General features: G+C 64.2%; 53 protein-coding genes and 1 riboswitch (1 of these 54 cut by a window edge). Of the genes, 24 read left to right on the top strand and 29 right to left on the bottom strand.

Going from position 1 to position 56305, the window contains the following annotated elements:
* From LCM4577_RS10855 to LCM4577_RS10835, 5 genes are all read right to left on the bottom strand, one after another.
* Positions 1-570, bottom strand: the 5' portion of a protein-coding gene (locus LCM4577_RS10855; RefSeq protein ID WP_071071118.1) for an ATP-binding cassette domain-containing protein. 180 nt of this gene lie to the left of the window's left edge; only the first 570 of its 750 coding nucleotides appear in the window; it begins with the start codon at positions 568-570; the stop codon falls past the left edge of the window.
* The gene (locus tag LCM4577_RS10850; protein ID WP_244508289.1) at positions 560-1321 is read right to left on the bottom strand and encodes an ATP-binding cassette domain-containing protein; all 762 of its coding nucleotides are present in this window, start codon (positions 1319-1321) and stop codon (positions 560-562) included. The genes LCM4577_RS10855 and LCM4577_RS10850 overlap by 11 nt, the downstream gene beginning before the upstream one ends.
* A gap of 1 nt (position 1322) precedes the next feature.
* Complete coding sequence (locus LCM4577_RS10845; protein ID WP_071071117.1) at positions 1323-2273, bottom strand: threonine/serine dehydratase; 951 nt, start codon at positions 2271-2273, stop codon at positions 1323-1325.
* The gene (locus LCM4577_RS10840) at positions 2270-3286 is read right to left on the bottom strand and encodes a succinylglutamate desuccinylase/aspartoacylase family protein (RefSeq protein ID WP_071032026.1); all 1017 of its coding nucleotides are present in this window, start codon (positions 3284-3286) and stop codon (positions 2270-2272) included. The genes LCM4577_RS10845 and LCM4577_RS10840 overlap by 4 nt, the downstream gene beginning before the upstream one ends.
* Positions 3287-3360: 74 nt before the next feature.
* The gene (locus LCM4577_RS10835) at positions 3361-4548 is read right to left on the bottom strand and encodes a substrate-binding domain-containing protein (RefSeq protein ID WP_071071115.1); all 1188 of its coding nucleotides are present in this window, start codon (positions 4546-4548) and stop codon (positions 3361-3363) included.
* A 130-nt stretch (positions 4549-4678) separates the two neighbouring features.
* On the opposite strand from LCM4577_RS10835, the gene LCM4577_RS10830 reads away from it, so the two are divergent.
* From LCM4577_RS10830 to LCM4577_RS10820, 3 genes are all read left to right on the top strand, one after another.
* Positions 4679-5548 carry an IclR family transcriptional regulator gene (locus tag LCM4577_RS10830; RefSeq protein WP_071071114.1) on the top strand — a complete coding sequence of 290 codons (870 nt, stop codon included), beginning with the start codon at positions 4679-4681 and terminating at the stop codon, positions 5546-5548.
* Between the two features lie 257 nt (positions 5549-5805).
* Positions 5806-7782 (top strand): threonine--tRNA ligase, encoded by a 1977-nt coding sequence (gene thrS, locus LCM4577_RS10825; RefSeq protein WP_071071112.1) that lies wholly within the window; start codon positions 5806-5808, stop codon positions 7780-7782.
* An 83-nt stretch (positions 7783-7865) separates the two neighbouring features.
* Positions 7866-8801 carry a lysophospholipid acyltransferase family protein gene (locus LCM4577_RS10820; RefSeq protein ID WP_071071110.1) on the top strand — a complete coding sequence of 312 codons (936 nt, stop codon included), beginning with the start codon at positions 7866-7868 and terminating at the stop codon, positions 8799-8801.
* Positions 8802-8811: 10 nt separating this feature from the next.
* Here the strand turns inward: LCM4577_RS10820 and LCM4577_RS10815 are convergent, their stop codons facing one another.
* Positions 8812-9777 (bottom strand): hypothetical protein, encoded by a 966-nt coding sequence (locus tag LCM4577_RS10815; RefSeq protein WP_071032031.1) that lies wholly within the window; start codon positions 9775-9777, stop codon positions 8812-8814.
* 164 nt (positions 9778-9941) lie between these two features.
* On the opposite strand from LCM4577_RS10815, the gene LCM4577_RS10810 reads away from it, so the two are divergent.
* Positions 9942-10526 carry a nitroreductase gene (locus tag LCM4577_RS10810; RefSeq protein ID WP_071071108.1) on the top strand — a complete coding sequence of 195 codons (585 nt, stop codon included), beginning with the start codon at positions 9942-9944 and terminating at the stop codon, positions 10524-10526.
* Here LCM4577_RS10810 and LCM4577_RS10805 read toward each other — a convergent pair whose 3' ends face one another.
* Entirely contained in the window at positions 10527-11270 is a 744-nt protein-coding gene (locus LCM4577_RS10805; protein ID WP_071071106.1) for a TetR/AcrR family transcriptional regulator, read from the bottom strand.
* Positions 11271-11410: 140 nt separating this feature from the next.
* Between LCM4577_RS10805 and LCM4577_RS10800 the strand changes: the two genes are divergently transcribed.
* Entirely contained in the window at positions 11411-12085 is a 675-nt protein-coding gene (locus LCM4577_RS10800) for an isoprenylcysteine carboxylmethyltransferase family protein (RefSeq protein ID WP_071032083.1), read from the top strand.
* A gap of 3 nt (positions 12086-12088) precedes the next feature.
* On the opposite strand, the gene LCM4577_RS10795 is transcribed toward LCM4577_RS10800, so the two are convergent.
* On the bottom strand, positions 12089-12970 hold the full coding sequence (locus LCM4577_RS10795) for a CoA ester lyase (protein ID WP_071032084.1): 882 nt from the start codon (positions 12968-12970) through the stop codon (positions 12089-12091).
* Positions 12970-13422, bottom strand: a complete 453-nt coding sequence (locus LCM4577_RS10790) for a MaoC family dehydratase (RefSeq protein WP_071071104.1) — start codon at positions 13420-13422, stop codon at positions 12970-12972. The genes LCM4577_RS10795 and LCM4577_RS10790 overlap by 1 nt, the downstream gene beginning before the upstream one ends.
* 152 nt (positions 13423-13574) lie before the next feature.
* On the opposite strand from LCM4577_RS10790, the gene LCM4577_RS10785 reads away from it, so the two are divergent.
* On the top strand, positions 13575-14696 hold the full coding sequence (locus LCM4577_RS10785) for a DUF2336 domain-containing protein (protein WP_071071102.1): 1122 nt from the start codon (positions 13575-13577) through the stop codon (positions 14694-14696).
* Between the two features lie 17 nt (positions 14697-14713).
* Here the strand turns inward: LCM4577_RS10785 and LCM4577_RS10780 are convergent, their stop codons facing one another.
* The 3 genes from LCM4577_RS10780 to parE all read right to left on the bottom strand — a co-directional run bounded on the left by LCM4577_RS10780 (position 14714) and on the right by parE (position 19444).
* Positions 14714-15151 carry a VOC family protein gene (locus LCM4577_RS10780; RefSeq protein WP_071032034.1) on the bottom strand — a complete coding sequence of 146 codons (438 nt, stop codon included), beginning with the start codon at positions 15149-15151 and terminating at the stop codon, positions 14714-14716.
* A gap of 83 nt (positions 15152-15234) precedes the next feature.
* Positions 15235-17346, bottom strand: a complete 2112-nt coding sequence (locus tag LCM4577_RS10775; RefSeq protein ID WP_071071100.1) for an FUSC family protein — start codon at positions 17344-17346, stop codon at positions 15235-15237.
* Between the two features lie 43 nt (positions 17347-17389).
* Positions 17390-19444 (bottom strand): DNA topoisomerase IV subunit B, encoded by a 2055-nt coding sequence (gene parE, locus LCM4577_RS10770; protein WP_071071099.1) that lies wholly within the window; start codon positions 19442-19444, stop codon positions 17390-17392.
* A gap of 254 nt (positions 19445-19698) precedes the next feature.
* Here parE and cpaB point away from each other — a divergent pair, with 254 nt between their 5' ends.
* The 9 genes from cpaB to LCM4577_RS10725 all read left to right on the top strand — a co-directional run bounded on the left by cpaB (position 19699) and on the right by LCM4577_RS10725 (position 28937).
* Positions 19699-20616, top strand: a complete 918-nt coding sequence (gene cpaB, locus LCM4577_RS10765) for a Flp pilus assembly protein CpaB (RefSeq protein WP_071032037.1) — start codon at positions 19699-19701, stop codon at positions 20614-20616.
* 31 nt (positions 20617-20647) lie between these two features.
* A complete protein-coding gene (locus LCM4577_RS10760; RefSeq protein WP_071071097.1) occupies positions 20648-22081 on the top strand; it encodes a type II and III secretion system protein family protein in 1434 nt (477 codons plus the stop codon).
* A 4-nt stretch (positions 22082-22085) separates the two neighbouring features.
* Complete coding sequence (locus tag LCM4577_RS10755) at positions 22086-22361, top strand: hypothetical protein (protein WP_041007223.1); 276 nt, start codon at positions 22086-22088, stop codon at positions 22359-22361.
* A gap of 13 nt (positions 22362-22374) precedes the next feature.
* On the top strand, positions 22375-23589 hold the full coding sequence (locus tag LCM4577_RS10750) for a response regulator/pilus assembly protein (RefSeq protein WP_071071095.1): 1215 nt from the start codon (positions 22375-22377) through the stop codon (positions 23587-23589).
* Complete coding sequence (locus tag LCM4577_RS10745; protein ID WP_040981523.1) at positions 23586-25007, top strand: CpaF family protein; 1422 nt, start codon at positions 23586-23588, stop codon at positions 25005-25007. Before LCM4577_RS10750 ends, LCM4577_RS10745 begins: the two co-directional genes overlap by 4 nt.
* Positions 25008-25011: 4 nt before the next feature.
* On the top strand, positions 25012-25977 hold the full coding sequence (locus LCM4577_RS10740; RefSeq protein WP_041011479.1) for a type II secretion system F family protein: 966 nt from the start codon (positions 25012-25014) through the stop codon (positions 25975-25977).
* Position 25978: 1 nt separating this feature from the next.
* Positions 25979-26941: a type II secretion system F family protein gene (locus tag LCM4577_RS10735; protein WP_071071093.1), complete on the top strand. Its 963-nt coding sequence runs from the start codon at positions 25979-25981 to the stop codon at positions 26939-26941.
* Between the two features lie 173 nt (positions 26942-27114).
* Positions 27115-27588 (top strand): tetratricopeptide repeat protein, encoded by a 474-nt coding sequence (locus LCM4577_RS10730; protein ID WP_040981518.1) that lies wholly within the window; start codon positions 27115-27117, stop codon positions 27586-27588.
* A 176-nt stretch (positions 27589-27764) separates the two neighbouring features.
* The gene (locus tag LCM4577_RS10725; RefSeq protein ID WP_071071092.1) at positions 27765-28937 is read left to right on the top strand and encodes a GGDEF domain-containing protein; all 1173 of its coding nucleotides are present in this window, start codon (positions 27765-27767) and stop codon (positions 28935-28937) included.
* Positions 28938-28947: 10 nt separating this feature from the next.
* On the opposite strand, the gene gcvP is transcribed toward LCM4577_RS10725, so the two are convergent.
* From gcvP to LCM4577_RS10700, 5 genes are all read right to left on the bottom strand, one after another.
* Complete coding sequence (gene gcvP, locus LCM4577_RS10720) at positions 28948-31755, bottom strand: aminomethyl-transferring glycine dehydrogenase (RefSeq protein ID WP_071071090.1); 2808 nt, start codon at positions 31753-31755, stop codon at positions 28948-28950.
* A gap of 17 nt (positions 31756-31772) precedes the next feature.
* Positions 31773-32141, bottom strand: a complete 369-nt coding sequence (gene gcvH, locus LCM4577_RS10715; RefSeq protein WP_071071088.1) for a glycine cleavage system protein GcvH — start codon at positions 32139-32141, stop codon at positions 31773-31775.
* A gap of 7 nt (positions 32142-32148) precedes the next feature.
* The gene (gene gcvT / locus LCM4577_RS10710) at positions 32149-33249 is read right to left on the bottom strand and encodes a glycine cleavage system aminomethyltransferase GcvT (protein WP_071032047.1); all 1101 of its coding nucleotides are present in this window, start codon (positions 33247-33249) and stop codon (positions 32149-32151) included.
* A 149-nt stretch (positions 33250-33398) separates the two neighbouring features.
* Positions 33399-33485, bottom strand: a riboswitch (glycine riboswitch).
* A gap of 55 nt (positions 33486-33540) precedes the next feature.
* Positions 33541-33723: a hypothetical protein gene (locus tag LCM4577_RS10705; RefSeq protein WP_071032048.1), complete on the bottom strand. Its 183-nt coding sequence runs from the start codon at positions 33721-33723 to the stop codon at positions 33541-33543.
* Between the two features lie 138 nt (positions 33724-33861).
* Positions 33862-34710, bottom strand: a complete 849-nt coding sequence (locus tag LCM4577_RS10700) for a transporter substrate-binding domain-containing protein (RefSeq protein WP_157900461.1) — start codon at positions 34708-34710, stop codon at positions 33862-33864.
* Positions 34711-34797: 87 nt separating this feature from the next.
* Between LCM4577_RS10700 and LCM4577_RS10695 the strand changes: the two genes are divergently transcribed.
* Positions 34798-35421 (top strand): DUF3011 domain-containing protein, encoded by a 624-nt coding sequence (locus LCM4577_RS10695; RefSeq protein ID WP_052457697.1) that lies wholly within the window; start codon positions 34798-34800, stop codon positions 35419-35421.
* A 50-nt stretch (positions 35422-35471) separates the two neighbouring features.
* Here the strand turns inward: LCM4577_RS10695 and LCM4577_RS10690 are convergent, their stop codons facing one another.
* The 7 genes from LCM4577_RS10690 to LCM4577_RS10660 all read right to left on the bottom strand — a co-directional run bounded on the left by LCM4577_RS10690 (position 35472) and on the right by LCM4577_RS10660 (position 40677).
* Positions 35472-35927, bottom strand: coding sequence for a GNAT family N-acetyltransferase (locus LCM4577_RS10690; RefSeq protein WP_244508287.1), 456 nt, complete (start codon positions 35925-35927; stop codon positions 35472-35474).
* Complete coding sequence (locus LCM4577_RS10685) at positions 35899-36708, bottom strand: molybdopterin-binding protein (protein ID WP_041007217.1); 810 nt, start codon at positions 36706-36708, stop codon at positions 35899-35901. The genes LCM4577_RS10690 and LCM4577_RS10685 overlap by 29 nt, the downstream gene beginning before the upstream one ends.
* A gap of 1 nt (position 36709) precedes the next feature.
* Positions 36710-37582, bottom strand: coding sequence for a cytochrome b/b6 domain-containing protein (locus tag LCM4577_RS10680; RefSeq protein WP_071032085.1), 873 nt, complete (start codon positions 37580-37582; stop codon positions 36710-36712).
* A gap of 98 nt (positions 37583-37680) precedes the next feature.
* A complete protein-coding gene (locus tag LCM4577_RS10675; RefSeq protein ID WP_040981503.1) occupies positions 37681-38352 on the bottom strand; it encodes a DUF1345 domain-containing protein in 672 nt (223 codons plus the stop codon).
* 26 nt (positions 38353-38378) lie between these two features.
* Positions 38379-38846, bottom strand: a complete 468-nt coding sequence (locus LCM4577_RS10670) for a YaiI/YqxD family protein (RefSeq protein WP_071032053.1) — start codon at positions 38844-38846, stop codon at positions 38379-38381.
* 66 nt (positions 38847-38912) lie between these two features.
* On the bottom strand, positions 38913-39482 hold the full coding sequence (gfa, locus tag LCM4577_RS10665) for an S-(hydroxymethyl)glutathione synthase (protein ID WP_071071086.1): 570 nt from the start codon (positions 39480-39482) through the stop codon (positions 38913-38915).
* A gap of 67 nt (positions 39483-39549) precedes the next feature.
* Positions 39550-40677 carry an S-(hydroxymethyl)glutathione dehydrogenase/class III alcohol dehydrogenase gene (locus tag LCM4577_RS10660; protein WP_071032055.1) on the bottom strand — a complete coding sequence of 376 codons (1128 nt, stop codon included), beginning with the start codon at positions 40675-40677 and terminating at the stop codon, positions 39550-39552.
* A gap of 249 nt (positions 40678-40926) precedes the next feature.
* On the opposite strand from LCM4577_RS10660, the gene LCM4577_RS10655 reads away from it, so the two are divergent.
* Complete coding sequence (locus tag LCM4577_RS10655; RefSeq protein ID WP_071071084.1) at positions 40927-42939, top strand: acetyl/propionyl/methylcrotonyl-CoA carboxylase subunit alpha; 2013 nt, start codon at positions 40927-40929, stop codon at positions 42937-42939.
* 120 nt (positions 42940-43059) lie between these two features.
* Positions 43060-46581, top strand: coding sequence for a DNA polymerase III subunit alpha (gene dnaE / locus LCM4577_RS10650; protein WP_071071082.1), 3522 nt, complete (start codon positions 43060-43062; stop codon positions 46579-46581).
* Position 46582: 1 nt separating this feature from the next.
* Here the strand turns inward: dnaE and LCM4577_RS10645 are convergent, their stop codons facing one another.
* The gene (locus tag LCM4577_RS10645; RefSeq protein ID WP_071032058.1) at positions 46583-47470 is read right to left on the bottom strand and encodes a DMT family transporter; all 888 of its coding nucleotides are present in this window, start codon (positions 47468-47470) and stop codon (positions 46583-46585) included.
* 227 nt (positions 47471-47697) lie between these two features.
* Between LCM4577_RS10645 and LCM4577_RS10640 the strand changes: the two genes are divergently transcribed.
* Entirely contained in the window at positions 47698-48201 is a 504-nt protein-coding gene (locus tag LCM4577_RS10640; RefSeq protein WP_041008865.1) for a hypothetical protein, read from the top strand.
* A gap of 4 nt (positions 48202-48205) precedes the next feature.
* On the opposite strand, the gene LCM4577_RS10635 is transcribed toward LCM4577_RS10640, so the two are convergent.
* A complete protein-coding gene (locus tag LCM4577_RS10635; RefSeq protein ID WP_071032060.1) occupies positions 48206-49534 on the bottom strand; it encodes a DNA polymerase IV in 1329 nt (442 codons plus the stop codon).
* A gap of 65 nt (positions 49535-49599) precedes the next feature.
* Between LCM4577_RS10635 and LCM4577_RS10630 the strand changes: the two genes are divergently transcribed.
* Positions 49600-50175, top strand: a complete 576-nt coding sequence (locus tag LCM4577_RS10630) for a GNAT family N-acetyltransferase (protein ID WP_040981487.1) — start codon at positions 49600-49602, stop codon at positions 50173-50175.
* A gap of 98 nt (positions 50176-50273) precedes the next feature.
* Positions 50274-51854 carry a hypothetical protein gene (locus LCM4577_RS10625; protein ID WP_071071081.1) on the top strand — a complete coding sequence of 527 codons (1581 nt, stop codon included), beginning with the start codon at positions 50274-50276 and terminating at the stop codon, positions 51852-51854.
* A gap of 9 nt (positions 51855-51863) precedes the next feature.
* Here the strand turns inward: LCM4577_RS10625 and LCM4577_RS10620 are convergent, their stop codons facing one another.
* The gene (locus tag LCM4577_RS10620; RefSeq protein WP_071071079.1) at positions 51864-52517 is read right to left on the bottom strand and encodes a hypothetical protein; all 654 of its coding nucleotides are present in this window, start codon (positions 52515-52517) and stop codon (positions 51864-51866) included.
* Positions 52514-52813 (bottom strand): DUF3572 domain-containing protein, encoded by a 300-nt coding sequence (locus LCM4577_RS10615; RefSeq protein ID WP_040982364.1) that lies wholly within the window; start codon positions 52811-52813, stop codon positions 52514-52516. Before LCM4577_RS10615 ends, LCM4577_RS10620 begins: the two co-directional genes overlap by 4 nt.
* A 241-nt stretch (positions 52814-53054) precedes the next feature.
* On the opposite strand from LCM4577_RS10615, the gene LCM4577_RS10610 reads away from it, so the two are divergent.
* Positions 53055-53426, top strand: a complete 372-nt coding sequence (locus tag LCM4577_RS10610) for a response regulator (RefSeq protein WP_040995610.1) — start codon at positions 53055-53057, stop codon at positions 53424-53426.
* A 33-nt stretch (positions 53427-53459) separates the two neighbouring features.
* Positions 53460-54833 carry a PleD family two-component system response regulator gene (locus tag LCM4577_RS10605; protein WP_040981480.1) on the top strand — a complete coding sequence of 458 codons (1374 nt, stop codon included), beginning with the start codon at positions 53460-53462 and terminating at the stop codon, positions 54831-54833.
* 569 nt (positions 54834-55402) lie between these two features.
* On the opposite strand, the gene rpmG is transcribed toward LCM4577_RS10605, so the two are convergent.
* Complete coding sequence (gene rpmG, locus LCM4577_RS10600) at positions 55403-55570, bottom strand: 50S ribosomal protein L33 (RefSeq protein ID WP_006201775.1); 168 nt, start codon at positions 55568-55570, stop codon at positions 55403-55405.
* A 237-nt stretch (positions 55571-55807) separates the two neighbouring features.
* Between rpmG and LCM4577_RS10595 the strand changes: the two genes are divergently transcribed.
* A partial coding sequence (locus tag LCM4577_RS10595; protein ID WP_198541036.1) for a helix-turn-helix domain-containing protein occupies positions 55808-56305 on the top strand: 498 nt, incomplete at its 3' end.

Here is a 56305-nt window from a genome sequence, read left to right as displayed (position 1 = left end):
GAAAGCCTGGTAGAGCGTTTCACGGGTCCGCTGATCGACGCCGCGCGTGGGGTCGTTGAGGAGGAGAATCCTCGGTTCGCGCGCCAGCCAGCGCGCCAGCAGCACCTTTTGCTGGTTGCCGCCGGAGAGAGCCGTGATCGGCTTGTTGCCGCCGGGCGCGACGATCGACAGCCGCTCGCGGTAGCGCTCGAAGCGTTCGCGCCTGGCGCGCGGGCTGATCAATCCGAAGCGACGATCGCGCCCCAGCGTCACCATGCTGAAATTGTCGAGGATCGACAGCGAGGGGAAGATGCCGTTGGCTCTGCGGTCACGGGCAAGATAAGCGATGCCGAGCCGTGTGGCGTGGCGGAAATCGTCGATTTCGACATAGCCGGCGCTGCCACGACGGACGAGGATGCGACCGGCGACCGGCGCGCGCAAGCCGGCAAGCGTTTCGAGGAAGGCGTCCTGGCCATGCCCGTCGAGACCGGCGAGGCCGACGATCTCGCCTGCATGGACGCGTTCGTCCAGCCCGGGCGTGTTGTGAGCAAGCGATACGCCTTCGACACGCAGGGCCGRCTCAGAGGGCATGATCGAGCTCCCTGGCGGTGGCGGGTGCCATCAATTGCAGCAGCCGTTCGGCCGAAACCGACGCGGTTTCGAGCGTATCGACCAGTTGTCCATTGCGCAGCACGGTGACCCGATGGGCAAGACGCATCACCTCGTCCATCCGGTGCGAGATGAACAGCACCAGGCCGCCCGCCCGGGCGTGGCCCTCGATCATCTCGAACACCGCGTTGCGGTCGCCGAGGTCGAGCGCGGCGGTGACCTCGTCGAGCACAAGGATTTTCGGGCGGCGGACCAGAGCCCGCGCCAGCACGACCAATTGGCCCACCGCCAGCGACAGCGACCCGGCGGGCGCATCGAGATCGATCGGCAGGCTGGTGACCCGCGAGAGGGCGGCTGCGGCGATGCCGTGACGCGCCGAGCGGCTGGCGCGCCAGCCGAAAGCCGACCCGGTGCCGAGCACGATGTTGTCGGCCACGGAGCGTTCGGGGGCGAGCAGCACTTCCTGGAAAACCGTCGCCAGGCCGAGTTGCTGGATGCGCGCCGGATTGGAGCCGGTGACCGGCCGGCCAAGCATCCGGATGGTCCCGGAGGAGGGCGCGACGATCCCCGAGAGTAATTTGACCAGCGTGCTCTTGCCGCAGCCATTCTCGCCCAGGATGGCGTGGACCGAACCCGGCTGGAACGCGAGATCGACGTTCGACAGCGCCACGGTCTCGCCATAGCGCTTCGACAGGCCGCACGCTTCCAGCATCGGGGCGCGCTCGCCGGTCATCTCATTGGCCGTCCATGCCGATGCCGTTGCTGCCGGCGCCGCAGATAAGCGTCGCGATCTTGGCGCGCGGCGGCAAGCCCAGCTTGCCCGAGCGCAAGGCAGCAATGCCGGCCGCGCCGCTCAGGTCGGCCGCGATGCCGAATTCGAACCACAGCCAGCGCGCAGCCGCCTGCATGTCCTCGTCGCCGACCAGGATGATCTCGTCGACATGCTCTTGCACGATGCCGAAGATGCGCTCGTCGGTCCGCCCGCAAGCCATGGTGGCGATGCGGGTGGTGACGGCCGGCAGGGTGACCACATGGCCGGCGGCAAGAGAGGCCTGGAGCGTCGGCGAACCGGCGGGCTCTATGCCGACGATCCGGATCGAAGGTTTCAGCGCCTTGAGCGCGACAGAGATGCCGGAGATCAATCCGCCGCCCCCGATAGCGACCAGCACGGTGTCGAGTTCCGGCAGCGCCTCGATGAGCTCGAGCCCGATCGTGCCCTGGCCGGCCACGACCTGGGGATCGGCAAAGGGATGGAAATAGGCTGCGTTGCGTTCCTTGGCGAACGCCAGGGCCGCTCGGTTGGTGGCATCCCAGACGGCGCCCTCGACACGGACCTCGGCGCCCCACGCACGGAGCTTTTCGATCTTCGCCTGCTCGGCCGTCTCAGGCACGAAGACCGTGGCCGTCACACCGGCGATCGTTGCCGCCCGCGCGGTCGCGAGACCGTGATTGCCTCCCGAAGCGGTCACGATGCCGGCGGCGAGCTCTTGCCGGGGCGTGGTCAGCAGGCGGTTGGTGGCTCCTCTGGCCTTGAAGGAGCCGGTCGGCTGCAGCGACTCGAGCTTCATCCAGACTTCGGCATCCGCCAATGGCTGTCGAGTAGCCGTCATCTTCACGACCGGCGTGCTTCGGATGTATGGCGCGATGCGTTCGGCGGCCGCCCGCACATCGTCGAGGCCGATCACGGCAGTTGCCCGCGATAGGGCGTGGCCACGACCATGCAGACGTTGCCGGGCCGGACCTGGCCCGGCTGGCGGCGCACGTAAACGATGCCGTCGGCCCGGTAGTAGAGCGTTACCGGGGCGCGGCCGGGATTGGCAAGAAAATGAATGCGCCCGGCCGGCTCGCCGGCATGCACCTCGACGCCGTTGAGATGCAGCGGTTCGAACACGCCTGTCTCGGTGGCGAGCACGTAGGCATCGGGAGTGATCTCGTAGATGTCGGGTCGCGTTATGGAGGGCGGTCCGTCCTTTCCGGGCGGCAGCACGCCAAAATGCGCCAGCAGGTTGCGCAGGCCGCGCCGGACGACCGCCAGCGCTTCGACGGACACCCCGCCGCCGCCGGCGAGCTCGGTGCCGACCACCGTCAGCCCCGCGCGCACCGCCGTGGCCGTCGAGGTTCGTGGATCGCCGCGGTTGGAGATGACCACGACCATGGGCGCGCCGAACGCCACGACCGCGTCGATGTTGCGCTTGAAATGCGCTGGATCGGCTGCCGGCTCGATGGCGGCGCTCGGCACATTGACCGATGACGACCCGCCGGAGTGGAGGTCGACGAAGACATCGGCCATCGGGAACAGGACATCGCTGATGTAGGCGGCGATCTGGGCGGTGATGGTGCCGCCGTGATCGCCGGGGAACACGCGATTGAGATTGAGGTCGTCGACCGGCGAGGTTCTCCGACCCGCCACGACCGCCGGCAGATTGATCGCCGGCACGATGATCAGCCGGCCCGCGATCGAGGCCGGATCGAGATCGCGGATGAGCTCGCCGAGCGCGATCGGCCCCTCATATTCGTCGCCATGGTTGCCGCCCTGCAGCAGGATGGTCGGCCCCTTGCCGTTCTTGATGACGGTGAGCGGGATCGGCACGACGCCCCAGGCATCCTCGTGAACGGAGAGCGGGAGGTTGACGAAGCCGATCTGCTTTCCATCCTTTTCGAAATCGATATCCGTGCTGGCCGTGCTGACAAGCTTCATGGTGGTTCTGCCAAAAATGTCTGGAAGTGAGGAAGGGCCCTCCGAGGAGGGCCCTTGGGAGGTCTCGACGGGCGTTATTGGGCGCAGGGATCCGGCGTCTTGGCGTAGTCGAATTGCGGCGTCGGCGCGGGCTTCTTGAAGTAGCCGTTCATCAGGTCCTCCGGCATCGGATCCTGCGGCGCGACCGGGAAGACCGAGACGGCGTCGGCCGTCATGCATGAGCGGTACCATGAACCAAGGTCGCCGATCTTGACGTCGGGGACCGGGATTTCCACCAGGCTCACCTTGGGCTCCTGGCCCAGCAGCATCCGCACGCCGACGCGCACGGCCGTCTGCGCGGTCCATGACGGCAACAGCGCGCCGCCCGTGAACTTGAAGTCGGGATGCGCTTTCCAATAGCCGAGGGCATCGCCCGAAATGCTGCCGGTGATGACAGGCGCCGGCCGGCCTGCCTGCGCGAAGGCCTCAGCCACCACACGCGCTTCGCTGCCCGAAGTCCACACCGCTTCGATCGGACCGGGATTGGTGGCAAGCGCCTGCAGCACCACCGTCTTGGTCACCGCCGCGGTCCAGTTGCCGTTGACGTCGCGCACCACCTTCACGTCCGGCGATTCCGCGAACCCCTTATCGGCGCCGACGCGCTGCTCGGCCACCAGCGGACTGCCGGCAATGCCCTCGACCCTCAGCACATTGCCCTTGCCGTTGAGCGCCGTGGTGATGTCCTTGGCCATGTCATAGCCGAACTTGATGTAGTTGGAATCGACACTGACCGCGTAAGGGGTGGTGACGAGGCCCACCGAGACCACCGGAATGCCCGCTTTGTAGGCCGCCTCGATGGCGTCGTTCAGCGCGGTCGACGATCCGGCCACGACAGTGATGATGCTGCATTTCTTGTCGATGAAGGCACGGAGCTGGGCGATCTGCTGGCTGGTGTCACCGTTGGAGTCCGAAAGCTCGAAGCTGCTGACGCTGCCGTCGGCCTGGAAAGCGCCGACAAGGCTCTTGAAGTGGTTGGTCAGCGCCACCCGCCAGGGATTCCCCTGATACGATTCGGAGTGGCACCATTTCCATGGCTTGGCCGGCATCGCGAAGCCGTCGAAGGCCGACGGCTGCACATTCTGTTCAGCCCCGACATACAGGCTCTGCAGATTGTCCGGCAGCGTGGCGAGGGCCGCCTTGCCGTCGGCGAGAGCGGTATTGGGAAGTGCCAGCCCGGCGAGCAGCAGAGCTGGAAGAAGTATGCGAACGGCATGCGTATCCATGGTCGTGTTCCCCTGTTGATTTTATATATGATAGTCTATTTTAATAGGTAATAGGAACTTTGCGCGCTTGTCAATCGCCGCCGAGACCAGCAAGTTCCTGCGAACCGGAACGGACGGGACCAGAATCAAAATGGGTGGGCCAAGGAAAAGCGACGTCGCCGCGCGGGCGGAGAAGGCGCCCAAAGAGGGGCAGGCAACCTATCTTGCGCCCGCGCTGGAGAAGGGCCTGGACGTGCTCGAACTGCTTGCCCGGCAATCCGAAGGACTGACCCAGAGCCAGATCGCCCAGCAGCTCAGCCGTTCGTTGCAGGAAGTCTACCGCATGGTCGTCTCGCTGGAGCGCCGGGGCTATATCCGGCGCGGGCCGCAGGATGAGGCCTTCAGGCTGTCGATGAAGCTCTACGACCTTGCGCTTGCTTTTCCGCCGATCGAGATGCTCACCACGGCGGCCAATCCGATCCTGTTGCGGCTCGCGGCCGAAACGCAGCAGTCGATCCTGCTGACGGTGCTGGAGGGGGCGTTCATCCGCACCATCGCCTATGCCGACAGTCCGGCGCCGCTCGGCTTTAGAGTGCGGCTCGGCACATCGAGTCCGGCCGAGCATACCGCCTCGGGCCGGGTGATCCTCGCCTTCCAGCCGCCAGCGACACGCGAGTGGACGTTCGACGCGCTCGCAGCCAACGGTATCGATCGCGCGGAATTGCGGCGGGCGCGGCAGCGCATCGAAGCCATCGCCGCGCAGCACTACGAGCTGATCGCAGGCGAAAACATTGCCGGTATCACCGATGTGAGCTTCCCGATCCTCGACGGCCGCGGGCAGGCCCTGGCCGCGCTGACCATGCCGTTCCTTCAGTCGGTGCGCGGGCGGGTGCCTATCCAGCAGGCAGCCGCTTCGCAATTCAAGGCGGCCTGCGAACTGTCGAGCATCCTGGGCGGCACGCCGCCGGCACCCGAGTTCCCGCTATCGGACCCGTTGACCCGCGCTCCGCATCCCGAATGAGAGCAGCTTTACGGCTCGGCGCATTTGTCGAATCCCCGACACCGCATAAATAAGAAACGCGAAAGCGGGCGAAAGCTTTACGACGACATTTCCTGGCGAGCGCTCTTTACCTGACGTGGCACTGCCTCTAAAACCGCGCCGCCGGCCAACATCCATGTGATTGGCGCCTCCGGCTAACCCTCTGCATGCTGCTGAGCATCCTTCCGCATGCATTTCACCACCCGCGCTCGTTTGCGGGACTGGATAGGAGAACCCTGATGCCGAATTCCGTTTCCCTGACATTTCCCGATGGTTCCGTCCGTGAATATGACGCGGCGCTGACCGGCGCGGGGCTTGCCGAATCGATCTCCAAGTCGCTGGCCAAGAAGGCTGTCGCCTACAGCCTCGATGGCACCGTGCGCGATCTTTCCGATCCGCTCGGCACGTCCGGCAAGGTCGAGATCATCACCCGCGAGGATCCGCGCGCGCTGGAACTCATCCGCCACGACACGGCGCATGTGCTGGCCGAGGCCGTGCAGGAGCTGTGGCCGGGAACGCAGGTGACCATCGGGCCGGTGATCGAGAACGGGTTCTATTACGACTTCGCGAGGAACGAGCCGTTCACGCCGGACGATTTCCCGGTGATCGAGAAGAAGATGCGCGAGATCATCCAGCGCAACAAGCCGTTCACCAAGGAAGTGTGGTCGCGCGACAAAGCGAAGAAGGTCTTCGCCGACAAGGGGGAGCGCTACAAGGTCGAGCTGATCGACGCCATTCCGGAGGATCAGGACATCAAGATCTACGCGCAGGGCGACTGGTTCGATCTGTGCCGCGGCCCGCACATGGCCTCGACCGGGCAGATCGGCAACGCCTTCAAGCTGATGAAGGTGGCGGGCGCCTATTGGCGCGGCGACTCGAACAACCCGATGCTGACCCGCATCTACGGCACCGCCTGGGCCGATCAGGCGCAGCTCGACGCCTACCAGACGCTGCTGGAAGAGGCCGAGAAGCGCGATCATCGCAAGCTCGGCCGCGAGATGGACCTGTTCCATTTCCAGGAAGAAGGGCCGGGCGTCGTCTTCTGGCACGCCAAGGGCTGGAAGATGGTGCAGAACCTGATCAACTACATGCGCCGTCRCCTCGACGAGCACGGCTATCAGGAAGTCAACGCGCCGCAGGTGCTGGACAAGAGCCTGTGGGAGACGTCGGGACACTGGGGCTGGTATCGCGACGCGATGTTCAAGGTCACCGTCGCCGGCGACGACACCGACGACGACCGCGTCTTCGCGCTGAAGCCGATGAACTGTCCCGGTCACGTCCAGATCTTCAAGCATGGGTTGAAGTCCTACCGCGAACTGCCCGTTAAGCTTGCGGAGTTCGGCAATGTGCATCGTTACGAACCGTCGGGCGCGCTGCACGGGCTGATGCGCGTGCGCGGCTTCACGCAGGACGACGCGCATATCTTCTGCACCGAGGAGCAGCTGGCGGCCGAGTGCCTGCGCATCAACGACCTGATCCTGTCGACCTATGCCGATTTCGGCTTCGACGAGGTCAGCGTGAAGCTCTCGACCCGGCCGGACAAGCGCGTCGGCACCGACGAGGCCTGGGACCATGCCGAGGCGATCATGAGCAACGTGCTGGAGACGATCCGCACGCGCTCCGGCAACCGCATCAAGACCTCGATCAATCCGGGCGAGGGCGCTTTCTATGGGCCGAAATTCGAATATGTGCTGAAGGACGCAATAGGCCGCGAATGGCAATGCGGCACCACGCAGGTCGACTTCAACCTGCCGGAGCGCTTCGGCGCCTTCTATATCGGCTCGGATTCGGAAAAGAAGCAGCCGGTGATGGTGCATCGCGCGGTCTGCGGCTCGATGGAGCGGTTCCTCGGCATCCTGATCGAGAACTATTCCGGYCATTTCCCGCTGTGGTTCGCGCCGCTGCAGGTGGTGGTGGCGACGATCACCTCGGATGCGGACGAATACGCCATGAAAGTGGTCGAGCGACTGAAGGCTGCGGGACTGCTGGCCGAGACCGATCTGCGCAACGAGAAGATCAACTACAAGGTGCGCGAGCATTCGCTCGCCAAGGTGCCGGTCATCCTCGTCTGCGGCAAGCGCGAGGCCGAGGAGGAAACCGTCAACGTTCGCCGGCTGGGTTCCCGCGACCAGGAATCGCGAAAGCTCGACGATGCGGTGAAGGCTCTCGCCGAGGAGGCGGTCTCGCCCGATCGCAAGCGCCGCGCGGCAGCCTGACATACCAGCACTTTCTAAAATGGCGGTGGCGTGCCCACCGCCATTTTCATATGCCTGTCACGCCAGCCCTGTAACGAGCCGCCATGCTCAAATTGAAACTGCGGGAAAGACGTTTTCCCGAGCTCTCCTATGCCAACCCGCATCAGCCGGTGCTGACGCGCTGGTTCATCCATTCCGTCGAGGGCTTGTCCGGCCGCGACCGCTTCGCCGCGCTTTACGATTTCTGGCGCCGGCAGGTGGTGCCGACCGGCGATCGCGTGTTCAGCCGCATGCTGGAATTGATCGACGTCAAGGTTCRCAACGCCGTGCAGTGGCCGCCGGCGACGCTGCCGGATACGCCGCTGGTCATCGTCGCAAACCATCCCTTCGGCATCGGCGACGGCATCGCGGTGTTGTCGCTGGTCGAGCAGCTCGGCCGGCCGTTCCGGGTCATGATCCACAAGGACCTGCTCAGGATCCGCGAGATGGAACCCTATTCGCTGCCGATCGATTTTTCCGAGACCAAGGAAGCGCTGAAGAACAACATGGCGGTGCGCCATGAAGCCGTGCGGCTGTTGAAGGAAGGCGTCACCATCGTCGTCTTCCCGGCCGGCGGCGTCGCCACGGCGCCCAAGGGTTTCGGCCGCGCCATCGACCTGCCGTGGAAGATGTTCCCGGCCAAGCTGATCCAGGACGCCAAGGCCTCGGTCATCCCGATGCATTTTTCCGGCCAGAACGGCCGCCTGTTCCATCTCGTCAGCGGTCCGATGAACATGGCCGAGCGCGACAACCGCGTGGCGAAGTTCATCGGCAAGGCATCGCTGACGCTGCGCACCTCATTGCTCATCCGCGAGTTCGCCCGCCTGTCGGGCAAGGCGATCGAGGTGCGCATCGGCGACGTGCTGAGATGGAGCGACCTCGAGCCGCTGCGCGACCGCAAGGCTCTGCTCGACCGCCTCTATCGCGCGGTCTTCGACCTTGCGGCGCCTTCCACGCAGCGTGGCCGCGTGCCGTTCCTGCGGATGCGAAAGGCGGCCTGAGTAGAAGAGATCAGTCCGCGCCTTCCTCGGGATCGATGGCGGACTGTTCGTTGGCCACGACCTCGATTTCCTGGTTCTGGCCGGCGACGACCGTGAAATCCTTCTGGTAGATGCGGTCGCGGTTCTTGGCGATGATGGTGTACTGGCCCTCGGCCAGCACCATCGAGGCGAAGGCGCCGACCGCTTCCTTGATCGGATCGCCGCTCTCGTTGAGCAGCGACCAGGACGTGTCGGCGATGGCTTCGCCGCCGGGCTCGCGCACCAGCTTCATCGTCATCTCGGCGGCGCGGTGCTCGACGGTCGCTTCCGTCAGCTTGCCGGCCTCGACGCGGATATCGGAGCGGATCACCGCGTTGACCGCGCCATAGGTGGAGACGACATGATAGGTGCCGGCGTTCAGGCGCACCACGGTGTTCGGCGCGACGTCGGGGGCGATCAGCGGCCGGTCGCCATTGGCCGCGGCCTCGCCTTCGTAGATCGAGAAGCGCAGTTTCTTCGGCGGGATGGGCGCGCCGCCCGATGTCACCGCGTCGAGCTTCAGGCCGCCGGCGTCGAGGACGAGGCTTTCGCGCCTGGCTTCCTTGCCGACTGTGATGCGCTTGGTGGCGCCGGCGCGTCCGTAGGAGGCATGGACGAGATAGCTGCCGGGGTCGAGCTGGAACACGGCCGTGCCGCCATGGGCGGATGCCACCATCGGCAGCTTGCCATCGCTGGCGGGCTGCGGCTTGAAGACCCGCCAGACGATGCCGCGGGTGATGTCGGCACCCTTGTCGGTCAACTGCGCCGACAGCGTGATGGCGCCGCCATTGCCGAGCGCCAGCGGTCCCTCCGACTTCGGCGTCGCGTAGCTCGAAATGCCCGGAAGCTTGATGTCGCCGACATCGTTGGCGTTCTGGGCCAGGGCGAAGGAAACCGGCACCGCGAATAACGCAGCGACGAGTGCGATCACGAAAAGGCGCAGAGTCCCCTCAAACATGCCTTGCGTTGAAGCCCAAGGCGGTGGCAATTTCAAGGCCTAGGAGCGCGCTGCTTCCCCTCAGCGGCTTCTTATTCGGCGCAAAACGCCACCGCCCGAGCCGCCCGACCTCCCGATGGCGTGCTTCAGCTCAAAATCGAATGCCTTCAGGAGACTTGGCCCCCATGGCGTCGCCGATCATAGACTTCCTGCTCACCCGCAATTCCGCGCCGATTCCCGACCTCAAGGAGCCGGCGCCGAGCGATGCCGAGATCGCGACGATGATCGCGGCCGCCTCGCGCGTCCCCGACCATGGCCGGCTCGAGCCCTGGCGCTTCATCCTCTATCGCGGCGAGGCGCGCGTCGAGATCGGCAAGAAGCTGGCGGCGCTTGCCGAACAGCGCGAGGGGCCGCTGCCGGAAGGCCGGYGCAACCAGGAACTGGCGCGCTTCTCGCGCGCGCCACTGGTGATCGGCGTGGTGTCGGTGCCGAAGGAAAACCCGAAGATCCCGCAATGGGAGATGTTCCTGTCGGGCGGCATGGCGGCCATGAACCTGATGATCGCGGCCAACGCGCTGGGCTATGGCACCAACATGATCAGCAACTGGTATTCCGACGTGACCGAGGGCAGGGCGATCCTCGGACTCTCGCCGCGGGAGCGCGTCATCGGCTTCGTCCATATCGGTTCTTATCAGGGACCCGCACCGGATCGGCCACGGCCCGATCCGGCGAAGCTCTACGCCGATTACGCCGGCCCCTGGGCCGGTTAGTCACATCCTGCGCGCCTTTGACGCCGCGGCTGCCACGCTGGAGGAGGGACTGGCCCGACGCGCCGTCATGACGGCGCGCACATAGCCGGGCTCGCCGATGCGGATGCTGCCGTCGGGAAGCCCCAGGATGCGGTCGAGCGCGATCTCGTAGAGCCTGACACGCCTTTCCAGGGTTTCGATCGCAATGTCCATATCGGCATCGCTGCCGCCGGCGAATGCCTTGGCGATCACATCGTGCGTGGCCAGGCCGAACTGCATGACGATGTCGGCGACGCCTTCCGGATCGAAGGTGCGGAAGGTTCCGTCCGCAACGCCTTGCTTGATGATTTCGACCAGCAAGGGCGAAAAGGCCGCGTTGGCCGCCACGTTGATGCGGTGGAACAGCACCAGGTTTTCCGGCCGGAACATCGTCTCGAACAGTGCCCAGGCTTCCGCCGCGGTCTCGACCTTGGCCTGCCGTGATTTCGCGAGCAGGGCGTTGAGGCGTCCGAGCGGATCGAGCGCCGGATCGCCGAGCACATCCTGGACGCCGGCGAGCGCCTGCCTGGCGAAACGCTCCGCCAATGCCTCCAGCAGGGCCTCCTTGGAGGCGAAGTAGTGATAGAAGGCGCCTTTCGAGATGCCGGCGGTGGCGATGACGTCGTTGAGGCTCGCTTTGTCGTAGCCATGCATCAGGAACAGCGCCTGGGCATGGTCCAGCAGCTCTTCTCGCCTGAGCTCCGGGTGCTTGATGATACGTGGCATGACAAAACCTTGTGCACGCGGCAGCCGTTTGCGTCCAGATGCCTCGCGCTGATTGCGCTTGAGCATAGACCGTCGGTCGGTATAATAGACCACTGGTCGGATTCGACAACGGTGGCGGGGGACGTCACGGAAGGTTGGTCATGTTCTCGAGATTGGTTTTCCAGACATTCATATGGTTCGGCGTCATGGGCGCGCTGATGTTTCTGTCGGCCGGCACGCTGCGGTGGACCGCAGCCTGGGTGTACATAGTCGTGATGGTCGGACTGAGCCTTACCATGGGCGTGGCGCTCGCCCGGCGCGATCCAGGCCTGATGAACGAGCGCCTCCGTCCGCCGATCCAGAAGACCCAGACCGCGGCCGACAAGATATTGCTGAGCATATTGCTCATCGGCATTTTCGCCTGGCTGGTCCTGATGGGGCTCGATACCCGTTTCGGCTGGTCGGTAGTTCCCGTCTGGGTGCAGGTGATCGGCGCTCTGGTGCTGCTCGTCGGCATCTGGATCTGCTATCTCACGATGCTGGAAAACAGCTTCGCGGCGCCTGTCGTGAAGATCCAGGACGAGCGTGGACAGAAGGTGATCACCACCGGTCCATATGGCTATGTCCGCCACCCCATGTATGCGGGCGCCATAGTCTATTTCGCCGGCACCGCGCTGCTGCTTGGCTCCTGGTGGGGACTGGCAGCGGTCCTCGCCTTCATCCTGCTGCTCGCCCTCCGCACCTTCATCGAGGAAAAGACCTTGCGGACCGGCCTGCAGGGCTATGACGATTACGCCGCGCGCGTCCGCTACAAGCTGATCCCGATGGTCTGGTAGCGGTCAGACGGATACGCCTGCCGCCTTGGCGCGCGCGAGCAGCCGCTCGGCCAGCCGCAGATGCGGCCTGTCGTACATCTTGCCGTCGATGCCGACGACGCCCGGATTTCCCGACGCCGCGAAGGCCTCTACGATCGCCCGTGACCGCGCGACCGCTTCGGCGGACGGCGTGAAAGCGGCGTTGATGACGGGCACCTGCGCCGGATGGATCGCCATCTTGCCGGTGAAGCCGTCGCGCTCGGCCTCCCGGCATTCGGCCTCGAAGGCGGCCATGTCGCGGAAATTCGGAAAGACCGTGTCGATGGCGGCGACTTCGGCCGCGCCCGCCGCCAGAATGGTCATGGTGCGCGCCAGGCGGAACACGTCGGTGTATCGGCCGGTCTCGTCGCGGGCCGTGCGCGCGCCGATCGCGGCGGACAAATCCTCCGCGCCCCAGGTCAGGCCGGCAAGCCGCGCGCTCGTTCCGGCATAGCTTGCCGCCGCGAGCACACCTGCCGCGGTCTCGGAGATGATCGGCAGGATTCTTATAGCGCCGTCCGGCAGCCCGTTCTCTGCCTCATGCACCCGCAGCTTCGCCGCCAGTTGCTGGACATCTTGTCCGCTGTTCGACTTCGGCAGCATGATGCCGTCGGGCTTCGCCGGGACAAGAGCCGCAAGGTCTTCGTCCGTCAGGCCGGTGGAAAGGTCGTTGACCCGCACATAGATGGCCGAACCTGTCCGGTGCCTTCGGCTGGAGATGAAACCGGCCGCGGTCGCGCGCGCCGCCGCCTTGTTGGCGGCGGCAACGGAATCTTCCAGATCGACGATGATCACGTCGGCGCCGGCCTCGAATCCCTTTTCCAGCTTGCGCTCGGAATCGCCGGGCACGAACAGCAGCGAGCGCATCAGGCCGCCTTCCTCAGCATCATCGCCTGCCTGGTGCATTTGGCGACAAGAACGTCGTTCTGATTGTAGGCGCGGTGCTCGAACTCCACGATGCCGCGATCGGGTTTCGACTTGGAGTCGCGTACGGAGACGACCGTCGTCTCGACCCGGATGGTGTCGCCGTGGAAGACGGGGTGCGGGAACACCGTCTCCTTCATGCCGAGATTGGCGACGGTCGTGCCGACCGTGATGTCGTTCACCGAAATGCCGATCATCAGGCCAAGCGTGAACAGCGAGTTGACGAGCGGCTYGCCCCATTCGGTCTTCGCGGCAAAGTCGAAATCGATGTGCAGGGGCTGCGGGTTCAGCGTCATCACCGAGAACAGCATGTTGTCGCTCTCGGTCACGGTCTTGCGCAGCGTGTGGCGGAAGACATGGCCGACGACAAACTCTTCCAGATAAAGCCCGGCCATGGTTCGATCTCCTCCAATGTCGTTGCTTGATAGGCGTTGCCTGCGCCTCCATCAAGCCGGTTAAGAAACATGGTGAACCGTTCGTAAACCATTTCCAGCCTACCGTTCACAGCGGGGCCGGGGACATTCCGGCAGGGGCGCAGCTGATCGGTATGGTTGTTTCGCATTTTCTAAAATGGATTGATACGGCAAGGGTTTCCGAGCGCGCCGCCGCCGCGAGCGCGCTGGCGCGCGCCTATATCAATTCCGATCTGCCGTTCGAGGATCGCTGCGCCGCAGAGGCGGCGCTGACGCTGCTTCTGGACGACGCTTCCTCCAAGGTGCGCCTGGCGCTCGCCGAGGCGCTGTCGATGAGCCATCACGCGCCGCCGCAGGTGATCAGCGCCCTGGCCGCCGACCAGCCGGAAGTGGCGGCGCTGGTGCTGGCGCGTTCGCCGCTGCTTACCGATGCCGACCTGGTCGAGCGCGTCGCCTGCGGCCAGAAGGCGACGCAGAAGCTGATCGCCAACCGTCCGGTGGTCTCGATGTCGCTGGCGGCGGCAATCGCCGAGGTCGGCGAACCGGAAGCCTGCGCCGTGCTGATCGGCAACAGCGGCGCCGAGATTGCCTCGCTCAGCTTCCGCCGCATGGCCGAGCGGCACGGCCACCTGCCGCTGGTGCGCGAAGCACTGATCGCCGATCGGCGCCTGCCGGCCGACTGCCGGCACATGCTGCTGGTCAAGCTCGGCGAGACGCTGAAAGGCTCGCCCCTGGTGCTGGCGATGATGGGGGCCGCGCGCGCCGATCGCGTCATGCGCGACGCCTGCGTGAAGGCCTCTGTCACGCTGATCGAGGGAACGCGCATGGAAGAGCATGCCGCGCTGATCGAGCATTTGAGGCTGCGCGGCGACCTGACCGCAAGCTTCATCATCCGCACCGTCGCGCATGGCAAGGTGGATTTCTTCGGCTCGACGCTGGTGGCGTTAGCCCAACAGTCCGAGCAGCGGGTGACGGCGCTTCTCGCCGGTGGGCACGACGTGGCGCTGCAGGCGCTGTTCCGCCGCGCCGGGCTTGCGCCGGCGACGCATGGCATCATCCTGCGCGCGCTGAAAATCTGGCGCGAGGTCGCCAATGGCCGGCGTGTCGCCGGCGTGCAAGAGGTGAGCTGGCTGATGCTGAAGGAGCTCGGCGGCCAATCGGCCGAGGGCGATCTTGCCGGGCTGGTGAAGGCGATCCACCTCGACGCGCTGCGCGAAAACGCGCGCGGGCATGCGCTGGCCATCGCCGCGGCCTAAGGCATCATGTTCAAGGCTCAGCCGAGTTCCTCGGCCAGTCCGATGAGAAGCCCTTCAGGCCCGCGGATGTAGCAGAGCCGATACACGTCTTTATACCGGACCACTTCGCCTACGAGCGAAGCGCCGTGCTTGCGGAGCCTCTCCAGCGTGTCGTCGATGTCATCCACGGCGAACATGACGCGCAGATAGCCCAGGGCGTTCACCGGGGCGTTGCGGTGATCCGCCACGACGCGTGGCCTGAGGAAGCGGGACAACTCGAGTCGGCTGTGGCCGTCCGGCGTGCGCATCATGGCGATTTCGACATGCTGATCGCCTAGTCCGGTCACGCGCCCGGCCCATTCCCCTTCGATCGTGGCGCGCCCTTCGAGCTCAAGGCCGAGCTCGCGAAAGAAATCAACCGTCGCATCGAGGTCTTCAACGACGATTCCGATGTTGTCCATACGTTTGAGAGCCATCTGTCCACCTGGAAGTATCGACCAGTCTAACAAGGGACCTTTCCGAACCGGTCCGACCTGAAACGCGTCACGTCCCCAATTGTTCAGGCGCGACCCTTCGCAAAGAAATCCGGGTAATCCTCCATCGCCGCGGCGATAATGCGCAGGGAGGCGGCGATCTGCAACATTTCGAGCCGGTTGCTGCGTTCCGCGATATTGGCCGCATATTGCCTCGCCACCGCAATGGTCGCGGTCTGTGGTTCTCCAGGGCGCCGAAACAGCAACTCGCGCGCCAGGCCGCGCAGGAAATTGCCGATGGACTCGACTGTTTCGTGCGCGATGGCGGAGTTCAACTGGGCCTGGCGCAGCCGCAGCACCTCCAGCCCGACGGTGACGGCGGCGATGCTGCCGCCAAGCATGGGGTCGCCCTTGCGGCCCGTCCGCTGCACCTGCGGCATCAACTGGTTGATCCGGTCATAGGCGAGGCTTTCGAAGGCCGAGCGCCGGGGAATGCGCTCATGCAGGCAAAGCCGCGCCAGATCCTCACGCATCGCTTGCGAGATTCGCTCCACGGTGACCCAGGGATCGGCCGGCAGCACGACGATGAAAACGCCGATGGCGATCAGGATGCCGACCAGGATCGAGGCAGAACCGGCTAAGAACGGCCCGGGATCGTAGATCATCTGCTGATGCGGGCTGAGGAAGGCGAGGAAGTTGATGGCGAAGGCGGTGGCGACGCCGACATGGCGCGGATTGGCCATGCCGAGCGCCGCGGGCACCAGGATCGGCACGACGAAGAGCGTGAACCAGCCGAAGCCAGGCAGCGCCGGCAGCGCGACCTGGCCGACCAGAAAGGCAAAAGGCAGTGCGAGCAGCGTTCCGGTGAAGAAGCCCCAGGCCGACTGGACCGGGTCGGGGCGTGCCGCGAACAGGCTGGAGACGACGGCGACGAGGATGACGGTGCCGGCCGCTTCCGACCACTTGGTCGTCAGCCAGAAGATCGCCACGAGGAAGGTCGCGAGCGCGGCACGCACGGCGTTGCGGCATGCGGCCTGGTAGTCGCGGTGGACGACCAGCGCTGGCTGGCTTCGCTCGCTCGATTTGCGGGAGACGGGCGAGCGAAGCGCCTCCAAGCCGCGCATAACCTGCTTGAGCGCCTCGGCGAAATCGCCGGCAATGGTCAGGCGTGTGATGGTGCCGACCTTGTCTTCGCCCGGGTCGCCGGGGCCCGTGTCGCCGGGGCCCGTGTCCTCGGGGACCTTATCTTTGGGCAACTCTGGCATCTCCTTGGCCTTGGCCGCGATCGCGTCGAGCCGGGCGACCCAGGGACCTGTGTCGTCGAGTGCGCCAGGTGTTGCCGCCAGTTCGCCGACGAAGTTTTTCAGGTCCCGGCGCATCGGGATAAGCGCAGCATTCTTCGGCGCGCGATGGCTGTGCAGCGCGCGCGCCGCCGAAAGCGCCCATAGAAGCTGGCCGATCGTGCGCCGCACGGGATGGGCGCGGGTGGCGAAGCTCGGCGCTTCCAGCCGCGCATAGGTGCGCATCTCGGCGAGCGTCTGGGCGTCGGTGATGAGCTTGCGCTGCAGCGCGGCAAGGCTTGCCGGATCGCCTCCGGAAAAGGCGCCGCCGGCATATTCGGCGAGGTCGAGGATGCTGCGTTTCAGACGGGAGATGATGGCGTCGGCCGCGAGCTTCGGCAGGATCAGCCGGCTGGTGACGCCGGCGCAGACGATCCCAATCACGATTTCGGCGCATCGGGCGATCGCCAGGTCGACGACGACATGCGGCTGTCCAAGCGCCGGCAGGCTGATGATCATCGCCGTATAGCCTGCAAGGGCGGCGCCATAGGCTTCCGGGTTGCGCAGTAGCGAGGAAACGAGCGTGCAGACGCCGATCCACAGCGCCAGCACGGTGACCAGCAGCCAGGGATTGGCGCCGAACAGGGAGGTGATGCCGATGGCCGCCAGGCCGCCAGCCAGCGTGCCGAGCAGCCGGTAGAAGCCCTTCGCCAGCACCATGCCGGCGACCGGCTGCGCGACGATGAAGACCGTCATCATCGCCCATTGCGGATGGTCGAGCTTCAGCGCGTAGGCAACAAGCAGCGCGATCAGCCCCGCCGAAACCGTGCGCAGGGCGAAAATCCAATCCGAACGGGTCGGCTGCGTCAGGCCGCTCAGCGGTGCCTCGGCAAGCTCTTTCAGCCGCGTCCAGGTCACATGTCCGTCTCCATATCGGAGCCTGTTATGGACCGGATGACGTTCAGATATCCAGCACGTCCGTCTCGGCGAATTCGGCGCGCTCCTGGATGAAGCGGAAACGCGCCTCGGGCTTGGTGCCCATCAGCGCGTCAACGGCATCCTTGGTGGCCTGCTCGGCGTCGATCACGTCGACCCTCAGAAGCGTGCGCTTCTTGGGATCCATCGTGGTTTCCTTGAGCTGCGAGGCCATCATCTCGCCCAAGCCCTTGAAGCGGCCGATCTCGACCTTGCCGCGCCCGGTGAACTCGGTGCGCAGCAACTCGTCCTTGTGCGCGTCGTCGCGGGCATAGCCGACCTTGCCGCCCTGCCGGATCGAATAGAGCGGCGGCACGGCCATGTAGAGATGGCCGCCGCGGATCAGGTTCGGCATCTCCTGGTAGAAGAAGGTGATCAACAGCGAAGCAATGTGCGCGCCGTCGACGTCGGCGTCGGTCATGATGATCACGCGATCGTAGCGCAGGTCCTCGTCGCGGTATTTCGAGCGCGTGCCGCAGCCGAGAGCCTGGATCAGGTCGGAAATCTGCTGGTTGGCGGCAAGCTTGTCGTTGCCGGCGCTGGCGACGTTGAGGATCTTGCCGCGCAGCGGCAGCACTGCTTGGCTGGCACGGTCGCGCGCCTGCTTGGCCGAACCGCCAGCCGAGTCACCCTCGACGATGAAGATCTCGGCGCCGGCGGCTGCGTTCTGCGTGCAATCGGCGAGCTTACCCGGAAGGCGCAGCTTGCGCACCGCGCTCTTGCGCGAGACTTCCTTCTCCTGGCGGCGCCGCACGCGCTCGTCGGCGCGCGCGATGACCCAGTCGAGAAGCTTCGAGGCTTCCTGCGGATTGTCGGCGAGCCAATGGTCGAACGGGTCGCGGATTGCGTTTTCGACGATGCGCATCGCCTCGATCGTCGCCAGCCTGTCCTTGGTCTGGCCGACGAATTCCGGCTCGCGGATGAATACCGACAGCATGCCCGCGGCCGAGATCATCACGTCGTCTGTGGTGATGATTGAGGCGCGCTTGTTGCCGATGAGGTCGGCATAGGCGCGCAGTCCGCGCGTCAGCACGTTGCGGAACCCGGCCTCATGCGTGCCGCCCTCGGGGGTCGGAATGGTATTGCAATAGGAGTTGAGGAAACCGTCGCCGCCGAACCAGGTGACGGCCCATTCCAGCGAACCGTGGCCGCCCTGCTTGTCGCTCTTGCCAGCGAAAACCTCGCGCGTGACCTGGAATTCGTCCCCCAGCGTCGCCTTGAGATAATCCTTGAGGCCGCCGGGGAAATGGAACTCGGCCTTGGCCGGCGTCTGGTCCTTGTCCTTGATCAGCGACGGATCGCAGGTCCAGCGGATCTCGACGCCGCCGAACAGATAGGCTTTCGAGCGCGTCATGCGGTAGAGCCGCGCCGGTTCGAAGGCGGCGCCCTTGCCGAAAATCTGCTCGTCGGGATGGAAGCGGGTCCTCGTGCCGCGGCGGTTGTGGACCTCGCCGAGATGCTCCAGACCGCTGACCGGGACGCCGCGGGAAAAACGCTGGCGATAGAGCTGGCGACCGCGCGCGACCTCGACCTCGAGATGGTCGGACAGCGCGTTGACGACCGAAACGCCGACGCCGTGCAGGCCGCCGGAGGTCTCATAGACCTTGGAGTCGAACTTGCCGCCCGAATGCAGCGTCGTCATGATGACTTCGAGCGCCGGCTTCTTGAATTTCGGATGCGGATCGACCGGAATGCCGCGCCCATTGTCGGTGACGGTCAGGAAGCCGTCGGCGGAAAGCTCGACGTCGATGAAGGTGGCGTGGCCGGCCACCGCCTCGTCCATCGAATTGTCGATGACCTCGGCGAACAGGTGATGCATCGCCTTGTCGTCGGTGCCGCCGATATACATGCCTGGGCGGCGCCGCACGGGCTCAAGCCCTTCCAGCACCTCGATATCGGCGGCGCTGTAGCCTTCGCTGCCGTCGCGGGCGGCGGTCGAACGCTTTGCTGCCTGCACCAGCGGATCGGCGGGGCGCGAGGGCGCGCGCACCGGCTGTGCCGGCTTTTCCATCTTGCCGAAGAGATCGTTGCTGTCGTCCATGCTGGGCCTAGCGTCCGGTAATGCGAATCACGTCTCGATACTGCCACGCTTTTGGCGGGCGAACGAGTTCCTGTTCCGTTCAGGGATCAAACTGTCTCTTATTCCAAAACCATTCGATAACCAAGCCGGCCGAAATAGGGCGATCGGCGGGTCGCGGGATTCCTGATTCTTTAACATTAACGCCTAGCGTGAGGCCCAACCAACAAAAGACCACGGGCGTCAGGGGTTTCGTTGTGAGGGGCAGGGCCATAACCATGATCGGCATCGCCGCCGTTTTCGGCGCGATCTCGATCTTTGCGGCGGATTTCTGGGTCAAGAGCCAGGCAAAGGCTCAGCCCGAGGTCAAGGTCGTCTCCGTCGCGGCGCCACAGCCCAAGGTCGAGTTCAAAACCATCGTGGTGGCTCAAGCGCCGTTGCGCTACGGCATGGAGCTCGCACGGCCGCAGCTCGCCGAGATCCCGTGGCCGCAGGATTCCCTACCGCAGGGCGCTTTCCCGACGATCGACAAGCTGCTCGCCGACGGCACCCGGGTCGTGCTGTCGCCGATCGAGGTCAACGAGCCGGTGCTGCTCACCAAGCTGTCGGGACCGAACGGCCGCGCCACCCTTTCCAACCTGCTGTCACCGGGAATGCGGGCCGTCACCATCCGCACCGATGAGATCGCCGGCGTCGGCGGCTTCGTCACGCCGGGAGACCGGGTCGACGTCGTGCTGACGCGCGATGCGGGGGACATCCAGGAAGTATCCAAAAACGCGCAGGGCGCGGCTGGCTCGACGGTGACCTCCGAGATCGTCGTTTCCGACGCCAAGGTGCTTTCGGTCGGGCAGGGCGCGGACGAGCGCAAGACCGAGCCGCAGGTCGCCAATTCTGTGACCATCGAGGTGACCAACGAAGGGGCGCAGAAAGTGGCGCTTGCCCGCACCGTCGGCACCTTGTCGCTGTCCTTGCGGTCCGCGGCCGACGCCAGCACCAGCAATGGCGGGCTTACGACCATCTCGTCCTTCGGCGGTTCGGTCGCCGCAAAGGCGCAGGCGAGCGCCGCCTCGCTCGTCAGCGCTGTGACGACGGAATCCGACGAGCCGAAATTCAAGACGGTGATCGTGACGCGTGGCGAAAAAGTCGAGGAATACAAGGTTCCTTCACGGGAACCGCCGCAGGAACTGCAGCAATAGCCGGTGGGGACCGGCGGGGACGGGGCAACAGATGTTCGGGTTTGATGCATTTCGGACGACCGGGGGATGGCGTCTTCTCGGYGCGATCGCGCTGGCGGCGGCAATGCTTGGYGTCGCCGCGCCGGCAAGGGCGGGCAACGACGTCGTCTATGTCTCGGCAAACAGGAACGCCTCGATCAAGGTCGCCAAGGGCAAGCCGAAGACGATCATGACGAGCGCCGCCTTCTATCAGATCGTCATCGGCGATCCGGAGATCGCCAACGTCAATCCGCTGACCGACAAGTCCTTCTACGTGCTGGGCAACAATCTGGGCACCACGGGTATCGCCCTGTTCGACCAGAACAAGCAGCTCGTCGGCACCATCGACATCGAGGTGACGCTGGATACCGACCAGCTGGCCAGCACCATCCGCGCCAGCGTGCCCGACGCCAAGATAAAGGTCGGCTCGGCAAACGGCCGCGTCGTGCTGTCGGGCGAGGCCGACGACGCGGTCGCCGCCGACAAGGCCAGCAAGATCGCGTCGCGCTTTTCCGGCAACGAGGAAGTCATCAACTCGGTCAACATCTCGTCCTCGCAACAAGTGCAGCTCAACGTCCGTTTCGTCGAGATCAACCGCCAGGCCGGGCAGGATCTCGGCGCCAAATACGGCGCCAACTTCGCGTTCGGAATGGGCGGCCGCAACGTCTCCATCGATCCCGGCAAGGTGACGGAGGCTGGCACAGGCGAGATCATCGGCCGGCTGCTGTCGAACGGCGTTTCGATCGACATCGCCATCAAGGCGTTGGAGGAACGCGGCCTGGCGCGGCGGCTTGCCGAACCCAACCTGATCGCTCGTTCAGGCCAGACGGCGAGCTTCCTTGCCGGCGGCGAGTTCCCGATCCCGGTTTCAGAGGACAATGGCAAGATTAGCGTCACCTACAAGAAGTACGGCGTCGGCCTCGATTTCACGCCAACGGTGCTGAAGGACGGGCTGGTCAGCCTCGACATCGCGCCGGAAGTGTCCTCGATCGACCCGTCGGCTTCCATCCAGGTCAGCAGCGGCATTTCCATTCCGGCCTTCATCGTGCGCCGTGCCAGGACATCGGTCGACCTCAAGAATGGCCAGAGCTTCATGATCGCCGGTCTTCTGCAGTCGCAGAACGACATCACGACGTCGCGGGTGCCGGGGATCGGCAAACTGCCGGTGCTCGGTCCTCTGTTCTCCTCGAAGTCCTATCAGCGGCGCGAGACCGATCTGGTCATCATCGTCACGCCTTACCTGGTCAAGCCGGTCGATCCGTCGAAGAAGATGGTCGAGCCGACCGACGGCACCCAGCCGGCAAGTCCCGCCGATTATTTCCTCAACAACACCGAGGAAGTGGACGCCTCGGCGCCGAAGCGTCCGGTGGCGCTGGCGGACGGCAGCGCCGCCCGTCCGGTGGCCGCAATCACGTCCGGCCACTTCCTCGATCTGCCGAAGGACTAAGGCCATGCGCAGCGCCCCTTGGATTGCTCTATTCCTGGCCGGATTCGTGAGCGGCTGCACAAGCGACGACTACGTGCGCACCGAAGGCGTGACGCCGGGAGTCGGYAACGCGCAGGCGTCCAACACCGCCATGCAGATGGTCGACCCATGGAAGTACGGCGTACAGAACACCAAGCTTCTGGTGCCGGCCCAGCGTCCGGGTTCGGAGAGTGCTGCCGTCGGCGCGAAAGCCGGCTCCGCGCCGTCATCGACGACATCATCATCGACCACATCGAACTGATGGGCTGACGCCGATGGCATCTGGCAGCAAGACAAAGAAGATCCTGCTCGTTTCGACGGACCGGGCGTTTCTGCAAGACACGCGGACCGCTTTCGCGACCTCCGAGATCATCGAGCTTTTGACGCTGGAAAAGAGCGTCAACGAGCTGCGCGGCGAAATCCTCGAAGCGGACTTCGGCACGGTCATCGTCGACATGGACGCGGCCAAGCTCGAGGAAATCGAGTCGCTGCAGCGCGTCATGCGACGGCTGGAAGGCAGCGTTCCGGTGGTCGTCGTCACCCAGGAATTCAACGCGGCGGCGGTGCGCATCCTGGTGCAGCTCAAGGTCGCCGACTTCCTGGTCAAGCCGATCACCACGGCCGACCTCGTGCGTTCCGTCGTCCGTGCGCTGCAAGGGCCGGGGCGGGACGAGAACACCGAATCGCACGTCTATACCTTCATGCCGGCCGCCGGCGGCGTCGGCACCACCACGCTCGCCTTGCAGACGGCCTTCCAGCTGCATCATTCGGTGACGCGCGGCGCCTCGACATGCGTCGTCGACCTCAACTTCCAGCAAGGCGCCTGCGCCGAATATCTCGACCTCGAACCGCGCTTCGACATCACGGAAATCGAGAACCAGCCGGAGCGCCTCGACCGGCAATTGCTCGACGTGATGCTATCCAAGCATGCGAGCGGGCTGTGCGTGCTTGCCGCTCCCACGCGCCCGTCCGACATGCGCTCGTTCAAGACCGATGTCGTGGTGCGCATGCTCGACCTCGTGGCGGCTTATTTCGACAATGTCGTCATCGACATGCCGCGCACCTGGTTCCCCTGGACCGAGACGGTGCTGCTGGGTTCCAACAAGCTCTATATCGTCGCCGAGATGACGGTGCCGTGCCTGCGCCATACACAGCGTCTCATCCAGGCCGTCTATGAGACCGCCGGCAAGGAGGTGAAGCCCAATGTCATCGTCAACCGCTTCGAGCAGAAGATGTTCGACAGCGGCATCAAGCAGGCTGACGTTCAGGAGATACTCGGCGAACATTTCGTCGGCGGCATCTCCAACAATTACCGGCTGGTGCGCGAGGCGGTCGACCGCGGCGTGCCGCTGCACGCCATCGACCCCAACGCCAATGTCGTCAACGACCTGAAGAAGATCATCCTGCCGGAGGAGGCCGTCCAGACCACGGTCAAGTCGAAGTCGCTGTTCGGCCTGGGCAAGGGCTTGGTGAAGAGGAAGGCAGGATGACCAGCCGCTTTTCCAACCTGCAGAGCCGCGACGTACGTCCGCAGCGGGCGCCGGAACCCGCGCCTGTCACGCACAATGCAGTCGTCATCCCGACGACCCGCAAGCCGGCGCCGCCGCGGCCTGAAGCAGCGCCTCAAAAGAGCGTCAACAAGGTGCTGGACGCACGTGTGCGCATCCATCGCATGCTGCTCGAAGAGATCAACCTCGTAGCGCTGGAGCGGCTGCCCCGGGATGAAATGCGCCGGCAGGTGCATGAATTCGTCTCGGAAAAGACGCGCGAGGAGCGGATGGCGATCAACATCGCCGAGCTCGACGCGCTAGTCGACGACATCGTCGACGAAATGGTCGGCCTCGGCCCGCTGGAGCCGCTGCTCAAGGATCCCGAGATCAACGATATCCTGATCAACGGCCACCAGAACTGCTTCGTCGAAAAGCGCGGCAAGCTGCAGCAGGTCCACATCCCGTTCAAGGATGAGGCGCATCTGCTTCGAATCATTAACAAAATCGTTGCGGCGGTCGGCCGGCGCGTCGATGAATCGCAGCCGATGGTCGACGCCCGCATGCTCGACGGTTCGCGCTTCAACGCGGCGATCCGTCCGGTCGGCGTCGACGGGCCGCTGGTATCGATCCGCAAATTCTCCAAGAATAAGCTCGGCCTGCACAAGCTGGTCGAATTCGGCGCCATCACCCAGAACATGGCCGAGGTGCTGGCGGCGGCGGTGCATGCCCGCAAGACCACAATCATCTCCGGCGGCACCGGCACCGGCAAGACGACGATGCTCAACGCTTTGTCGGCCTTCATTCCGGAAGACGAGCGCCTGATCACCATCGAGGACGCGGCCGAGCTGCAATTGCAGCAGCCGCATGTCGCTCGCATGGAAACGCGTCCCGCCAATATCGAGGGCCACGGCGAATTGAAGCAGCGCGACCTCGTCAAGAACGCGCTGCGCATGCGTCCCGACCGCGTCATCCTCGGCGAGTGCCGCGGCGAGGAAGCCTTCGATATGCTGCAGGCGATGAACACCGGTCACGAAGGCTCGATGGCCACCATCCATGCCAACACGCCGCGTGACGCCATCTCGCGCCTGGAACAGATGCTCGGCATGACCGGCATGCCGATGACCGTGCAGTCGATCCGCAGCCAGATCTCCAGCGCCATCGACATCATCGTGCAACTGACGCGCCTTTCCGACGGCAAGCGCAAGGTGACCAGCGTCGCCGAGGTGACCGGCATGGAAGGCGACGTCATCCAGATGCAGGAGATATTCCGCTTCGTGCGCACCGGCATGGAGGCGGACGGCAAGATACTCGGGCACTTCGAAGCGACCGGCATCCGCCCGCGCTTCCTGGAGGACCTGCGCAACATGGGCATCGAATTCCCGGGCAAATATTTCGAACCCGGCCGGCCGCAGGATTAGGCCGGTGCTGGACGGTTTCAGCCCTATTTACGCCGTGTACGCCGCAGCGGCGCTCACCGGCATCATGATCGCCGAGGGCCTTTATCTGCTCTATGCCGGGCGCAGCGACAAGCGCACGGCCATCAACCGCCGCATGAAGCTCGCGGAGAACAAGATCAGTCAGGAGCAGGTCCTGATCCAACTGCGCAAGGAGCGCGGGATAGACGGCGGCAGCTCCATCTTTTCCCTCGATCGCTTCCGCGCCCTGCGCACGCAGTCCGGCATGACCACGCCGCTGCCGAAGTTCCTGACGATCACATCGGGGATCGCTCTCGCGCTGGCGTTTTTAGGCATATGGAAGGGCTTGCCGCTCCTGTTCGGCCTGATCCTGTTTGTCGTGCTGCTGCCGGTCCTGCCGGTGATGGCAATGCGCTTCATGCGCAAGCGCCGGCACAAGCGGTTCGGGATGCAATTGCCCGAGGCGCTTGAATTGATCACGCGCGGCCTGAAGGCCGGCCATCCGGTGCCGGTGGCGATTGCCATGGTGGCGCGCGAAATGGGCGATCCGATCGGCACCGAGTTCGGCGTCGTCGCCGACGAGGTGACCTACGGCTCCGACCTGGTTTCGGCGCTGAACAATCTCTTCGACCGGGTGGGCCATGAGGACTTGCCGCTGTTTGTCACGGCGGTGTCGATCCAGAGCAGTTCAGGCGGCAATCTGCGCGAGATCCTGGACGGCCTGTCGGCGACGATCCGCGACCGTGGCAAGCTGCGCCGCAAGGTGCGCGCCATTTCGACGGAAGGCCGCATGTCGGCTTACATCCTGACCGCGGTGCCGGTGCTTCTTTTCACCGCCATCATGGTGCTGATGCCGCAGTTCTATCAGGATGTCTGGGACGTGCCGAAGACCTGGTACATGCTGGGCGGCTCCATCATCTGGCTGCTGCTCGGCAACGCCATCATGTTCAAGATGTCGAATTTCAAGTTCTGAAATGGAAGACGCCATCCGCTTCCTCGCCTCGCTCGCGCCGACCTCGCTGGTGCCGGTCGCCGTGCTGCTGCTTGTGCTGGGCGCCGGTGCCGTCGCCTGGCCGCTGGTGCTCGCCAAGGGCGATCGCGACGAGGTCAAGCGCCGGCTGAAGGTCGAGACATCGCAGCCGGCCGAGCAGGCGGAGTCCTCGCCCAAGAAGAGCACCAACGCCGTGCGCGAGAAGGCGGTGAAGCGGGCGCAGGAATTCTACGCCAAGAGCGACCCGGAAAATGTCGCCAGGCTGCGCCTGAAACTGATCCAGGCCGGCTATATGGAACCGCGCGCCGTCGGCATGTTCTTCCTCATCCGGTTCGCCACCCTGGTCGGCGCGGCGCTCGGCGCTTTCCTGATCAACCACTGGGCGGCCAGCGCCGAGTCGACCATGACCAGCCGCTGGACCTTCATCATCCTGTCGGGCGCCGGCGGCTATTTCCTGCCGGGCCTGGTGCTGACGCAGAAGGTTCGGGAAAAGATGCGCGAATACCGCAACGGCTTTCCCGATTTCATGGATTTGATGATCGTCTGCTCCRATGCCGGCATGAGCATGGAGGCCGGCATCGAGCGGGTCTCCAAGGAACTTGCCAGGACCTATCCATCGCTCAGTCAGAACCTGATCCTGGTGTCGCTGGAATTGCGGGCCGGGCGGAGCCTCGACGACGCGCTGAAGGCGCTTGCCGACCGCCTCAGCCTGGACGAGGTTCGCTCCTTCGCGACGCTCTTGCAGCAATCCAAGGAACTCGGCACCAGCCTGTCGGGCTCGCTGCGCGTCTTTTCCGACGAGATGCGGCACAAGCGCATGTCGATGGCCGAGGAGAAGGCGCATGCCCTTCCGGCCAAGATGTCGGTGCCGGTGACGGTCTGCATCCTGCCGGTGGTGCTGATGATCGCCATCATACCGATCGTCGTGAAGCTGACCGCGCACTGAGGGTTCAGGTGAGGCCGGCCTGACCTGAACCTGGCGGCACCCCAGGAGCGCTGGTTAACGCATCCCTTGCGCGCAACCAAAATTTAGCTGCATTTCGGCACCGAAGCTTAATCGCTCTCCTGTAAGGTTTTTCCTGAAGAACGACCCGGCAAATCGGGCGATGGGGCAGGGGCATGCGTCAGAGACTTCCCAGGGCAGCGGCGGCGTTGGCGGCCGTCTTGATGATCACCGGCTGCACGACGAACGCAGACGTCGACACGACCAAGACCACGGCGATCCAGCCGGTGGCCAAGGATGTCAGCGCCAGCGACCTCGTCGAAGGCAAGGCGCAGTTCCGCGAGGCGAATTTCGGCCTTGCCGAGCAGCATTTTCGCAAGGCGGTCGAACTCAAATCCGACAATGCCGAGGCCTGGATGGGGCTTGCCGCATCCTATGACGAGCTCGGCCGTTTCGACTTCGCCGATCGCGCCTACGCGCAGCTGTTGAAGGTCGCCGGGCGCAAGCCGCAGATCGTCAACAATATGGGTTACTCGCAGCTCCTGCGCGGCAACAAGAAAAAGGCGCGCGCGCTGCTGCTCGAAGCCAAGGCCGGCATGGCCGACCAGACGGTGGTCAACGCCAACCTGGCGCTGCTCGACAAGGGCTGATCCGCCTTCACGCCTGCCGCCCCGAAGAGCCGGCGCCGACATTTCGCTCGGCATGTCGACGGTTTGTAAACCCTGTGCCGAGGTAGCGGCAGGCGCCGGCCGAAAACGGTTTGCGCAGGCCGCAGGCAATCTACATTGAGAAGCGACGAGACTCCCCGAGAGGCAGTTCTTCACCGATGTTGGATTTCAGCTCGCTTCTGCTCGCGGCGGCACTGTCGGGCGCATGCCTCAGCATCACCCTGTTTGCGATCTGGTTCACCGCGCCCCGGGCGCGTTTCATGCCCACGGTCGCCTGTGGCATACTCGTGCTGGTCGCCCATGTCGTCCTGTTCTGGCGTTACACCAAGGACGCCAGCCCCTGGCTTTGCCAGATCGTGCTTGCGCTGCTCAGCCTCGGCTTCCTCCTCATCTGCCTGTCGGCCATGCAATATCTCGGCTTTCGCGCCTACCGCCGCGCCGTCCTGCCGACACTTGCGGCCATGGCCGCTTGCGCCGCTTTGACCTATCTCGGTTTCGACGGCATCGGCTTCCAGATCACCTACGCGGTGGTGACGGCGCTGCTCGCCGCGATCGGTGCGATGTTCTGGGTGAAGGGCGATCACGACCGGCGGATCCTGCTTGTCGTCTCGTTCCTGAGCGGCGCTTGCGGCGTGTCCTTCGCGCTGTGCGGCCTGATGCTGCTCGCCCATGGGCAATGGGCCCTTGGCGCCGCGCCCGACAATTGGGCGGAGCGGTTGAACTCGGTCGTCGCGGTTGCCTGCATGACCGGCCTCGGCGCGCTGACGCTGTCGCTGCACCATCTGCAGGCGCAGATCGAGCTCAAGGCCGAGACGATGACCGATCCGCTGACCGGACTGATGAACCGCAGGGCGCTCAACGAGCTTTACGGCGACCGCAGCTTCGGTCCGTTCATGGCGATCGCCATGTTCGATCTCGATCATTTCAAGATGACCAACGACGTCTTCGGCCACCCCGTCGGCGACGAGGTCCTTTGCCGCTTCGCGGCAGTGATCAAGAAATACGGCAGGGCAGGGGTCGACGCCTTCCGCTTGGGCGGCGAGGAATTCGCGCTCGTCATGTCGCGTATGACACCGGAAAAGGCGTATGACATGGCAAGCCGGATCGGCGTCGCCTTCGGCACCGAGATCGTGCCTACCCATCGCGGCCCGCTGCGCAGCAGCGTCAGCGGCGGCATGGGATTCGGCTCGGCCGCGGGGCGCCCCCTGGACGCGGTGCTGGCGCAAGCCGACGCCGCGCTTTATGCGGCCAAGCGTGCCGGGCGCAACCGTGTCATCGTTCAGGACAGAGCGGGCCAGCCCGGTGCCGGGCCGGCCCTGAAAAGCGCCTGAACCTTGTCCGCTATTCGGCGGCGCCGAGATATTCCGACAGCGGCGGGCAGGAGCAGACCAGGTTGCGGTCGCCGGCGACGTTGTCGATGCGCGAGACCGGCGGCCAGTATTTCGCCGCCAGGTCGGCGTCGCCCGCCGGATAGGCCGCCTCCAGCCGCGAATAGGGATGCTTCCACTCACCCGCGAGCGCTTCCGCCGCGGTGTGCGGGGCGTTGACCAGCGGGTTGTCGGCGAGCGGCCACTCGCCCTTCGCCACTTTCGCCGCCTCGCCGGCGATGGCGATCATCGCCTCGCAAAAACGGTCGAGTTCGCGCTTGGGCTCGGACTCGGTCGGCTCGACCATCAGCGTGCCGGCAACCGGGAACGACATGGTCGGCGCGTGGAAGCCGTAGTCGATCAGGCGCTTGGCGATATCGTCGACGGTGATGCCGGCGCTTTCCTTGAGCACGCGGGTGTCGAGAATGCACTCATGCGCGATGCGGTCGCTTCGGCCCTTGTAGAGCAGAGGGTAGTGCGGCGCGAGGCGCGTCGCCACATAGTTGGCCGAAACAATCGCCGTCTCGGTCGCCTGCTTGAGGCCGGAGCCGCCCATCATGCGGATATACATCCAGGTGATCGGCAGGATGGACGCGCTGCCGAAGGGTGCGGCGGCAACGGCATGCGCCGAGCCTTCCGCGACATGACCCGGCAGGTAGGGCTTCAGATGCGCCCTGACGCCGATCGGGCCGACGCCCGGGCCGCCGCCGCCATGCGGAATGCAGAAGGTCTTGTGCAGGTTCATGTGGCAGACGTCGGCGCCGATGTCGCCGGGGCGGGCAAGGCCGACGAGCGCGTTGAGGTTGGCGCCGTCGAAATAGACCTGGCCGCCATGCTCGTGGATCAGCGCGCAGAGATGGCGCGCGCCTTCCTCGTAGACGCCATGCGTCGAGGGATAGGTGAACATCAGCGCCGCGAGGTTCTTCGAATGCTCGTTGGCCTTGGCCCTCATGTCGTCCATATCGATATTGCCGTCGTCCAGGCAGCGCACGACGACAACGGTCATGCCCGCCATCGCGGCGCTCGCCGGATTGGTGCCGTGCGCCGAAGACGGGATCAGGCAGACCGTGCGGTGGCCTTCGCCGCGCGCGCGGTGATAGGCGCGGATGGTGAGCAGGCCGGCATATTCGCCCTGGCTGCCGGCATTGGGCTGCAGGCTGACGGCGTCGAAACCGGTGATCTCCGACAGCCAGGTCTCCAGGTCGCCGGCCATCTCGCGATAGCCCGCCGAATGGCCGGCCGGCGCGAAGGGATGCAGGTTGGCGACGCTCGGCCAGCTCACCGGCATCATCTCGGCGGCGGCGTTGAGCTTCATGGTGCAGGAGCCGAGCGGGATCATGGCGCGGTCGAGCGCGAGGTCCTTGTCGGCCAGCCGGCGCAGGAAGCGCATCATCTCGGTTTCGGAATGGTTGTCGTGGAAGACCGGCTGGGTCAGGAACTCCTTGCCGCGCGGTTTGCCGGGCATCGAGCCGCCACCGACGCCGGGCTTGGCTCCGAAGAGGCCTGCGATCGCCTCGAGATCGGCCTCCGTCGAGGTCTCGTCGAAGGCGACACTGACGCGGTCGGCATCGATGACGCGCAGCAGCCTGCCTGTCTTCTCGGCGGCGGCGGCTATTGCCGCGGCCTTGCCGTTCACTTCGGCCGTCACCGTGTCGAAGCGGCTCGTGCCGAGCACCGAAACGCCCGCCGCCCTGAGACCGGCGGCAAGACGATCGGCAAGGCTATGGATACGACCGGCGATCGCCTGCAGGCCGGCGGGCCCGTGCCAGATCGCATAGGCCGTCGCCATGTTGGCGAGCAGCGCCTGCGCGGTGCAGATGTTGGAGGTTGCCTTGTCACGGCGGATGTGCTGCTCGCGCGTCTGCAGCGCCAGCCGGTAGCCGGGACGGCCCTTGGTGTCGATCGACTGGCCGACGAGGCGGCCGGGCATCAGACGGGTCAGCTTGTCGGAAACGGCGCAATAGGCCGCGTGCGGGCCGCCAAAGCCCATCGGCACGCCGAAGCGCTGCATCGAACCGACGGCGATGTCGGCGCCGAGCTTGGCCGGAGCGTCCGTCAGCGTCAGCGCCAGCGGGTCGGCGATGAAGACGACCAGCGCGCCGGCGGCGCGGGCCTTCTCGATCGCCGCCTTGTGATCGCCATAGACACCGAACGTATCCGGCCAGGAGACGAGCAGCGCGGCGGTGTTGTCGTCGATGGTCTCGCCGTCGACCTCGGTGCCGAGAGGCTCGGCGCGGGTGCGCACGACATCCAGCGTCTGCGGATGCGGCGCACCCGCAAGCGCCACCTTGGTGCGTTTGTCGCGGTGGTGGCGCAGCGCAATGCCCACGGCTTCGGCGACGGCGGTGGCTTCATCGAGCAGCGAGGCGGACGCCACCGGCAGGCCGGTCAGCTCGGTGACCAGGGTCTGGAAGTTGAACAGCATTTCCAGCCGGCCCTGGCTGATCTCGGCCTGGTAGGGCGTGTAGGCCGTATACCAGGCCGGATTCTCGAACATGTTGCGCTGGATGACCGGCGGCACGTGGACGCCGTGATAGCCGGCGCCGATGAAGCTCTTCAGCACCGTGTTCTTCGCCATGATCGCAGACAGTTCGGCCAGCGCTTCCGCTTCGCTCGCCGGAGCGGGCAGGTTGAGCGGTTGGTCGAGGCGGATCGATCTCGGCACGGCCTGGCTGATCAGCGTTTCTACGGACGGAACGCCGAGCACGGCAAGCATGGCTCTGACATCATTGACGCCCGGGCCGATATGGCGGGCCGAGAAGGAAGTAAGCGCTGCGGTCATGTCTTTATGTCCTGATGTCAGCCGATATGGGCTTTGTAGGCGGCCTCATCCATGAGGCTGTTGAGCTGGCTTTCGTCGGAAAGCTTCATCTTCCAGAGCCAGCCGTCGCCGGTCGCTGCCGAATTGACCAGCGAGGGGTCGGCCGACAGCGAAGCGTTGGCCTCGGTGATCTCGCCGTCGACCGGCGCGTAGACGTCCGATGCCGCCTTGACGGATTCGACGACCACGGCCGTATCGCCCTTGGCGAGCTTGCGGCCGATCTCTGGCAGCTCAACGAAAACGAGGTCGCCAAGCTGTTCCTGCGCATAGTCGGTGATACCGACAACGGCGACGCCGCCTTCGACGCGGAGCCATTCGTGATCTTGCGTGAAATAGGTCTTTGCCATCTGGAAATCATCCTTTGCGGTAGCGGTGTGGGGTGAAGGGCAGGGACGTGACGTCGACCGGGATTTTCGTCCCGCGGACATCGGCGAAGAGTTTGGTGCCGGCTTTGGCCAGCGCGGTGTCGACGTAGCCCATGGCGACCGGGTGGCCGGTCGAGGGGCCGAAGCCGCCGGACGTGACATGGCCGGCCGGATTGCCGTCGGCATCGACCAGCGCCGCGCCGGCGCGAACCGGCTGGCGGCCGTCGGGCTTCAGGCCGACGCGTTTCTGCGACGGCCCGCGCTCGAGGATCGAGCGCAGCGCGTCGGCGCCGATGAAATGGCCGGCGGCACGGACGTCCTTGGAGATCGCCCACATCAGTCCGGCGCTTGCCGGGTCGATTTCCGGCGTCAGGTCATGGCCATGCAGGCAAAGACCGGCCTCGAGCCGCAGGCTGTCGCGGGCGGCGAGGCCGATCCACTGCACTCGCTCGTCCGCCAGGAGTTTGACGACGAGATCGCGCGCGTCCTTCTCAGGCAGGCCGATCTCGAAACCGTCCTCGCCGGTGTAGCCGGAGCGGCTCATGAACCAGTTTTGCCGCGGCTCGATGCCGTGCATGAAGAGCAGCGAGCCGGTTTCGATGCCGGCCCGCGCTAGCGCCGCCCAGGCGTCCGGCCCCTGGATCGCCAGGAAGACCCGGTCGAGCGGCTCGACCTTGGCATCGAAATCGGCGGCCAGCGCGCGCAGATGCTTCTCGTCCTCCACCGCGTTGCCGGCATTGGCCACCACCATGAACCGGTCATCGCCAAGGCGCGTCACGATCAGGTCGTCGATGATGCCGGCCGCCTCGTTGAGGAAAAAAGTGTATTTGGACTGCGAGATGCCCAGCGCGCCGGCATCGAGCGGGCAGGCGCGGTTGAGAAGCACTGCAGCGGCCGGACCGCTGACCTCGAACAGCTTCATATGCGAGATGTCGAACAGGCCGGCATGTTCGCGCGTGTGAAGATGCTCCTTCATCACGCCGGGCGGGTATGTCAGCGGCATCGACCAGCCGGCGAAGGCGCCGAAACGCGCTCCCGCGGCCTGATGCAATTCCTCAAGGGGCAGATGTCTGGTGTCTTCGCCTGTCATGTCTTCTCCAGAGTCGCACGCAATCGACCGCCGCAGGCGGCCTAGTTCGTGCCCCTCTGTCTGAAGCCTGAGAGACTCGCGCCCCGTAACTCTGTCGGCAGCGCTTACACCTTCGGCGCGGGGCTAGCCCCGACTTTCCAGAGTTGTCTTTCCCGTCCACGGTTCTTTTGCCTGAGAGATTTCGGGCGATTTCCCCTTCGGCGACAGCTCGCGCTGCTCTCTCCCGCAAACAGGTGGGACTCAGCCACTGAGCCCCCGACGCGCCATCCATAGCCCGTCGGCGACACCTTGTCACCTCCTGGCGACATCAAAGGTTGCATCGATATTCAGATGGGGCCGGCCTGCAAAATGCCGGCCTCCTGAGCTGGCGAGGCCGAATGGCTGGCCGAGCGCGTCGGCGGCGGCCAGCGGCCGCTGTGCGACAACGAGCGCGCGCTGCTGACGCTGATCAAGCACGCTGCGCCGGAAATCCATCCGGCGCTGAAGCCGCTGCTGGATAAGGTGGCTTAGGGCGGTTTACCGTTTCACGGAACGGCGAACCGCTCGATCTTCTTGTTTTGACGCAATTCCGCGCGGAAAACCGCAGGCACTTTTCCTGGAATTGCTCCAAGCTTACGGCTTCGGCTTGGTCTGGTCCGGCTTGGCCTGGTCCGGCTTGGCTGAGGTATCGAAGCGCGACATCCATTTGAAGCCGCCGAACCAGTACCGACGGACACCGGCGATGGTGCCGTCGGCGGTGCGCGCGCCGACCCAGTTGTTGACGTATTGGATCAGGCGGATGTCGTCGGGGCGCATAGCGAAGGCTTCCGGCGTGCGCAGAAGCGGGCCGCCGACCAGCCTGAATTTCGCATCGTAGAGTCTTGCCGCCATCTGCGGCGTCGGCGACGTGGCGACCATCGCCTGGGCGTCGCCGCCGATGATCGCGGCAAAGACGGCGGTGGTGTTGTCGAAGGACAGGATGTTTGCCTTCGGAAAGGCTTCCTTGGCTGCCGCCTCGTCCGTGGAATTGGACAGCACGGCGATCTTGTACCCCGGCGCCGTCAGCGCCTTTCCCGGCCTTTTGCCGAGGCTGGCTATCGAGGCCACCATGCGAATGTCGGCGGTGCCGGTCGGATTGGAGAATACAACTTCGCGGGCGCGCTCAGGCGTGCTGGCATAGCCTGCGGCGATCAGATCGAAATCGCCCTTGAGCAGACGTGCCTTCAGGTCGTTCCACGGCACTTCGACCAGTTTCAGGTCGACGCCGAGATCGGATGCCAGCGCGCTGGTCAGGTCGACATCGTAGCCCGCGAATTTGCCATCCGCATTCTTGAGGATCCATGGCGGGTTGAGCGCCACACCGACCGTCAGTGTCTTCTTGTCGATGACGCGCTTCAGGCTATCGTCCGCGTGGGCCGGCAATAACGCCAGCCAGGCAGAGAGAACAAGTATGATCGCCGCGACCATTTTGTTAGCGCGCATGAATATATCCTCGCTGCAGTTTGTCTGGTTGTAAGACTTACACAGAGGTGCCATTCTGTCGATAGCGAAACCAATTGGAGACTTGCGATGTCGGCGCGGATGGCGGTTACCGGTTCGACTATGTTCCTGGCCTGCCTCCTGGGCAATCCGACGCAATTGTCGCTGCTGCCCGATGCCGCGCAGGCCGCGGGTCCGATGCGCCTGGTCTGCTCAAGTTCCAACTATCGCTACTCCTATTGCGGGATCGACACGCGTGGCGGCGTGCAATTGACCAACCGGCTGTCGAAGTCGCGTTGCCAGTTCGGCACAAGCTGGGGCTATGACGGCGGCGGCATCTGGGTGGACAAGGGCTGCTCGGCGCAATTTCTGGTTGCCGGCTCCGGCCGCGGGCCGTCTCCCTCCGGCCGCAGGCCTTCTCCCGGCGATGCGGCGGCCGCCATCATCGTCGGCGGTATCGTCGGCGCCATCCTCGACAACAATGACAGGCACGGTCGCCATTCGGACAATTACTATCCGAGGCCGAAGCCGCGCCGCGACGATCGATGGATTGACCCGACGCCGCAATTCGACAGGGACGGCAATCCCAATTTCGATACCCACGGCAACTATCAGGGATGCCACGGCATGGGCTGCATGGTGGACAATCCGGATGCGATGGGGGACGCGCCGCCCGAGCCGGGTCAAACCACTTTCGAAAGTTCGGACGATTGATCGCGTCGCAAAGCCGCGCGGGCTGAACGTCAGCCTCGTCCGGTCGCCGCCTACCGGGAACCGATCGTCTTGCAAAGGATGATGTTGGAATGGCCTTCGGGCCATCCGCTGAATTCGGCCATGCGCGCGAAACCAGCCTTTTCGTACAAGCCCGGCGCCTGGAAGTCGTGTGTCGAAGCCCATATCCGCAGCGAGCCGCGCGCGGCGGCTTCCGCGACGAAGGCATCGAGCAGCTTCCTGCCGTGGCCAAGGCCTCGATAGGCCTCGTCGACCCACATCAGCTTCAGCTCGGCAATGCCGGCCCAGGAATAGCCGGCGGCGACCCCGACGGCGCGCCCTTTTTCATCCCGCAGCGCAAAGACGAGGGCATGGTCGTCATCGCGCCCTGTGACACGCCGGTTGTCACCGTTGAGGCGTTCCTCGAAGGCACTGAGCTCGGCCGGCGCAAGATCGTGCTCCGGCTGAAGCGAGGGGCCATCAAATCCCGCCATACCAGTCGTAGCCATTGTCCTCCCAATAGCCGCCGCGACCGCCGCCGACATTGGCGAAACTGTCGACCAGCTCGATCTTGGAAAGGTATTTCGGCATCTTGTAGCCAAGCTGGCGCTCGACCCGCACGCGCAGCGGCGCGCCGTTCTCGACCGGCAAGGGCTTGCCGTTCAGGCCATAGGCCAGAATCGTCTGCGGATGGCGGGCGTCGATCAGGTCGATGGTGCCGTAATATTTGATGTCGCCGGACAGGCTTTGCTCGATCGTGTCGAGGCAGTGGAACATCACATAGCGCGCCTGCGGCTTGACCACAGCCTGGTCGAGCACCAGCGACAGCGGCGTGCCGGTCCACTTGGCGATGCAGCTCCAGCCTTCGACGCAGTCATGGCGGGTGATCTGCGTGCGGCTCGGCATGTTCTGCAACTGCTCGCGGGTCAGCGACAGCGGCTTCTCGACCAAGCCTGAAACCTCCAGGCGCCAGTCGGCGAAATTGTTGGCGAGCAGGCCCTTATAGGTGTCGTCGTCGGGCGCGGTGACGCCGTTCGGCCGTTGCGGCTGGCGGATGTCGGCTTCGGTGAATTCCGGCGCCAGCGCGTCGCGGCCGGCGAGCAGGCGCTGCGCGCGCCAGGTCAGGCCATTGGCGTTTTCGAGGAAGCTGCGCAAGCCGCCGCCGATGCCGAGACCGCTGTCGAAGGCATCGCAGCCGGACAGCGCGATGCCGGACAAGCCGAGGCTGCTGGCGGTCAAGAACTTTCTTCGGCTCATTTGGAGCTTGGGGCTGATCTGGAATTTTGCCATGTCAGGCGCTCCTCTCGGTCGGCTGGTCGGGTTTTTCCGGCGGGTCGGTGCGGTACCAGCCGGTGATGATCGAACGCAGCTCGTTGATCGGGCCGGCGGCAAGGATCATCAGGATGTGGACGACGAAGAAAAGGACGAGCAGCACCATGACGGTGAAATGGATGGTGCGCGCCGTTTGCCTGCCGCCGAGGATTTCGTTGAGCCAAGGCAATACCGAATCCATGCTCGGCGACATTGCGAGGCCGGTGACGATCATCAGCGGCAGAGCCACGAAGAGCACGCCGCCATAGGCCATCTTCTGCAGCGTGTTGTATTCCCTCGTGTGGTGGAACTTCAGCTTCGCGTGATCGACGATGTCGCGCGGCAGCTTGCGCAGGTCCGACACGCGAGGGGCGAGATCGCGGCGGATATGGCCGTTGATCAGGCCGGCGACCAGCCAGACGAGCAGCGTCGTGGTCAGGATCCAGGCGAAGAAGAAATGCACGACGCGAGCGGTGCCGAGATCGTAATAAGACGGGATCGTCGCCCAGGATGGAAAGGCGCGCGGCGTCTCTTGTCCCGGCGGACCCGACCAGCCGAGCACGCCGGTGGTGTCGAAGCGATGGCCGAAGATTTCAGTGAAGCCGCGCGGACCGCTGGCGGTGTTTTCGGCGCCGATCTGGAGGATGGTGTTGTTGAATTCGAAGCCGGACTGCTTGCCGATATAAAGCTGCGGCCGCGCATTGAAGATCTGCAGGCCGGAAAGCAGCATGAAGAACAGCGAGAAAGCCCAGATCCAATGGGTCAGCCGCGTCCAGCGCGATTGCCGATAGATGAGGGTCGTGTCCTTGCCGGCCGCCTCGCTGGCGGATCGGTTGTTGGCAACAGTGTCCATCTTGCCTCCGGCCGCCATCGGGAAGCGGCTTTTCAGGTCATTGTCTCCCCCTCAATACGTCGCCGCACAAGGCAATGTTTCATGCGATCACGGATTTATTACGGAGAGCCCAGGCTGACCGCGAGGTTGACCGCCGCCGCCACGATCACCGTGTTGAAGAAAAAGGTCAGGATCGAATGAACAAGCACGACCATGCGCATCTGCGACGTGGTGATGGCCGTGTCGGCGGTCTGCGCCGTCATGCCGATGACTGTCGCGAAATAGAGGAAGTCCCAACCTTCCGGCCGCCTGCCGCCGGGAAAATCGAGCCCGCCGACGGGCACTTTTCTCTGGCTTTTCATGTCGATCTCGTCGCCGTCTTTCCAGTAGACATGCGCGTAGTGCAATGATGCCATGGCATGGATGGTGAACCAGCCGAGCGGGATCGACAACATGGCAAAGCCGAGCTGCCAGGGGTGCGTGGCGGCTCTCTGGTTGATCAAAAGAAACAGCGAGACGATGGCCGCAATGACGACGAAGAGCGTGACGGCGAAGATAAGCAGGACGGGCAGGTCTGTCGCCCGTGCGTTCTTGCTGAGATAGCGGCCGGTAAGGCTGGGCATCAGGGTCAGCACCAGGGCGATGTAGCTCACAAAGAACACATTGGCGCCGATGGAGTAGGGCAGGGGCCAGCGCAGCAACAGGGCAAGCAGCAGCGCGACGATGCCGATGGCGGCGGCGAGGGCGAACTGCATGTGCCGATGCATCGGCGTCTTGAGATCGTCACCCATGGCCCGAGGCCCCTGAAGACGTTGGATCAATCCGGTGTGACGGATTTCAAGGCACGCCGCAAGATGCGGTCGAGCTCGCCGAGAAACTGCGACCTGTCCTTCTGCGTGAAGGAGGCGTTGAAGCCCCGGCTTTCGCCTGTTTCCCGCAAATGCTGCTTCAAATCGCGCATCGCCACCGCCATGCCGATGGTCTCCGGCGTGAAGGGGCGGCCGGTGGGTCCCAGCACATGCGCGCCGAGCGCCACCGTGCGCGCCGCCAGCGGGATGTCGGCCGTCACCACGATGTCGTTGGCCCTGGCGTTCTCGACGATCCAGTCGTCCGCCGCATCAGCGCCCTTGGAGACGACGACGTTGCGGATCATCGGATCGCGCGACGGACGCAGGCCGCCATTGGAAACGTAGGTGACGGCGACGCCATGGCGCTCCGCGACCTTCCCGACCTCGGCCTTGACCGGGCAAGCGTCGGCATCGACGTAGATAATGGGTGCGGGCATCGTTGCTTCCAAACAAATATGGGGCCGGCGTGTCAGCCAGCCCCATGGCAGAAATCGCAGGATTTGTCAGGCCGCCAAGGCTCCCGACTTCTTAGCGGTCCAGGTGGCGATATAGTCCATCAGGCCGGGGCTGAGGCAGTCATAGGGCTCCAGCCCGATCGACTTCAGCTGGCCGCGGATACCGTCCATGCGGCTCGGGTCGACGCCGGATTCGATGATCGAGGAGACGAAGGCGGCAAAGCCMGGCGGCGACCAGCCGTCCTCCTCGAAGCGCTCGGGATGGATGAAGGACAGGCCCTTGAAGGGATGGTCGCGCTCGACCGGGCCGTACATGTGGACGCCGCAGYCGGTGCAGGCATGGCGCTGGATCAGCGCCGAGGGATCGACCACCTTSAGCTTGTCGCCGTTCTCGGTGACGGTGACGTCGCCGGTGCCGGCRACGGCCACGACCGAGAAGATGGCGCCTTCCGGCTTCCAGCATTTGGTGCAGCCGCAGGCGTGGTTGTGGGCGATCTGGCCCTTGACCTTCACCTTCACCGGCTTCGAGGTGCACAGGCAAACCAGCGTGCCGCCGGYAAAGGATGCGCTTTCCTTCGGCAAGCCGTTGTCGATCGAGTGATGCAGTTTCTCGGCCATTCCAACTTCCTCCCATGTTTGACCACAGAGGTCGCGGGCTTTCCGGCCTGCGGCCTGGTGGCTTTCCTCAATAAACCACGACGCTGCGGATCGACTTGCCCTCATGCATGAGGTCGAAACCCTTGTTGATGTCCTCGAGCTTCAGCGTGTGGGTGATCATCGGGTCGATCTGGATCTTCTTTTCCATGTACCAGTCGACGATCCTCGGCACATCGGTGCGGCCGCGCGCGCCGCCGAAGGCGGTGCCCATCCAGGTGCGGCCGGTGACCAACTGGAAAGGCCTGGTCGAAATCTCCTGGCCGGCGCCGGCAACGCCGATGATGACCGACTTGCCCCAGCCGCGATGCGAGGCCTCCAGCGCCTGGCGCATCACCTTGGTGTTGCCGGTGCAGTCGAAGGTGTAGTCGGCGCCGCCGATCTGGTCGGCGCCGCGCTTGGTCATGTTGACCAGGTAAGGCACGATGTCGCCGTCGATCTCCTTCGGATTGACGAAATGCGTCATGCCGAACTTCTCGCCCCAGGCCTTCTTGTCGTTGTTCAAATCGACGCCGATGATCATGTCGGCGCCGGCAAGGCGAAGCCCCTGGATGACGTTCAAGCCAATGCCGCCGAGGCCGAAGACCACGGCGGTGGCGCCCTGCTCGACCTTGGCCGTGTTGATGACGGCGCCGATGCCGGTGGTCACCCCACAGCCGATGTAGCAAATTTTGTCGAAGGGGGCGTCGGGATTGACCTTGGCCACCGCGATCTCGGGCAGCACGGTGAAGTTGGAGAAAGTCGAGCAGCCCATATAGTGGAAGAGTTTTTCGCCCCCGACCGAGAAGCGCGAGGTGCCGTCCGGCATCAGGCCCTGACCCTGCGTGGCGCGGATGGCGGTGCAAAGGTTCGTCTTCCTCGACAGGCAGGACGGGCACTGCCGGCATTCGGGCGTGTAGAGCGGGATGACATGGTCGCCCTTCCTGACCGAGGTCACGCCCTTGCCGACATCGACGACGATGCCGGCACCCTCATGGCCCAGGATCGCCGGGAAGATGCCTTCCGGATCGGCGCCCGACAGCGTGAATTCGTCGGTATGGCAGATGCCGGTCGCCTTGACCTCGATCAGCACCTCGCCTTCGCGCGGCCCTTCGAGGTCCACCTCCATGATCTCCAGCGGCTTTCCGGCACCAACAGCAACGGCGGCACGCGTTTTCATGAGGCACTCCTCCCAACGATCTGTAAGTTTTAGCTAACGGCAAGCTGCCCGTGGCGAATGCCAGCCTGCCATCCCTTTGATGTTGGAATAACCTTAGCGAGTTCCGCGTCGGCGGCCAACGTCTCTTGCGACGTTTTTCGGCGCGGTTTCTGCAATCGGCGCCAGTCGGGGAAGCCGACCCGCGGACACTTGAGGCGCGCCGGAATTATCCATAGAACTGGACCGCTTCGCCGGAGGAACGACATCCGAATGTTCAAGAAGATCCTGATCGCCAATCGCGGCGAGATCGCCTGTCGCGTGATCAAGACGGCGCGCAAGATGGGGATTGCCACGGTCGCCGTCTATTCAGACGCCGACCGCGACGCCGTGCATGTCGAAATGGCCGACGAAGCGGTGCATATCGGGCCTTCGCCAGCGGCGCAAAGCTATCTGTTGCCAGAGAAGATCATCGCCGCCTGCAAGGAAACCGGCGCGCAGGCCGTGCATCCGGGCTATGGGTTCCTGTCCGAGCGCGCCTCCTTCTGCGAGGCGCTGGAGAAGGAAGGCATCGTCTTCATCGGGCCGAAGCCCAAGGCCATCAAGGCGATGGGCGACAAGATCGAATCGAAGAAGTTCGCCAGCGAGGCCAAGGTCTCGACCGTGCCTGGGTGGCTGGGTGTCATCGAAGACGCCGACCATGCCGAGAAGATCGCCGGCGAGATCGGCTATCCGGTCATGATCAAGGCCTCGGCTGGCGGCGGCGGCAAGGGCATGCGCATCGCCTGGAGCAAGGCGGAGGTGCGCGACGGTTTTGAGCGGGCGCGTTCGGAAGCGAAAAGCTCCTTTGGCGACGACCGCGTCTTCATCGAGAAGTTCGTCGTCGACCCTCGCCACATCGAGATCCAGGTGCTGGCCGACGCGCATGGCACCGCCCTTTACCTTGGCGAGCGCGAATGCTCGATCCAGCGCCGTAACCAGAAAGTGGTCGAGGAGGCGCCTTCGCCATTCCTCGACGCCAAGACCAGGAAGGCAATGGGCGAGCAGGCGGTGGCGCTGGCGAAAGCCGTCGACTATCAAAGCGCCGGCACGGTCGAGTTCATCGTCGACAAGGACAAGAATTTCTATTTCCTTGAAATGAATACGCGATTGCAGGTCGAGCACCCGGTGACCGAATTGGTCACCGGCATCGACCTGGTCGAGCAGATGATCCGCGTCGCCGCCGGCGAGAAGCTCGGCATCAAGCAGAGCGACGTGAAGCTGAACGGCTGGGCGGTGGAAAGCCGCCTCTATGCCGAGGATCCTTTCCGCAACTTCCTGCCGTCGATCGGCCGGCTGACCCGTTACAGGCCGCCGGAAGAGGGCGCGTTCGGCAACGTCGTGATCCGCAACGACACCGGCGTCACCGAAGGGTCGGAGATCTCGATGTTCTACGACCCCATGGTGGCGAAGCTCTGCACCTGGGCGCCGACCAGGCTCGAGGCGATCGACGCCATGTCGGAGGCGCTGGACAGCTTCGTCGTCGATGGCATCGAGCACAACATCCCGTTTCTTTCGGCGCTGATGCAGCACCCGCGCTGGCGCGAGGGACGGCTGTCGACAGGCTTCATCGCCGAGGAATATCCGGATGGTTTTTCACCGGTCGCGCCGGATGGCGAGGAGAGGGCGGTATTCGCCGCCGTCGCAACGGCGATCGAACTTTTGCGCCGCGACCGGCTCGACCGCCTGAGCGGCCGGCTGGCGCCGCATTCCGGTCACCTCAAGCGCGACTGGGTGGCGAAGATCGGCGCCGATTATCTTCCGGTGGCGATCGTCGACGGCATGGTTTCCATCCCGATGGAGGTCGATCTGTCGATCGACGGCGGCACGCCGCTGACGGTCACTTCCGACTGGCGGCCGGGCGACGCGATCTGGCAGGGCACGGTCGGCGGCCACAGCATCGCCGCCCAGATCCGCCCCGCGCTGAACGGGCTGCGGATTGCCTGGAAAGGCATGTCGGTGACCGCGCGCGCCATGCTGCCGCGCACGGCTGAGCTTGAAAGGCTGATGCCGGAGAAACTGCCGCCGGACACCTCGAAGATGCTGCTCTGCCCGATGCCAGGTCTCGTCGTCTCGATCGCCGTCGCCGAGGGCCAGGAGGTCAAGGCCGGCGAGACGCTGGCCGTGGTCGAAGCGATGAAGATGGAGAACGTGCTGCGCGCCGAACGCGACCTCACGATAGCCAAGCTCAACGCCAAGCCCGGCGATAGCCTCGCGGTCGATGCCGTGATCATGGAGTTCGCCTGAGAAGAGGCGGTACCGGGTCGCAAGCCTGTGCCTGCGGGTCTTTTGTGCTGGACTGGCATGGCCCAGTCCGGGACAATACATCTGCATGGATTTTGAGTCTTTGGGACAGCGCGAAAAAACATGGCGGATGAACGACTTCCACGCGACCCGTTGCAGCGCGAAGCAGCCGTGAAGGCCGCGCGGCCGGAAGCGCCGGCACGCACCTTCATCCATCTGCGTGTGCATTCGGCCTATTCGCTGCTCGAAGGCGCGCTACAGCTCGGCGCGATCGTCGGCCATGCCGTCAAGGACGAGGCGCCGGCGATCGCGGTCACCGACACCAACAACCTGTTCGGCGCGCTCGAATTCGCGCAGAAGGCGGTCAAGGACGGCATCCAGCCGATCATCGGCTGCCAGATCGATCTCGCCTTTTCCGGCGAGGCGACCGATGGCCAGCGCGACCGCCGCCGACTTGGGCCGGACATGTCGCCGGTCGTGCTGATCGCCGCCAGCGAGGCTGGCTATGCCAATCTCGTGCGGCTGATCAGCAAGGTTTATCTCGAGACGCCGCCCGGAGAGCCGGTGCACCTTACCAGCGCCATGCTGGAAGGCCGGTGCGACGGACTGATTTGCCTGACTGGCGGCCCGCGCGGCCCGATCGGCAGCGCGCTCAAAGCGGACCGGCGCGACCTCGCCGAACAGCGGCTGCTGTTCCTCAAGGGCCTGTTCGGCGATCGTCTCTATGTCGAATTGGAACGCGTCGCCGGCTACGACCGGATGGTCGAAAAGTCGACGGTCGACCTGGCCTACACGCACGACCTGCCGCTGGTCGCCACCAACGAGGCGTTCTTCTCCAAGCGCGAGGACTATGAAGCGCATGACGCGCTGATTGCGATCGCCGAAGGCTCGGTGGTGGCCGCGGACAATCGCCGGCGGCTTTCACCGGACAATTTCCTGCGCAGCCAGGCGGACATGGCTCGACTCTTCTCCGACCTGCCGGAAGCGATCGACAACACGGTCGAGATCGCCATGCGCTGTTCCTACTATCCGAAGAACCGCAGCCCGATCCTGCCGCGCTTCACCGGTGCCGACGCCGCCGACAAGGACGCGGCCGAGAAAGCCGAGGCGGCAGAGCTTGCCCGGCAAGCGCGAGAGGGGCTGGAGAAGCGGCTTGCGGCGCATGGGCCGACGCCGGGCTATACCGTCGAGCAATATCGCGAGCGGCTCGAATTCGAGCTCGGCATCATCGAGAAGATGAAGTTCCCCGGTTACTTCCTGATCGTCGCCGACTTCATCAAATGGGCCAAATCGCAAGGCATCCCGGTTGGGCCGGGGCGCGGTTCGGGCGCCGGCTCGCTGGTCGCCTATTCGACCACGATCACCGATATCGACCCGCTGCGTTTCTCGCTGCTGTTCGAACGCTTCCTCAATCCGGACCGCGTCTCGATGCCGGACTTCGACATCGACTTCTGCCAGGACCGGCGCGAGGAAGTCATCCGCTACGTCCAACAGAAATACGGGCGCGACCAGGTCGGCCAGATCATCACCTTCGGTACGCTGCAGGCGCGCGCGGTGCTGCGCGACGTCGGCCGCGTGTTGCAGATGCCCTACGGCCAGGTCGACAAGCTCTCCAAGATGGTGCCGCAGAACCCGGCCAATCCGGTCAAGCTCGCGGACGCCATCGCCAACGAACCGCGCTTCGCCGAGGAGGCGGAGAAGGAGCCGATCGTCCAGACCCTGCTCGACACGGCGCAGAAGCTCGAAGGCCTCTACCGCCACGCCTCGACGCACGCCGCCGGCATCGTCATCGGCGACCGGCCGTTGTCCGAGCTGGTGCCGATGTACCGCGATCCGCGCTCGGACATGCCAGTCACCCAGTTCAACATGAAATATGTCGAGCAGGCGGGGCTGGTGAAGTTCGACTTCCTTGGCCTGAAGACGCTGACTGTGCTGGAAACGGCGGTGAAGCTCATCCGCCGGCGTGGCGTCGACATCGATCTCGCCACGATCCCGCTCGACGACAAGGACACGTACGCCATGCTGTCGCGCGGTGAAGTGGTCGGCGTGTTCCAGGTTGAAAGTGCCGGCATGCGCAAAGCGCTGATCGGCATGCGTCCGGACTGCATCGAGGACATCATCGCGCTGGTGGCGCTCTACCGTCCCGGCCCGATGGAGAACATCCCGACCTACAACGCCAGAAAGCATGGCGAGGAGGAGATGGCCTCGATCCATCCCAAGATCGACCATCTGGTGAAGGAGACGCAAGGCGTCATCGTCTACCAGGAACAGGTGATGCAGATCGCGCAGGAGCTTTCCGGCTACTCGCTCGGCGAAGCCGATCTGCTGCGCCGCGCCATGGGCAAGAAGATCCGCGCCGAGATGGACAAGCAGCGCGAGCGCTTTGTTTCCGGCGCGGTTGAGCGGGGCGTCTCCAAGCCGCAGGCCGACTTCATCTTCGATCTTCTGGCCAAATTCGCCGACTATGGCTTCAACAAGTCGCACGCGGCTGCCTACGCCGTCGTTTCTTACCAGACCGCCTATCTCAAGGCGCATTACCCGGTCGAGTTCCTGGCCGCGTCGATGACGCTCGACATGAGCAACACCGACAAGCTGGCCGATTTCCGCCAGGACGCGATGCGCCTCGGCATCGAGGTGGTGGCGCCGTCGGTGATGACCAGCTTCCGCCCGTTCGAAGTCGGCGAGAACAAGATCTTCTATTCGCTGGCGGCGCTGAAAGGCGTGGGCGACGCGGCGGTCGAGCACATCGTCGAGGTGCGCGGCGAGAAGCCGTTCAAGAACCTTGCCGATTTCTGCGAGCGCGTCGATCCGAAGATCGTCGGCAAGCGCGTCTTCGAAAGCCTGATCATGGCCGGCGCGCTGGATTGCTTCGGCCACGACCGCGCCCAGATGATGGCCGGCGTCGAGCGGATGATGGGGCTGGCCTCGCTGGCGCAGCAGAACGCCATCTCCGGCCAGGCCGACATTTTCGGCGCATCGCTTGGGAGTCAGTCGCAGGCGCTCAACCTGCCCGCGACCGATCCTTGGCTTGCCGCGGACCGGTTGCACCGCGAGTTCCAGGTGGTGGGCTTCTACCTCTCGGCGCATCCGCTGGATGAGTACAAGGCGGCGCTCCAGAAGATGCGGGTGCAGAACTGGGCTGAATTCTCGGCCGCCGTTAAACGCGGAGCAACCAATGGGCGGCTCGCCGGGACGGTCACTTCCAAGCAGGAGCGCAAGACCCGAACGGGCAATAAAATGGGGGTAGTGCAGTTTTCCGATACAACAGGCCAGTATGAGGCTGTTCTGTTTTCCGAGGGCTTGGCGCAATTTCGCGATATGCTGGAGCCCGGCAACTCGGTAGTCATCATGGTTTCCGCGGAGGATAGGCCCGAAGGCATCAATCTGCGCATTAATGCAGTGCAATCACTGGATGATGAAGCCAGTCGGATCCAGAAAGCATTACGCATCTTTGTTAGAGATGATCGCCCATCACCGACTATTCAATCACAGCTCAAACAGCGCGGTGACAGTCAGGTTAGCATCATCGTGCTTAAGGGTGCAGAGGGCGAGGTCGAGATCGATCTAGGTCGCTATCGTATTTCGCCACAAATCGCATCTGCCATGCGCGCGGTGCAAGGTGTCGTCGAAGTAGAGCTGGTTTAGCTCAGGGCGTTGCTGCCTCGGCTTCGGCAACCCGCGGCGTCTTCTTCTGCAGGTTGAGCAGGTTGCCGGCGAGAATCAGGGCCGCGCCGCCGGCGGTGAAGACGTCGATCTGTTCATGATAGAGCAGCCAGCCGACCAGCGCCGTCAGTGGCACGCGCAGGAAATCCATCGGCGAGATGATGGTGGCGTCGGCGTGGGTGAGCGCACGGGCCAGGCAGAAATGCGAGGACATGCCGGTGAAGGCGATGACGAAGATCCACGGCCAGAGGCCGGGCGAGGGGGTGTGCCAGCTGTAGAGAGCCGGGATCAGGCCGACCACCGACTGGATGATCAGCATCCAGAAGATGATGCGCACCACGCTTTCGGTCTTGGTCATCGACTTGACCAGCACCATGGAGATGCCGAAGCAGACCGCGGCGCCCAGGACGACGAGGTGGCCGGGATCCATCGAACCGGCGCTGGGCCGCACGATGACGACCACGCCGATCAGGCCAAGCACGATCGCCGTCAGCTTCGAACGCGAAAGCCTTTCCCCCAGAAAGCTGACCGCGAATATCGCCGTCCAGATCGGCGTGGTGAACTCGATCGAGATCAGCACGGCGAGCGGAATGAGGGTGAGCGCATAGAGCCAGGCGGCCTGGCCGGTGTAGTGGATGACGTTGCGGGCGATGTGAGCGAAAGGACGTCCGGTGCGCATTGCGGCAAAACCGCCGTTCATCATCACCAGCGGCAAAAGGATGAAGAAACCGATCACCGAGCGCAGTTCCAGCACCTGGAAGACGTTGAGCTCGGCGGTCGTCTCGCGGCCGGCAACCGACATCGCCAACATCGAGGCGATTGACAGAGCCATCCAGAATGCGGCTTTTGGGATCGAGGGAGCGGGCGCCATTTGGGCGCCTATGTCGCAAGCTTGGACTTGGGCCGCAACCGTTAGTGGCGTCATTCCACTGGGCCAGCGAACAGGGGTGTCAAAAAACCGTCATGGCGACGGCGGAACCTTGCGGCCGCGGCCCCCGTTAAATCCACGCTTCCGCCTTCCTTCGGAAGGTGCCGGTCGAAACCGTGTCATACTTTTCCTGGAATCATTACCAGCGATCGCGAGAGGGGAACGCCTTGATGAAATCGACTGCCGCCTTGCTGGCCGCCGCCTGCCTTTTGTGCGCGACGGGCGCGCATGCCGACGAGGCGGCCTTTCTGCGTTCGCTGCAGGGAAAGTTCTCCGGCAAGGGAACGGTCAGGATAAGAACCAACATGCCGGTGATGAACATCAATTGCACCTTCACCTCGGACGCGACGGCGAATTCGCTGTCGCTTGACGGCACGTGCCGCGCGCTGCTGATCATGTCGCGCGAAATCCGCGCCGACCTGAAGGTCAGCGGGGCGCGCTATACCGGCACCTATATCGGCTCGCGCAGCGGGCCCGCGGGGCTGAGCGGAAGCCGCGAGGGCGACGCGATCAATCTCGACATCCATTGGGCGAAAATCGTCAATGGCGACCGCGACGCGGAACTGACTGTCGAGAAGGTCGGGCCGGACAACATGCGCATGACGGTGACCGACATGGATCCGGCGACCGGCAAGATGGTGGTGACGAGCCGGATCGACCTGAAGCGCAGCTGATGGTTCACTCTTCAATCGGCTCGGGCGGATTGGCGGCGCGGCCCTTGCCGAACGTATAGCCGGTCTCGACGGCTTTCCTGCCGAACTTGTCGCGCAACGTGTCCATTGCGCCCTCAGCCAGCGCGCGCTTGCGCGACTGCACGTCGACCAGATCGGGCGGATCGGCCTTTTCGTCGTCGGAGAGGTCGCTGACGCCGATGCCGAGCAGGCGGAATTTGGTGCCGTCGGTCTCGCGGCGCAACAGGTCGAGCCCGGTCTGGAAAATGCGGTCGGCCAGCCGGGTCGGATCGCCGAGCTGGCGGTTGCGGGTGCGGGTCCTGAAATCCTGCGTCTTCAACTTCAGCACCACCGTGCGTCCGGCAATGCCGGATTTCTTCAGCCGCGCCGAGACCTTTTCGGAGAGCCCGCGCAGCACCGGCACCAGTTCCGCCAGCGCGGCGATGTCGGTGTCGAAGGTGGTTTCGGCCGAGACGCTCTTGGCATCGCCGTCGGGATCGACCGGGCGATCGTCCTCGCCGCGCGACAGCCGATAAAGCCGGTCGCCCATCACGCCATAGCGGCGCATCAGGTCGCCGCGCTCCATGCGCTGCAATTGCGCGATCATGCGGATGCCGTCGCGCTCCAGCGTCGCGGCCAGCGCCTTGCCGACGCCCCAGATCATCGTCACCGGCTGCGCGGCGAGAAAGCTTGGCGCTTCGACTTCGCCGATCACCGAAAAGCCGCGCGGCTTGCGAAAATCCGAAGCGATCTTGGCCAGGAACTTGCAGTAGGAGAGGCCGGCCGAAACGGTGATGCCGAGCTCCTTTTCCACGGTCTGCGCGAAGCGCGCCAGCACCAGCGCCGGCGGCATGCCGTGCAGCCGCTCGGTGCCGGAGAGATCGAGGAAGGCTTCGTCGATCGACAGCGGCTCGACTTGCGGCGTCAACGCCTGCATCAACGCGCGGACCTCGCGCCCGACGCCGACATATTTTTCCATATTGGGCGGGATCACCACCGCTTCGGGGCACAGTTCGAGCGCCTTGAACATCGGCATGGCCGAGCGAACGCCCTGGATGCGGGCGATGTAGCAAGCGGTGGAGACGACGCCGCGCCGGCCGCCGCCGACGATGACCGGCCTGTCCTTCAGCGCCGGATTGTCGCGCTTTTCGATCGCCGCGTAGAAGGCGTCGCAATCGATATGGGCGATCTTGAGCCGGTAGAGCTCGGGATGACGGACAAGGCGCGGGCTGCCGCAGCGATCGCAGCGCCGCGTCTGCGAGCGCTGGAGCGCCAGGCAGTCACGGCAAAAACCGTGTTCGGGATTGTTGACAGGAGCCGCCATCGCTGCGAACATAAAGAGAACAAACGCAATGGTACGACAGCGCAAGGCTGGCAACAAGCTTGGCCTGGGGAGAACGCATGAGCACGACCATAGCACCGCTGACCCCCGAGCTCTGGCCCGATTTCGAAGACCTCTTCGGCAAGCAAGGCGCCTGCTACGGCTGCTGGTGCACGCATTTCCGGCTGGCGCCGGCGGAGCGCCGCGCCAGCGACAAGGAGCGCAACAAGGACCTTATCAAGGCGCGCATCGAGGCAGGCCCGCCGCCGGGCCTTTTGGCCATCGAAGACGGCAAGGCTGTCGGCTGGATGCAGGTCGGTCCGCGCGCCGACGTGCCCGAGTGGAACAATCAAGGCAGGGGCTCGGCGCCGGTCGATCCTGCCGATGCCGACGACCCGGACGTCTGGGCGATCTCGTGCTTCTTCATTCGCGTCAAGGCCAGGGGCCGCGGCATTACGCATCGTCTCGTCGAGGGTGGCATCGCCTTCGCCCGCGAGAACGGCGCCAGGCTGCTCGAAGCCTGCCCGATCGACCTGTCGCGCGATTCGCGTTCGATCGGGCTTTTCGTCGGCTCGTCGCGGGTGTTCGAGAAGGCCGGCTTCGAAAGGCTTGTGGAACGCAAACCCGGCCGGCCGCTGATGCGGCTGGTGCTTTAGCCAGCTGCGCTTTTGCCCTACAGTCGGCGTCTTGCGGCTGTAACGCTTCTTGCCTACCAGAAGCGCAAATCATTCTTCCGGGATAACGGAGAACCAACGTGAAGCGTATTTTGCCCCTTGCCTTTGCCCTTGCGCTCAGCGCGCCAGCTCTTGCCCAGACCGTCGACGATCAAGGCGCGAAAAAGCTTACCGATGATCTGGCGCATTATTTCGGCAGGCAGGGTTTCGATATCGGGCTCTTGAAGATCACCGCCGACGGCGATGCGTACAAACTCGCCTTCGATTTCAAGCCGCTCGTCGCTTTGCTGGCGAAACAGGACTCCTTCAAGTTCGACGTCACGCCCTACGACATGCGGGTCAAGCCACGCCAGGACGGGCAGTGGGACGTGTCGGCGGACACGTCTTTGAATGGCTCACTCGATTTCAAGGGCCCTGAAGGGCCGCAACACATGGATTTTTCCGTGTCGAACAACAAGTTCGCCGGGATCTACGACCCCAGCCTGGCGGCCTTCGTGAGCGCTACGGGGTCGATGGACGCCATGACGATGAAGACCCGGGAGCCGAAGCAGGAGGCGGATGTCTCCGCAGGTGCGGGCACCGCCACAATCACTTCGACAAAGTCGGCGAGCGGCGGCATCGATTTTACTCTGGCTGAAAAGATTTTGAACTTCGCCGAAGTCGTCAAAATCAACGATCCCGAGCGAGGATTGAATTTCCCGGTCACTCTCAATGCCCCGGAACTTTCGGTGAATGCAAACGGTAAGGGTGTTCGGACGAAGCCGCTGATGGACCTGCTTGCTTTTGCCGTTGCTAATGAAGACGAAGCCAAATTGAAGGCAAATCAGGCCGAGCTTAAGTCGCGTCTCCTTGCTGCGCTGCCCGTCTGGGAAAGAATCGACGGAACGTACGCCTTCAAAGATTTCGCGATGGAGAGCCCAGTCGGTAAGTGGGGCGCGAAGCAGTTGAACATGGCTAGCGGCATGGACGGCGTCTCTCAGAGCGGCAAGATCAATTATGGGATCAAGGCCTCCGGTCTGACGATCCCGCGGCAATTGTTGCCGGCCTGGACCGCCCCGTTGGTGCCGACCGATATCGACCTCAACTTCGGCGGCGCCGATATCGATCTCGATACGATGGCGAAGAAGGCGATCGAAGCCTTTGATCTCAATAAGAAACCGCCGCTGTCGGATGAATTCGGCAAGGCTCTGGTCGCCGATTTCAAAGCCAAGAAACCCAAAGTCATCCTCGGCCACTCGACCGTGAAGAACGGCGATATCGAAGTCGCGCTGGAAGGCGAGATGACGTTCCCGGGCGGCGAAAAGCCCGATGYGACCGTGACCGTCGATGTGGCCGGCTACGACAAGATCGTCGATGCCCTGRAGGAAGGCGCCAAGAGCGATGAGCAGATGGCGCAGGCCTTCCCGTTCGCGCTTGCCGTCAAGGGTTTTGGCAAGACACTGCCGGATGGCCGCCTGGAGTGGGTGATCGACACGAAAGCCGACGGCTCGGTCAAGGTTAACGGCGCCATGCTCAAGGGGCCGGATGAAGTCCAGGACGACAGCGCCGGTCAGGATGACAATTCGGGCGGTGACGGCGCCAACGGAACAGACAATTCGACCGGGGGCGACGATTCGGACGGCGGCGACAATGGCGGGGCCGGCGCGAAGCTGCAACCCTGAGCGCTTGCGCTAAAGCCCGAGCGCGGCCGCGATCTTGGGCGCGGCCTCGCGCCAGTCCTCGACCGAGACGATGTCTTCCGGCGTTGGCGGCAGGAAGGGGCGCAGCGAATTGTCGGCCATCAAATGGAAGAGGTGGGCGTCGGCCACGGAATTGCGCGCCGAGACCAGGTTGGAGGGCTGGTCGTCGACAAAGGCGACCGGCCGACCCTTGAGGCCCCGCAGTTTCGCGATGGCCGGGCCCTTGGCCATTTCCGTCGTCAGCAGCGGATAATTTAGCCCCAGCGCGTCGAGGTGCGCGCGGCGCACGCCACGATGCTTGTGCGGCATCGCGGTCAGCAGGACGATCTCGGCGCCTTGTCCAAGCATTGCCAGGGCGTCCGCCGCGCCCTCGGTGATGCTTTGCCAATCCGCCTGGGTGTCGAAGAAATCGCCGAGCAGCGCCGTCACTTCCGGCTGTTCGATCAGCCGCCCGGTGGCCGTTTCGGCAATGTTGCCGGTCAATCGGAAGGACGAGAGCGTCAACCCGAAGCCGCGCGTTTTGAGGAAATGCGGGAAGGGCCGGACGAATTCCAGCACGACATCGTCGACGTCGAGCACCAGCAGCGGCCGGTCGTCGGCGGCAAGCTCCTCGATCTGCCGCGCCGTCTCCGGATCGTCGCTCATGTCGAGCGCTCGTGATCGTCGTTGCCGAGCGGGAGCGCGCGCAATGCCTTGCCGACGGCGGCCGGCGGCGTGCCGGTCTCCTCGGCAAAGCGCAGCAGCGTCGGCTCGTGGGCAAGGATGAATTGCAGCACGCCGGCCAAGAAGCCGGGCTCCGCGGCGGCCCTGCGGATCGAGTTCGCCTCGATGCCGGTGATCGCCAGGAAGCGCGGCAGAAGTTCGGGATCGGCGGCGACGAAGCCCAGCGCCTTGACGGCAATGGTTTCCGCTTCCTCGCGCATTGACGCTGCGTTCGCCATCATTACCTTTGGAATGGTGGATTTTTTTGAGTCTCCTTCCGCAGTAACGGCAAGCGTCGCTTGCGGCAAGCCTCCGCTCTCTCCCGTACAACGTCCGAAGGTGGAAAATGGTGCAGCTTTCCAACCTCCGGTTTCCGTTTCGTCAATCATATTGGGCTAGAGTGGAAAAGGGTTGGGTGCGGTCCGAAGGGGACGCATTGCGACGGCCTTCGGCTTCGAGGGCGGTCGGGACGGGAAACTGATGGCTAAGAAGGTCATGATCGTCGAGGACAACGAGCTCAACATGAAGCTCTTTCGGGACCTCATCGAAGCCAGCGGTTACGACACGGTTCGCACACGCAACGGGCTGGAGGCGCTGGATCTCGCGCGCCAGCACCGGCCGGACCTCATCCTGATGGACATCCAGCTGCCCGAAGTCTCCGGCCTGGAAGTGACGAAATGGCTGAAGGAAGACGACGAGCTGCATTCGATTCCGGTCATCGCCGTCACCGCCTTCGCCATGAAGGGCGATGAGGAGCGCATCCGGCAGGGCGGCTGCGAGGCCTATATCTCCAAGCCGATCTCGGTGCCGCGCTTCATCGAGACGATCAAATCCTATCTGGGCGACGCCTGATGCCCGAGACCAGCAGAACCGGAGTTTTTTGAGATGACAGCGCGGATCCTCGTCGTCGACGATATCCCCGCCAATGTGCGGCTGCTGGAGGTTCGGCTGCTTGCCGAGTATTTCGAGGTGCTAACCGCCAGCAACGGTCCGGATGCGATCGAGACCTGCGAGAACGGCAAGGTCGACGTGGTGCTGCTCGATGTGATGATGCCTGACATGGACGGGTTCGAGGTCTGCAGACGCTTGAAGAGCGACCCGGCGACCTCGCATATCCCCGTTGTCATGATCACCGCGCTCGACCAGGTCTCGGACCGGGTGCGCGGCCTCGAGGCGGGCGCGGACGATTTTCTGACCAAGCCGGTCAACGACCTGCAACTGATGACGCGTGTGAAGAGCTTGGTCAGGCTGAAATCGCTGACCGACGAGCTCAGGCTGCGCGCCTCGACAACGCGCAATATCGGCATCGAAGAGCTTCTGAGCCGCGATTTCGCGACCGGAGACGCCAAGCCGAGAGTGCTCCTCGTCGACGAGCGCAAATCTTCCGTCGAACGCATCCAGAAGATGTTGCGCAACAGCGCCGAGCTCGATGTCGCGACCGATCCGAACGCAGGGTTCTTCCAGGCCGCCGAGACGCCGTATGAATGCGTGCTGGTGTCGACTGCCTTCACCGGCTTCGATGCGCTGAGGCTCTGCTCGCAATTGCGTTCGCTCGACCGCACCCGCTTCCTGCCGATCATGCTGCTCGCCGACGAAGGCGAGGAGGGCCGCATCCTGCGTGGCCTGGAGCTCGGCATCAACGATTACCTGATCCGGCCGATCGACCAGCACGAGCTGACGGCGCGCCTGCGCACGCAGGTGCGGCGCAAACGCTATAACGACCAGTTGCGCGCCAGTGTCGCGCAGACCATCGAGATGGCGGTGATCGACGGGCTGACCGGGCTGCATAACCGGCGCTACCTCGACAGCCATCTGCAGACGCTGTTCGATCGAGCCGTGGCGCGGCGGCGGCCGCTGTCGGTGATGATCACCGATCTCGATCGCTTCAAGTCGATCAACGACACTTATGGCCATGACGGCGGCGACGATGTGCTGCGCGAGTTCGCCAGGCGGCTGCGCAAGAATGTGCGCGGCATCGATCTCGCCTGCCGCTTCGGCGGCGAGGAGTTCGTCGTGGTGATGCCGGATACCGATGGTCCGGTCGCCGAGAAGGTGGCCGAACGCATCCGCGCCGAGATCGCGCAGGCGCCGTTTGCGGTCGGCAACGACGGCAAGACGATCGAGGTCACGGTCAGCGTCGGCGTGTCTTCGTTGCTGAAAGGGACCGACAGCGTCGCGGCGCTGATGAAGCGCGCCGACCTTGCGCTCTATGAAGCCAAAAGCGGCGGTCGCAACCGCGTCGTCGCCAAGGCTGCCTGAAGCGCGCCGCGATCTTTCAGGATTTGCTCATACGCTTTATATTTCAACCTCGCGCATGTCTTTGTCCCGAAACCAATCGCCACTTCGGGAGGGATGCCTGGGAAAGGCGCCGATTCCCGGCGGTCTGAACAGGGTTACGAATTTACCTTAACCCAAGCGATTCGCGAGCGGTGGTTAAGAAATGGTTGATTTTTATAAGGTCTTGCGCAAATCTGCGACGCATAGACAGAAGACGGAGCCGGCACGAGGGTAGACTAGCCGGCTCGATCCAAAAATACCCCATGATGCTCAGGTCCGCCGCATCTCCTGGGTCCGTGGGGTCGGCCGGCCGGCGCTGGCACATAGTGGCCTCCTCGTACCGCTGCCAAACGCCGACCGGCCCCCTTTTCTACAAAACCCGCGATCGGAATCTTGCGGACAGCCGCTCGACTCCTCGATCGGCCGATCCTTTCCATAGCTTTGCTTGACGCAATTCCTGCCGCAAAACCGTGTCGGGCTTTTCCTGGAATTGGCCCCAAAACAAAAACGCCGCCCAAAGGGCGGCGTTTTGATTTCTCAGGATAACCAGATTACTTGATCTTGGTTTCCTTGAACTCGACGTGCTTCTTGGCGACCGGATCGTACTTGCGGAACGAGAGCTTGTCCGTCTTGGTGCGGCTGTTCTTGCTGGTCACGTAGAAGAACCCGGTGTCGGCGGTCGACAGAAGCTTGATCTTGATGTTTGCGGCTTTGGCCATGATGTTCGTCCGTTAATGTTCGTGGAGTTTTGGCCGCTGGAGCACGGGGAAAACACCCGGACGCGGGAAACTTGGCGCGACACATAAAGAACGCGCCCGGAAAGTCAAGCCCGGGTGCCTTCCGAGTGTCGTAAGCACATGAGTTGTCCGGGTTAGGTAGCACACGAGTTGTCCGGTTTTATCGCCAGCGAATGGAGGCTGGGGATGGGACGGACAGCATGGCTACAGGACCGGAGAATGCAGAAGTTTCGGGACGTTTTGAGCCGTTGGAATGGCGGCGATCTTTCGATGATGGAAGCGGGTGAGCTGCTGGGGATGTCGGAGCGTCAGTTCCGCCGGTACCGAGACCGCTATGAAGAGGCTGGGGAGGATGGCTTAAGGGACCGGCGTTTGGGTAAGCTTTCGACGCGCCGGKTGCCTGCGGAGGCAATCGAGGAGATGCTTGAGCTTTACCGGAACCGTTACCTCGGTTGGAACGTGAAGCATTTCCACGAGCACCTGATACGCGATTACGACTTCAGCTGGGGTTATATCTTCATCAAGACGCAGCTTCATGCGGCCGGGCTGGTCGAGCGGGCCAAGCGACGCGGGGCGCATCGGCGCAAGCGGGAAAGGAAGCCGTGCGAGGGGATGATGCTGCACCAGGACGGCAGCCGGCATGCCTGGCTGGCGGGCCAGCCGGAACTGGACCTGATCGTGACGATGGACGATGCCACCAGCACGCTCTATTCGGCC

Source organism: Mesorhizobium sp. LCM 4577 (assembly GCF_001854795.2).
Lineage (GTDB): Bacteria > Pseudomonadota > Alphaproteobacteria > Rhizobiales > Rhizobiaceae > Mesorhizobium > Mesorhizobium plurifarium.
Note: the sequence above shows the minus strand (reverse complement) of the source record. Positions and strands in the feature narration are given on the sequence as shown.

What these genes read in the sequence shown, in the direction of transcription:
- LCM4577_RS10805 (WP_071071106.1), bottom strand. Translation starts at nt 11,270, where the DNA reads ATGCCACGTATCATCAAGCACCCGGAGCTCAGGCGAGAAGAGCTGCTG.
- cpaB (WP_071032037.1), top strand. Translation starts at nt 19,699, where the DNA reads ATGATCGGCATCGCCGCCGTTTTCGGCGCGATCTCGATCTTTGCGGCG.
- LCM4577_RS10605 (WP_040981480.1), top strand. Translation starts at nt 53,460, where the DNA reads ATGACAGCGCGGATCCTCGTCGTCGACGATATCCCCGCCAATGTGCGG.
- LCM4577_RS10850 (WP_244508289.1), bottom strand. Translation starts at nt 1,321, where the DNA reads ATGACCGGCGAGCGCGCCCCGATGCTGGAAGCGTGCGGCCTGTCGAAG.
- LCM4577_RS10835 (WP_071071115.1), bottom strand. Translation starts at nt 4,548, where the DNA reads ATGGATACGCATGCCGTTCGCATACTTCTTCCAGCTCTGCTGCTCGCC.
- gcvT (WP_071032047.1), bottom strand. Translation starts at nt 33,249, where the DNA reads ATGACAGGCGAAGACACCAGACATCTGCCCCTTGAGGAATTGCATCAG.
- LCM4577_RS10635 (WP_071032060.1), bottom strand. Translation starts at nt 49,534, where the DNA reads ATGTTCGCAGCGATGGCGGCTCCTGTCAACAATCCCGAACACGGTTTT.
- rpmG (WP_006201775.1), bottom strand. Translation starts at nt 55,570, where the DNA reads ATGGCCAAAGCCGCAAACATCAAGATCAAGCTTCTGTCGACCGCCGAC.
- LCM4577_RS10685 (WP_041007217.1), bottom strand. Translation starts at nt 36,708, where the DNA reads ATGGCAAAATTCCAGATCAGCCCCAAGCTCCAAATGAGCCGAAGAAAG.
- LCM4577_RS10795 (WP_071032084.1), bottom strand. Translation starts at nt 12,970, where the DNA reads ATGCGCTCGCTGCTGTTCGTGCCCGGCGATTCCGAGCGCAAGCTGGAA.
- LCM4577_RS10705 (WP_071032048.1), bottom strand. Translation starts at nt 33,723, where the DNA reads ATGGATTTCCGGCGCAGCGTGCTTGATCAGCGTCAGCAGCGCGCGCTC.
- LCM4577_RS10670 (WP_071032053.1), bottom strand. Translation starts at nt 38,846, where the DNA reads ATGCCCGCACCCATTATCTACGTCGATGCCGACGCTTGCCCGGTCAAG.
- LCM4577_RS10780 (WP_071032034.1), bottom strand. Translation starts at nt 15,151, where the DNA reads ATGGCTCTCAAACGTATGGACAACATCGGAATCGTCGTTGAAGACCTC.
- LCM4577_RS10620 (WP_071071079.1), bottom strand. Translation starts at nt 52,517, where the DNA reads ATGAGCGACGATCCGGAGACGGCGCGGCAGATCGAGGAGCTTGCCGCC.
- LCM4577_RS10785 (WP_071071102.1), top strand. Translation starts at nt 13,575, where the DNA reads ATGGTTGTTTCGCATTTTCTAAAATGGATTGATACGGCAAGGGTTTCC.
- LCM4577_RS10750 (WP_071071095.1), top strand. Translation starts at nt 22,375, where the DNA reads ATGGCATCTGGCAGCAAGACAAAGAAGATCCTGCTCGTTTCGACGGAC.
- LCM4577_RS10745 (WP_040981523.1), top strand. Translation starts at nt 23,586, where the DNA reads ATGACCAGCCGCTTTTCCAACCTGCAGAGCCGCGACGTACGTCCGCAG.
- dnaE (WP_071071082.1), top strand. Translation starts at nt 43,060, where the DNA reads ATGGCGGATGAACGACTTCCACGCGACCCGTTGCAGCGCGAAGCAGCC.
- LCM4577_RS10800 (WP_071032083.1), top strand. Translation starts at nt 11,411, where the DNA reads ATGTTCTCGAGATTGGTTTTCCAGACATTCATATGGTTCGGCGTCATG.
- LCM4577_RS10680 (WP_071032085.1), bottom strand. Translation starts at nt 37,582, where the DNA reads ATGGACACTGTTGCCAACAACCGATCCGCCAGCGAGGCGGCCGGCAAG.
- LCM4577_RS10660 (WP_071032055.1), bottom strand. Translation starts at nt 40,677, where the DNA reads ATGAAAACGCGTGCCGCCGTTGCTGTTGGTGCCGGAAAGCCGCTGGAG.
- LCM4577_RS10615 (WP_040982364.1), bottom strand. Translation starts at nt 52,813, where the DNA reads ATGGCGAACGCAGCGTCAATGCGCGAGGAAGCGGAAACCATTGCCGTC.
- LCM4577_RS10645 (WP_071032058.1), bottom strand. Translation starts at nt 47,470, where the DNA reads ATGGCGCCCGCTCCCTCGATCCCAAAAGCCGCATTCTGGATGGCTCTG.
- LCM4577_RS10695 (WP_052457697.1), top strand. Translation starts at nt 34,798, where the DNA reads ATGTCGGCGCGGATGGCGGTTACCGGTTCGACTATGTTCCTGGCCTGC.
- LCM4577_RS10725 (WP_071071092.1), top strand. Translation starts at nt 27,765, where the DNA reads ATGTTGGATTTCAGCTCGCTTCTGCTCGCGGCGGCACTGTCGGGCGCA.
- LCM4577_RS10700 (WP_157900461.1), bottom strand. Translation starts at nt 34,710, where the DNA reads ATGCGCGCTAACAAAATGGTCGCGGCGATCATACTTGTTCTCTCTGCC.
- LCM4577_RS10675 (WP_040981503.1), bottom strand. Translation starts at nt 38,352, where the DNA reads ATGGGTGACGATCTCAAGACGCCGATGCATCGGCACATGCAGTTCGCC.
- LCM4577_RS10690 (WP_244508287.1), bottom strand. Translation starts at nt 35,927, where the DNA reads ATGGCTACGACTGGTATGGCGGGATTTGATGGCCCCTCGCTTCAGCCG.
- gcvH (WP_071071088.1), bottom strand. Translation starts at nt 32,141, where the DNA reads ATGGCAAAGACCTATTTCACGCAAGATCACGAATGGCTCCGCGTCGAA.
- LCM4577_RS10640 (WP_041008865.1), top strand. Translation starts at nt 47,698, where the DNA reads ATGAAATCGACTGCCGCCTTGCTGGCCGCCGCCTGCCTTTTGTGCGCG.
- LCM4577_RS10610 (WP_040995610.1), top strand. Translation starts at nt 53,055, where the DNA reads ATGGCTAAGAAGGTCATGATCGTCGAGGACAACGAGCTCAACATGAAG.
- LCM4577_RS10830 (WP_071071114.1), top strand. Translation starts at nt 4,679, where the DNA reads ATGGGTGGGCCAAGGAAAAGCGACGTCGCCGCGCGGGCGGAGAAGGCG.
- LCM4577_RS10840 (WP_071032026.1), bottom strand. Translation starts at nt 3,286, where the DNA reads ATGAAGCTTGTCAGCACGGCCAGCACGGATATCGATTTCGAAAAGGAT.
- LCM4577_RS10655 (WP_071071084.1), top strand. Translation starts at nt 40,927, where the DNA reads ATGTTCAAGAAGATCCTGATCGCCAATCGCGGCGAGATCGCCTGTCGC.
- gcvP (WP_071071090.1), bottom strand. Translation starts at nt 31,755, where the DNA reads ATGACCGCAGCGCTTACTTCCTTCTCGGCCCGCCATATCGGCCCGGGC.
- LCM4577_RS10815 (WP_071032031.1), bottom strand. Translation starts at nt 9,777, where the DNA reads ATGTTTGAGGGGACTCTGCGCCTTTTCGTGATCGCACTCGTCGCTGCG.
- LCM4577_RS10630 (WP_040981487.1), top strand. Translation starts at nt 49,600, where the DNA reads ATGAGCACGACCATAGCACCGCTGACCCCCGAGCTCTGGCCCGATTTC.
- parE (WP_071071099.1), bottom strand. Translation starts at nt 19,444, where the DNA reads ATGGACGACAGCAACGATCTCTTCGGCAAGATGGAAAAGCCGGCACAG.
- LCM4577_RS10730 (WP_040981518.1), top strand. Translation starts at nt 27,115, where the DNA reads ATGCGTCAGAGACTTCCCAGGGCAGCGGCGGCGTTGGCGGCCGTCTTG.